Annotated in this window: 55 protein-coding genes and 1 tRNA gene (2 of these 56 only partly in view); 43 read left to right on the forward strand and 13 right to left on the reverse strand. The window is 54.0% G+C overall.

Annotated elements, in window-relative coordinates; all coding sequences use genetic code 11:
- Positions 1-245 carry the beginning of a Bax inhibitor-1 family protein gene (locus tag B9Z35_RS03935; RefSeq protein ID WP_108282331.1) on the reverse strand. It extends 442 nt beyond the left edge of the window, so 245 of the gene's 687 nt are visible here — the first part of the coding sequence; the start codon lies at positions 243-245; its stop codon lies beyond the left edge, outside the window.
- 170 nt (positions 246-415) lie between these two features.
- Here B9Z35_RS03935 and B9Z35_RS03940 point away from each other — a divergent pair, with 170 nt between their 5' ends.
- On the forward strand, positions 416-823 hold the full coding sequence (locus B9Z35_RS03940; RefSeq protein ID WP_108282332.1) for a heme-binding protein: 408 nt from the start codon (positions 416-418) through the stop codon (positions 821-823).
- Between the two features lie 67 nt (positions 824-890).
- On the opposite strand, the gene B9Z35_RS03945 is transcribed toward B9Z35_RS03940, so the two are convergent.
- Positions 891-1718 (reverse strand): pyruvate, water dikinase regulatory protein, encoded by an 828-nt coding sequence (locus B9Z35_RS03945; protein WP_108282333.1) that lies wholly within the window; start codon positions 1716-1718, stop codon positions 891-893.
- A gap of 166 nt (positions 1719-1884) precedes the next feature.
- On the opposite strand from B9Z35_RS03945, the gene ppsA reads away from it, so the two are divergent.
- The 7 genes from ppsA to dnaB all read left to right on the forward strand — a co-directional run bounded on the left by ppsA (position 1885) and on the right by dnaB (position 9595).
- On the forward strand, positions 1885-4275 hold the full coding sequence (ppsA, locus tag B9Z35_RS03950) for a phosphoenolpyruvate synthase (RefSeq protein WP_108282334.1): 2391 nt from the start codon (positions 1885-1887) through the stop codon (positions 4273-4275).
- Between the two features lie 250 nt (positions 4276-4525).
- A complete protein-coding gene (locus tag B9Z35_RS03955) occupies positions 4526-6529 on the forward strand; it encodes a VC_2705 family sodium/solute symporter (RefSeq protein WP_108282335.1) in 2004 nt (667 codons plus the stop codon).
- A gap of 73 nt (positions 6530-6602) precedes the next feature.
- Positions 6603-6968 (forward strand): 30S ribosomal protein S6, encoded by a 366-nt coding sequence (gene rpsF, locus B9Z35_RS03960; RefSeq protein ID WP_104799310.1) that lies wholly within the window; start codon positions 6603-6605, stop codon positions 6966-6968.
- Between the two features lie 20 nt (positions 6969-6988).
- A complete protein-coding gene (gene priB, locus B9Z35_RS03965; protein WP_108282336.1) occupies positions 6989-7279 on the forward strand; it encodes a primosomal replication protein N in 291 nt (96 codons plus the stop codon).
- 12 nt (positions 7280-7291) lie between these two features.
- Entirely contained in the window at positions 7292-7573 is a 282-nt protein-coding gene (gene rpsR, locus B9Z35_RS03970; protein ID WP_044397946.1) for a 30S ribosomal protein S18, read from the forward strand.
- 11 nt (positions 7574-7584) lie between these two features.
- A complete protein-coding gene (gene rplI / locus B9Z35_RS03975) occupies positions 7585-8037 on the forward strand; it encodes a 50S ribosomal protein L9 (RefSeq protein WP_108282337.1) in 453 nt (150 codons plus the stop codon).
- A gap of 145 nt (positions 8038-8182) precedes the next feature.
- Positions 8183-9595 (forward strand): replicative DNA helicase, encoded by a 1413-nt coding sequence (gene dnaB / locus B9Z35_RS03980; RefSeq protein WP_108282338.1) that lies wholly within the window; start codon positions 8183-8185, stop codon positions 9593-9595.
- Between the two features lie 12 nt (positions 9596-9607).
- Here the strand turns inward: dnaB and B9Z35_RS03985 are convergent, their stop codons facing one another.
- The 3 genes from B9Z35_RS03985 to B9Z35_RS03995 form a co-directional block, all read right to left on the reverse strand.
- Complete coding sequence (locus B9Z35_RS03985) at positions 9608-11251, reverse strand: PhoH family protein (protein WP_108282339.1); 1644 nt, start codon at positions 11249-11251, stop codon at positions 9608-9610.
- 167 nt (positions 11252-11418) lie between these two features.
- Positions 11419-11910, reverse strand: a complete 492-nt coding sequence (locus B9Z35_RS03990) for a peroxiredoxin (protein WP_108282340.1) — start codon at positions 11908-11910, stop codon at positions 11419-11421.
- A 149-nt stretch (positions 11911-12059) separates the two neighbouring features.
- Positions 12060-12446, reverse strand: a complete 387-nt coding sequence (locus B9Z35_RS03995; protein WP_108282341.1) for an Mth938-like domain-containing protein — start codon at positions 12444-12446, stop codon at positions 12060-12062.
- Between the two features lie 64 nt (positions 12447-12510).
- On the opposite strand from B9Z35_RS03995, the gene B9Z35_RS04000 reads away from it, so the two are divergent.
- The 9 genes from B9Z35_RS04000 (at position 12511) to B9Z35_RS04040 (ending at position 23074) form a co-directional block, all read left to right on the forward strand.
- Positions 12511-13734 (forward strand): pyridoxal phosphate-dependent aminotransferase, encoded by a 1224-nt coding sequence (locus B9Z35_RS04000; RefSeq protein WP_108282342.1) that lies wholly within the window; start codon positions 12511-12513, stop codon positions 13732-13734.
- Positions 13731-15041, forward strand: a complete 1311-nt coding sequence (locus B9Z35_RS04005; RefSeq protein ID WP_108282343.1) for a homoserine dehydrogenase — start codon at positions 13731-13733, stop codon at positions 15039-15041. The genes B9Z35_RS04000 and B9Z35_RS04005 overlap by 4 nt, the downstream gene beginning before the upstream one ends.
- On the forward strand, positions 15041-16474 hold the full coding sequence (gene thrC, locus B9Z35_RS04010) for a threonine synthase (protein ID WP_108282344.1): 1434 nt from the start codon (positions 15041-15043) through the stop codon (positions 16472-16474). The genes B9Z35_RS04005 and thrC overlap by 1 nt, the downstream gene beginning before the upstream one ends.
- Positions 16471-17001: a molybdopterin-guanine dinucleotide biosynthesis protein B gene (gene mobB / locus B9Z35_RS04015; protein WP_108282345.1), complete on the forward strand. Its 531-nt coding sequence runs from the start codon at positions 16471-16473 to the stop codon at positions 16999-17001. Before thrC ends, mobB begins: the two co-directional genes overlap by 4 nt.
- Complete coding sequence (gene glp / locus B9Z35_RS04020) at positions 16998-18239, forward strand: gephyrin-like molybdotransferase Glp (RefSeq protein ID WP_108282346.1); 1242 nt, start codon at positions 16998-17000, stop codon at positions 18237-18239. The genes mobB and glp overlap by 4 nt, the downstream gene beginning before the upstream one ends.
- Positions 18236-18499, forward strand: coding sequence for a molybdopterin converting factor subunit 1 (gene moaD, locus B9Z35_RS04025; RefSeq protein WP_108282347.1), 264 nt, complete (start codon positions 18236-18238; stop codon positions 18497-18499). The genes glp and moaD overlap by 4 nt, the downstream gene beginning before the upstream one ends.
- Before the next feature lie 15 nt (positions 18500-18514).
- Positions 18515-18997, forward strand: a complete 483-nt coding sequence (gene moaE / locus B9Z35_RS04030) for a molybdopterin synthase catalytic subunit MoaE (RefSeq protein ID WP_108282348.1) — start codon at positions 18515-18517, stop codon at positions 18995-18997.
- Positions 18998-19147: 150 nt separating this feature from the next.
- Entirely contained in the window at positions 19148-21751 is a 2604-nt protein-coding gene (gene clpB, locus B9Z35_RS04035) for an ATP-dependent chaperone ClpB (protein ID WP_108282349.1), read from the forward strand.
- Positions 21752-21865: 114 nt separating this feature from the next.
- Positions 21866-23074 carry an MFS transporter gene (locus tag B9Z35_RS04040; protein WP_108282350.1) on the forward strand — a complete coding sequence of 403 codons (1209 nt, stop codon included), beginning with the start codon at positions 21866-21868 and terminating at the stop codon, positions 23072-23074.
- 62 nt (positions 23075-23136) lie between these two features.
- On the opposite strand, the gene B9Z35_RS04045 is transcribed toward B9Z35_RS04040, so the two are convergent.
- On the reverse strand, positions 23137-23706 hold the full coding sequence (locus tag B9Z35_RS04045) for an SWIB/MDM2 domain-containing protein (RefSeq protein WP_199219759.1): 570 nt from the start codon (positions 23704-23706) through the stop codon (positions 23137-23139).
- 442 nt (positions 23707-24148) lie between these two features.
- Between B9Z35_RS04045 and aceA the strand changes: the two genes are divergently transcribed.
- Positions 24149-25480 (forward strand): isocitrate lyase, encoded by a 1332-nt coding sequence (gene aceA, locus B9Z35_RS04050; RefSeq protein ID WP_108282351.1) that lies wholly within the window; start codon positions 24149-24151, stop codon positions 25478-25480.
- 101 nt (positions 25481-25581) lie between these two features.
- On the opposite strand, the gene B9Z35_RS04055 is transcribed toward aceA, so the two are convergent.
- Positions 25582-25905, reverse strand: a complete 324-nt coding sequence (locus tag B9Z35_RS04055) for a DUF4156 domain-containing protein (RefSeq protein WP_108282352.1) — start codon at positions 25903-25905, stop codon at positions 25582-25584.
- A gap of 86 nt (positions 25906-25991) precedes the next feature.
- Here B9Z35_RS04055 and thrS point away from each other — a divergent pair, with 86 nt between their 5' ends.
- The 9 genes from thrS (at position 25992) to B9Z35_RS04100 (ending at position 33931) form a co-directional block, all read left to right on the forward strand.
- Positions 25992-27899, forward strand: coding sequence for a threonine--tRNA ligase (thrS, locus tag B9Z35_RS04060; RefSeq protein WP_108282353.1), 1908 nt, complete (start codon positions 25992-25994; stop codon positions 27897-27899).
- Between the two features lie 67 nt (positions 27900-27966).
- On the forward strand, positions 27967-28575 hold the full coding sequence (infC, locus tag B9Z35_RS04065) for a translation initiation factor IF-3 (RefSeq protein WP_108282354.1): 609 nt from the start codon (positions 27967-27969) through the stop codon (positions 28573-28575).
- An 87-nt stretch (positions 28576-28662) separates the two neighbouring features.
- On the forward strand, positions 28663-28866 hold the full coding sequence (gene rpmI, locus B9Z35_RS04070; protein WP_108282355.1) for a 50S ribosomal protein L35: 204 nt from the start codon (positions 28663-28665) through the stop codon (positions 28864-28866).
- A 26-nt stretch (positions 28867-28892) separates the two neighbouring features.
- Entirely contained in the window at positions 28893-29252 is a 360-nt protein-coding gene (rplT, locus tag B9Z35_RS04075) for a 50S ribosomal protein L20 (protein ID WP_108282356.1), read from the forward strand.
- Positions 29253-29387: 135 nt separating this feature from the next.
- Positions 29388-30440 carry a phenylalanine--tRNA ligase subunit alpha gene (gene pheS, locus B9Z35_RS04080; protein WP_108282357.1) on the forward strand — a complete coding sequence of 351 codons (1053 nt, stop codon included), beginning with the start codon at positions 29388-29390 and terminating at the stop codon, positions 30438-30440.
- Positions 30441-30464: 24 nt separating this feature from the next.
- Positions 30465-32891: a phenylalanine--tRNA ligase subunit beta gene (gene pheT, locus B9Z35_RS04085; protein WP_108282358.1), complete on the forward strand. Its 2427-nt coding sequence runs from the start codon at positions 30465-30467 to the stop codon at positions 32889-32891.
- A gap of 26 nt (positions 32892-32917) precedes the next feature.
- Entirely contained in the window at positions 32918-33253 is a 336-nt protein-coding gene (locus tag B9Z35_RS04090) for an integration host factor subunit alpha (protein WP_108282359.1), read from the forward strand.
- A 113-nt stretch (positions 33254-33366) separates the two neighbouring features.
- Positions 33367-33828, forward strand: coding sequence for a MerR family transcriptional regulator (locus B9Z35_RS04095; RefSeq protein WP_108282360.1), 462 nt, complete (start codon positions 33367-33369; stop codon positions 33826-33828).
- A 26-nt stretch (positions 33829-33854) separates the two neighbouring features.
- Positions 33855-33931 (forward strand) — tRNA-Pro (locus B9Z35_RS04100).
- A 67-nt stretch (positions 33932-33998) separates the two neighbouring features.
- On the opposite strand, the gene B9Z35_RS04105 is transcribed toward B9Z35_RS04100, so the two are convergent.
- The 3 genes from B9Z35_RS04105 to B9Z35_RS04115 are packed head-to-tail and all read right to left on the reverse strand — an operon-like array spanning position 33999 to position 35575.
- The gene (locus B9Z35_RS04105) at positions 33999-34547 is read right to left on the reverse strand and encodes an NUDIX hydrolase (RefSeq protein ID WP_108282361.1); all 549 of its coding nucleotides are present in this window, start codon (positions 34545-34547) and stop codon (positions 33999-34001) included.
- Between the two features lie 4 nt (positions 34548-34551).
- Complete coding sequence (locus B9Z35_RS04110) at positions 34552-35247, reverse strand: fumarylacetoacetate hydrolase family protein (RefSeq protein WP_108282362.1); 696 nt, start codon at positions 35245-35247, stop codon at positions 34552-34554.
- Positions 35248-35269: 22 nt separating this feature from the next.
- Positions 35270-35575 (reverse strand): antibiotic biosynthesis monooxygenase, encoded by a 306-nt coding sequence (locus tag B9Z35_RS04115; protein WP_108282363.1) that lies wholly within the window; start codon positions 35573-35575, stop codon positions 35270-35272.
- 87 nt (positions 35576-35662) lie between these two features.
- Between B9Z35_RS04115 and pgeF the strand changes: the two genes are divergently transcribed.
- A complete protein-coding gene (gene pgeF, locus B9Z35_RS04120; protein WP_199219760.1) occupies positions 35663-36457 on the forward strand; it encodes a peptidoglycan editing factor PgeF in 795 nt (264 codons plus the stop codon).
- Here pgeF and B9Z35_RS04125 read toward each other — a convergent pair.
- Positions 36389-36706, reverse strand: coding sequence for a hypothetical protein (locus tag B9Z35_RS04125; protein WP_108282364.1), 318 nt, complete (start codon positions 36704-36706; stop codon positions 36389-36391). The two genes, pgeF and B9Z35_RS04125, sit on opposite strands and share 69 nt — an antisense overlap.
- A gap of 105 nt (positions 36707-36811) precedes the next feature.
- Here B9Z35_RS04125 and B9Z35_RS04130 point away from each other — a divergent pair, with 105 nt between their 5' ends.
- The 10 genes from B9Z35_RS04130 to B9Z35_RS04175 all read left to right on the forward strand — a co-directional run bounded on the left by B9Z35_RS04130 (position 36812) and on the right by B9Z35_RS04175 (position 48295).
- Positions 36812-38485, forward strand: a complete 1674-nt coding sequence (locus B9Z35_RS04130; protein ID WP_108282365.1) for an alpha/beta hydrolase — start codon at positions 36812-36814, stop codon at positions 38483-38485.
- A 31-nt stretch (positions 38486-38516) separates the two neighbouring features.
- Positions 38517-39695, forward strand: coding sequence for an acetyl-CoA C-acetyltransferase (locus tag B9Z35_RS04135; RefSeq protein ID WP_108282366.1), 1179 nt, complete (start codon positions 38517-38519; stop codon positions 39693-39695).
- A gap of 70 nt (positions 39696-39765) precedes the next feature.
- Positions 39766-40503 (forward strand): acetoacetyl-CoA reductase, encoded by a 738-nt coding sequence (phbB, locus tag B9Z35_RS04140; protein WP_108282367.1) that lies wholly within the window; start codon positions 39766-39768, stop codon positions 40501-40503.
- Between the two features lie 155 nt (positions 40504-40658).
- A complete protein-coding gene (locus B9Z35_RS04145) occupies positions 40659-41372 on the forward strand; it encodes a trans-aconitate 2-methyltransferase (RefSeq protein ID WP_108282368.1) in 714 nt (237 codons plus the stop codon).
- Positions 41372-42271, forward strand: a complete 900-nt coding sequence (locus B9Z35_RS04150; RefSeq protein ID WP_158268112.1) for an NAD(P)-dependent oxidoreductase — start codon at positions 41372-41374, stop codon at positions 42269-42271. Before B9Z35_RS04145 ends, B9Z35_RS04150 begins: the two co-directional genes overlap by 1 nt.
- A complete protein-coding gene (locus B9Z35_RS04155) occupies positions 42268-43575 on the forward strand; it encodes an aspartate aminotransferase family protein (RefSeq protein WP_108282370.1) in 1308 nt (435 codons plus the stop codon). Before B9Z35_RS04150 ends, B9Z35_RS04155 begins: the two co-directional genes overlap by 4 nt.
- Before the next feature lie 26 nt (positions 43576-43601).
- Positions 43602-45182 carry a caspase family protein gene (locus tag B9Z35_RS04160; RefSeq protein ID WP_108282371.1) on the forward strand — a complete coding sequence of 527 codons (1581 nt, stop codon included), beginning with the start codon at positions 43602-43604 and terminating at the stop codon, positions 45180-45182.
- Between the two features lie 410 nt (positions 45183-45592).
- Positions 45593-46213 (forward strand): XRE family transcriptional regulator, encoded by a 621-nt coding sequence (locus tag B9Z35_RS04165; protein ID WP_108282372.1) that lies wholly within the window; start codon positions 45593-45595, stop codon positions 46211-46213.
- Positions 46214-46368: 155 nt separating this feature from the next.
- Positions 46369-47379 (forward strand): tRNA dihydrouridine(20/20a) synthase DusA, encoded by a 1011-nt coding sequence (dusA, locus tag B9Z35_RS04170; RefSeq protein WP_108282373.1) that lies wholly within the window; start codon positions 46369-46371, stop codon positions 47377-47379.
- Entirely contained in the window at positions 47369-48295 is a 927-nt protein-coding gene (locus tag B9Z35_RS04175) for a DMT family transporter (protein ID WP_108282374.1), read from the forward strand. The genes dusA and B9Z35_RS04175 overlap by 11 nt, the downstream gene beginning before the upstream one ends.
- A 1-nt stretch (position 48296) precedes the next feature.
- Here the strand turns inward: B9Z35_RS04175 and B9Z35_RS04180 are convergent, their stop codons facing one another.
- Entirely contained in the window at positions 48297-48932 is a 636-nt protein-coding gene (locus B9Z35_RS04180) for a GntR family transcriptional regulator (RefSeq protein ID WP_108282375.1), read from the reverse strand.
- A gap of 133 nt (positions 48933-49065) precedes the next feature.
- On the opposite strand from B9Z35_RS04180, the gene scpA reads away from it, so the two are divergent.
- Genes scpA through B9Z35_RS04205 form a run of 5 tightly spaced genes read left to right on the forward strand, consistent with a single transcriptional unit; the run spans position 49066 to position 56363 of the window.
- Entirely contained in the window at positions 49066-51243 is a 2178-nt protein-coding gene (gene scpA, locus B9Z35_RS04185; protein WP_108282376.1) for a methylmalonyl-CoA mutase, read from the forward strand.
- Positions 51240-52253: a methylmalonyl Co-A mutase-associated GTPase MeaB gene (gene meaB, locus B9Z35_RS04190; RefSeq protein ID WP_199219761.1), complete on the forward strand. Its 1014-nt coding sequence runs from the start codon at positions 51240-51242 to the stop codon at positions 52251-52253. The genes scpA and meaB overlap by 4 nt, the downstream gene beginning before the upstream one ends.
- A 35-nt stretch (positions 52254-52288) precedes the next feature.
- On the forward strand, positions 52289-53821 hold the full coding sequence (locus tag B9Z35_RS04195; protein WP_108282377.1) for an acyl-CoA carboxylase subunit beta: 1533 nt from the start codon (positions 52289-52291) through the stop codon (positions 53819-53821).
- 20 nt (positions 53822-53841) lie between these two features.
- A complete protein-coding gene (locus B9Z35_RS04200) occupies positions 53842-55890 on the forward strand; it encodes an acetyl/propionyl/methylcrotonyl-CoA carboxylase subunit alpha (RefSeq protein WP_108282378.1) in 2049 nt (682 codons plus the stop codon).
- The gene (locus tag B9Z35_RS04205; RefSeq protein ID WP_108282379.1) at positions 55890-56363 is read left to right on the forward strand and encodes a VOC family protein; all 474 of its coding nucleotides are present in this window, start codon (positions 55890-55892) and stop codon (positions 56361-56363) included. The genes B9Z35_RS04200 and B9Z35_RS04205 overlap by 1 nt, the downstream gene beginning before the upstream one ends.
- 76 nt (positions 56364-56439) lie before the next feature.
- On the opposite strand, the gene rsxB is transcribed toward B9Z35_RS04205, so the two are convergent.
- Positions 56440-56832 carry the 3' portion of an electron transport complex subunit RsxB gene (gene rsxB / locus B9Z35_RS04210; protein ID WP_108282380.1) on the reverse strand. Its footprint extends 267 nt past the window's final position, so only the last 393 of its 660 coding nucleotides appear in the window; the start codon falls outside the window, past its right edge; its stop codon occupies positions 56440-56442.

A 56832-nucleotide genomic window follows, 5' to 3' on the forward strand; every position in this document is an offset into this window, starting at 1 on the left:
ACGCCAGTGGCGCTTTCTTTGGTGCGTTCGATGGCGTAAATGAAGCCGAACGCGCCGGCCATCATCAGGATCATGCCCATCACGCCTGAGAAGGCGTGGCCGAGGCCTGTTGACACGCCAAGCCATGCGCCCAAGACGGTGGGCAACATGCTGATGGCGAGCAACCAGTAAGTGTTACGGACCACGCGGTTGCGTTCTGCTGTCGGCAGAACGTAGTAGTCGATGTTTTGAATGTTGTCATTCATGTGTAGCTCTCCTATAAACCTGATGATTCAGATGGGGCGAATTCTAGAGGTTTCAAGTGGCGCTGGACTATCGCTTACTTTTAGTGAGGTTTCTTTTGTGTTTGGGTGGGGTAGTGGGGCTTATAGAGTCGGTATGCTTGAGGTTTTCTTACTTTTCAAACTTATCACACATGAAAACCAAGCACTACCTCGAATCCGCAGATGTCAAAGCCATTGCCGCCGCAGCTGAAGCAGAAGCTTTGAAAAACAATTGGGCTGTGACCATTGCCATCGTGGATGACGGTGGTCATTTGCTGAATCTGCATCGTTTAGACGGCGCACCTGCCATTTCGTCACACATCGCCCCGGCCAAAGCTCACACCGCAGCGTTGGGCCGTCGTGAAAGCAAGATTTACGAAGACGTTATCAATGGTGGTCGCGTGTCGTTTGTGACAGCGCCTGAAGTCAAAGGCATGCTCGAAGGTGGTGTGCCCATCATGAAAGACGGCCAATGCATTGGCGCGGTTGGCGTGAGCGGTGTGAAATCTAATGAAGATGCACAAATTGCCAAGGCTGGCATTGCCGCCATCGGTTTGTAAGCTAGAGCGATTCAAAAAAGCCCCGCTGCTTTGATGGTTGCGGGGCTTTTTTGTATGCTCAGCGCGTTTAGTAAATCAAACGCTCAGGGTTGATTTCTTGCAGGATGGTGGTGGCAATTTCTTCAATGCTCTTATGCGTCGTGGATAACCAACGAATACCCGCACGGCGCATCATGGCTTCTGCCTCCGCCACTTCATGGCGACAGTTGGGCAAGCTGGCGTATTTGGAGTCGGGGCGGCGCTCATTGCGAATTTCGCTCAGGCGTTCGGGTTGGATCGTCAGGCCAAAAATCTTCTTTTTGTGTGGCATCAGTGCAGGTGGCAACTGGCGGCGCTCAAAGTCTTCGGGGATGAGCGGGTAGTTCGAGGCTTTCAAGCCGTGCTGCATGGCTAAGTAAAGGCTGGTTGGGGTCTTGCCGCTGCGGCTCACGCCGACCAAGATCACGTCCGATAACTCCAAATCACGGTTGAGCTGGCCATCGTCATGGGCCAAGCTGAAGTTGATCGCCTCAATGCGGTCGCGATACGCCTTGCTTTTACTGGCGTCTGAGAATCGACCCACGCGGTGGTTTGACTTGATGCCTAGCTCTTGTTCTAGTGGGTTCACGAAGGTGCCAAACATGTCCATGAGCATGGTTTTGCCTTTGCAGCCCTCCAAGATGACGGTTAGCACCTCCATGTTCACCAGGGTGGTGAACACAATCGGTTTGCGGCCTTCCAGTTCACCTGTGTGCAAGATTTGTCGTACGGCTTGGTGTGCCTTGTCTACGGAGTCGACGAATGGCACGCGGATGTGGCGAAATTTCACTTCGAACTGGGCCAAGATGGCGTTGCCAAAGGTCTCTGCAGTGATACCTGTGCCGTCAGACACAAAGAAAACGGTGGGATTGGGCATGAAAAACTTTCAATAGGTCATCACGTGTTTGAGCGGGGAAGGCGACTGGTCGGCCACCTACAATGCTCCATTATCCGAATTTCGCCATGCAGACTTTCGACCCATTCGAAAAAATACAAAGTCGCCGCGCTGCCTGGCCGCCAGTTTTAACTTTTGGAGCTTGTCTATGACTGCACTTTTCAGCCCAACCGCCTTGGTTGTTCCTTTTGAAAAACTTCGAATGACTGACGTCGAGTCGGTTGGCGGTAAAAACGCCAGCCTCGGCGAAATGATTTCGCAATTGCCTACTGGCGTTCGCGTGCCTACTGGCTTTGCCACCACGGCGCATGCCTTCCGTGAGTTCTTGGCTTACGACGGCTTGGCCGACAAAATCAACGCCCGTTTGGACAAGCTCGACACCGAAGACGTGCGTGCCTTGGCCGAAGCTGGCGCCGAAATTCGCGCCATGGTGGAAGCCCAGCCTTTTCCAGCCGACTTGCAAAAAGCCATCACTGAGGCTTTTGCCACCTTGTCTGAAGGCAATGCTGCCGCCACATTTGCGGTGCGTTCATCTGCCACCGCCGAAGATTTGCCCGACGCCTCGTTCGCCGGTCAACAAGAAACTTTCTTGAACGTGCACGGCATTGACGAAGTGCTGCACAAGATGAAAGAAGTGTTTGCCTCGTTGTACAACGACCGCGCCATCAGCTACCGCGTGCACAAGGGCTTCGCACACGCCGATGTGGCTTTGTCTGCGGGCGTGCAACGCATGGTGCGTTCTGACACGGGCGCAGCCGGTGTGATGTTCACCATCGACACTGAATCAGGTTTTGAAGATGTCGTCTTCATCACATCGAGCTACGGCCTCGGAGAGACCGTGGTGCAGGGCGCTGTGAACCCCGACGAATTCTATGTACACAAGCCAACCTTGAAGGCTGGCAAGCGCGCTGTGATTCGCCGCAACTTGGGTTCTAAGCTCATTGAAATGGTGTTCTCTACCGCAGAAGAGAAAAAAGCCACTGGCAAATTGGTCAAGACCGTGGATGTGCCCACAGAGTTGCGCAACCGCTACTCATTGACCGACGCTGACGTCGAGCAATTAGCCCACTACGCCATGGTGATTGAGGCCCATTACGGCCGACCTATGGACATCGAATGGGGCAAAGACGGCACAGACGGCCAGCTTTACATCTTGCAAGCGCGTCCAGAAACCGTGAAGAGTCAAGCCAAAGGCCAAGCCGAACTGCGCTACAAACTCAAAGGTCACAGCACTGTGTTGGCCGAAGGCCGCGCGATTGGCCAAAAGATTGGTACCGGTCCTGTGCGTTTGGTGCACAACATCAGCGAGATGGACACGGTCCAACCTGGCGACGTGTTGGTGACCGACATGACCGACCCCAACTGGGAACCTGTGATGAAGCGCGCCAGCGCCATCGTCACCAACCGTGGTGGCCGTACTTGCCACGCCGCCATCATTGCGCGTGAGTTGGGTATTCCTGCAGTGGTGGGTTGCGGTGATGCAACCGAGCGCCTGAAAGACGGCACCTTGGTGACCGTGAGCTGCTCTGAAGGCGACACCGGTTTGATTTACGACGGTTTGCTTGAAACCGAAGTGACCGAAGTGCAACGCGGCGAAATGCCCAAGATCAAGACCAAAATCATGATGAACGTGGGTAACCCACAGTTGGCGTTTGACTTCTGCCAGTTGCCCAACGAAGGCGTGGGCTTGGCCCGTTTGGAGTTCATCATCAACAACAACATTGGTGTGCACCCCAAGGCCATTCTTGACTACCCCAACGTCGATGCCGATTTGAAGAAGGCCGTCGAGTCTGTGGCGCGTGGCCATGCATCTCCTCGCGCCTTTTACGTGGATAAAGTGGCCGAAGGCATTGCGACCATCGCTGCGGCGTTCTGGCCAAAGCCAGTCATCGTGCGTATGTCCGACTTCAAGTCCAACGAATACCGCAAACTCATTGGTGGCAGCCGCTACGAACCAGAGGAAGAGAATCCAATGTTGGGCTTCCGTGGTGCAGCACGCTACATCAGCGAAGACTTCGGTGAAGCCTTTGCGATGGAATGCGAAGCCATGCGTCGCGTGCGCGAAGACATGGGCTTGACCAACGTGCAAGTCATGGTGCCTTTCGTACGTACCTTGGGCCAAGCCGAGCGCGTGACCAACTTGTTGGCCGAGCACGGCTTGAAGCGCGGTGAGAACGATCTCAAAGTCATCATGATGTGCGAAGTGCCGAGCAACGCGATTCTTGCTGATGACTTTTTGAAGTTCTTTGATGGCTTCTCGATCGGTTCTAACGACTTGACCCAGCTCACGTTGGGCCTAGACCGTGACTCGGGTTTGGAATTGTTGGCCGCTGACTTTGACGAGCGCGACCCTGCTGTGAAAGCTTTGCTGAGCAAGGCTATCGCTGCATGTTTGGCGCAAGGCAAGTACGTGGGCATCTGCGGCCAAGGCCCCAGCGACCACCCCGACTTCGCGCACTGGTTGGCAGACGAGGGCATCAGCTCCATCTCGCTCAACCCAGACAGCGTGATTGACACTTGGAAGTCATTGGCCAAGTAATACGCCTTGACACAGCAGCCCTCTTCAGCCTCTGAGCACGAGGCGCCGTATCCAACAACGATCGACGTTACGGCCTTGCCGGCGCGGTCGTGGTGGGGCGTGGTGGGGCTGGTGGTGTTAACGGTTGGGTCTTTGGGTTTAGCATGGTTGTTTCCTAACGCAACCATGCTTCATTTTTTGTGGGTCGCACAAGCGGTCCCCGTGCTGTATTTGTTATTGGCATGGTGGGGGACGCAGACCTCGCATCTGAATGATGATGTATCTTAAATCTTGGCCTTGGCGTTTGTTGCTGCTCAGCTTTGCTGGGCTGGTTTTGTTGACGCTTTTGTTGTTGCTGGCAGACTTGGCTGGCGTACCCAAAGGTGTGGTCAACGGTTTTTTCTTGGTGGTCTCTATCATCGGCTATGCGCTGATTGGCATGTTTTGTCGTACCACCATTCCCGAAGAGTATTTTGTAGCAGGCCGCAGCATCAGCGCACCGATGAACGGAATGGCTACCGCCGCAGACTGGTTGTCAGCTGCCTCTTTCATTGGCCTCACAGGCTTGTTGTTGTCTGATGGCTTTGTCGGCGATGGTCAACACCCTGGGGGCTTGGCTTACTTGCTGGGCTGGACTGGCGGGTTTTGTTTGCTTGGTTTTTTGTTTGCTGCGAAGCTCAACCTGTCGCAGTCGATCACCCTTCCTGATTTTTTAGGCCGTCGCTTTGACAGCGCTGCAGTGCGCTGGTTAGCCGCTTGGGGTGCGATTTTGTGTTCCAGTGTTTACTTGGTGGCGCAAATTTATGGCATTGGCCTCGTGGCTTCCATGCTGTCTGGTTTGACTTTTGAGCTGGGTGTGTTTTTGGCGTTGGGAGGCGTGCTGCTGTGTTCCTTCCTAGGGGGTATGCGCGCGGTGACGTGGACGCAAGGGGTGCAGTGCGTTGTCATCGTGGTGTCGATGGTGGTGCTGACAATGGCGGTGTCGTTTAAGACGCAAGGCCATCCGTTTTTCACAATTGCAGCCGCGCAGTCTTTGCCTCAAATACAAGAGCGCGCCAAACAAATTGAATCTGACCCCGCAGAGTTGGCCACGCGTGATGTCATCAGTTTGCGCATGAGCAATCTCCATGTGAAGATTGCCGAGCCAGTTTACGCGCGTGAGGTAGAGCGACAAAATGTCTCACGTCAAGTGGCCAAGGCCAAATCTGAAAATGCATCTTTGCGAGACATCCAAAAATTAGAAGCCAACCCAGCTTGGCGCGAAACCTCGGTCGATCGTTTGGTCAGTGCATGGCAAGCTGAGCGGGAAGTCTTGGCCGAGGCGATTTATCGGCCTGTGGGTTTCCAAGTTCCTTATTTGAATGGCTGGAACTCCGGCTGGAATAACAGCTTGGCATTGATTTTTTGCTTGATGCTGGGCACAGCAGCTTTGCCACACATCTTGGTACGTTCTTACACCACGGCCACACCCGCTGAGGCAGAGCGATCAATTGTCTGGGCTTTGGCCTTCATTGTGGTTGTGTATTTGTGTGCTTCCTCGTTGGCTGTGCTGCTCAAGTCGTTTGTGCTGACCGAGTTGGTGGGGTCGCATCTTGATCAGTTACCCGATTGGGCCGATCGGTTGAAGTTGCGTAAGCTGGCCTTGCTGAGCATTCAAGACTACAACCAAGACGGCATCGTGCAGTTTGCTGACATTCGGTTGTTCAGCGATTACTTGGTGCTGGGCGTGCCAGAGATTACGCATATTTCTTCGGTGTTTACTGGCTTGTTGGCAGCAGGCGCGTTGGCGGCAGCTTTGTCCACAGCAGATGGCTTGTTGCTCACCATCTCGAACGCCTTGGCGCAAGACCTGTATTTCCAAACGGCAGAGCCCAATGCGCCACCGCTACGTCGTGTGATGTTGTCCAAAATTTTGTTGATGGTGGTGGCTTTGCTGGCGGCCTGGTTTGCCACCAATCGCCCAGTGAGCATTTTGTTTTGGGTGACGTGTGCATTTTCTTTGGCAGCTTCGACGTTCTTCCCTGTGTTGCTGCTGGGTATTTATTGGCGAGGCATGAACCGCGTTGGCGCCTTGATGGCCATGGTCTCAGGCTTGGGGATCAGTGCTTACTACATCGCGGTCAATCACTCATGGGTGCAAATGCGTCTGCATTTGCAGGCGTCTGACACCGTGTGGTTGGGGCTAGACCCAGTTTGCGCCGGTGTTTTTGGCGTGCCAGTGGGTCTGCTGTTCGGTTATCTGGGCAGCAAGCTGTCTAAAACGCTTAAAAATTGACTATAATCGTGGGCTTTTCCCTTGCTGCCAGCGTCAGACGCCGCAGGCAGCTTCATATCCACAAGGAGTGTCCATGCGTCATTACGAAATCATTTTGTTGATCCATCCGGATCAAAGCGAACAAGTTCCAGCCATGCTGGAGCGTTACAAAGGCATGATCACCGCAGGTGGTGGTGCTATTCATCGTACGGAAGACTGGGGTCGCCGCCAGTTGGCCTACATGATCAACAAGCTTGCCAAAGCTCACTACATTTGCTTGAACATCGAAGCTAGCCAAGCTGTGATGTCTGAACTCGAACACGCGTTCAAGTTCAACGATGCTGTGTTGCGTCACATGACTGTCTTGCGTAAGAAGGCTGACACTGCGCCTTCCATCATGATGAAGACAGTCGAGCGCGAAGAAGCTCGCAAGAACCAGCAAGCTGAGTTCGCGGGCTAATTGCTGACTTACTACAAGGTTTGAACCACGTTGTTTTGAATGCTTGTGTTGTGGAGACTTCGGTCCTGCGATACACCCCAGCCGGTTTACCCGCCATTGATTTGAGTCTCGAGCACGAGTCTGAAATACAAGAAGCAGGGCAAAAGCGACAAGTCAAAGCAACCGTCAAAACAGTCGCCTTGGGATCCTTAGCTGAGCGTCTCGCTCAACTTCCCCTTGGTAGCCTTTGGCAGTTCAGCGGCTTTTTAGCCTCACCTCGTAACAGCAAAAACGTCGTTTTTCATATTCAAGATTTTCAGCAAATTTCATAGGAGGCCCAGATCATGGCCACATTCAAGAAATTCAACAAAGACAAGCGCCCAAAGCGCAACACGCAATCATTGCTTTTCAAGCGCAAGCGCTTCTGCCGCTTCACCGTCACTGGCGTTGAAGAAATCGACTACAAAGACGTCGACACATTGCGTGACTTCATTGCCGAAAACGGCAAGATCATTCCCGCACGCCTGACCGGCACACGCGCCATTTACCAACGTCAGCTGAACACTGCCATCAAGCGCGCACGCTTCTTGGCCTTGGTGCCATACAGCGACCAGCACAAGATCTAAGGAGACCGACCATGCAAATTATTCTGCTCGACAAGGTCGTGAACCTCGGCAACCTCGGCGAAATCGTCCGTGTGAAAGATGGTTACGCCCGTAACTTTTTGATCCCATCAGGCCGTGCACGTCGCGCCACTGAAACAGCGATCAAAGAATTCGAAGTTCGCCGCGCTGAACTCGAAAAAGCTGCTGCTGAAAAATTGGCTGCTGCACAAGCTCAAGGCGAGAAGTTGACTGGCAAAGTCATCAAGCTCAGCCAAAAAGCTGGTGTGGATGGTCGTTTGTTCGGCTCTGTGACCAACCACGACATCGCTGAAGCGTTGACAAAAGAAGGTTTCGCAGTGGCTAAAGCTCAAATCCGCATGCCTCACGGCCCCATCAAAACAGTGAGCGAAAGCGCTGTGGGCGTGGCATTGCACACTGACGTGATTGTTGAAATCACGGTCAACGTGCAAGGCGAAACTGCTTAAGTTTCTTCGCACCTTAAAAGCCGCTCTTCGGAGCGGCTTTTTTATTTGTTCTCTGCATTTCCCCAGCTAACCCACCTCTTATCCACAGGGTTATCCCAAGCGTTTGACGCCTCTGGGCTTAGGATGTGTGTTTTACAGGATCACTATGTCAGCCGCATCGCCCAGCTTTGAAGAAAGCTTCTCCCACGACCAGCAAATTGCACAACTGCGCATCCCTCCGCACTCTATTGAGGCCGAGTCCAGTGTGTTGGGCGGCTTGCTGCTAGACAACGGCGCATGGGACCGCGTAGGTGATTTGTTGGTGGATGGTGATTTCTACCGTTACGAACACAAACAGGTTTACGCCGCCATTGGCGCACTGGTGAACACAAGTCGTCCGGCTGACGTGATCACGGTCTACGAGCACTTGCAGGCCTTGGGTAAGGCCGAAGAAATTGGCGGCTTGGGCTACCTCAATGCGTTGGCGCAATACGTGCCCAGCGCGAGCAATATTCGTCGTTATGCCGAGATCGTGCGCGAGCGTTCGATCCTGCGCAAGTTGGTGACGGCCAGTGATGAAATTGCCACCAATGCCTTTAACACACAAGGCAGGGCAGTGGCCCAAATCTTGGATGAGGCTGAGCAAAAGATCTTCAACATCGGTGAAGAAGGCTCGCGCATGAAGCAAGGCTTTCAGGCCATGCCGCAGTTGGTGGTGGACTTGTTGGACCGCGTACAAGAGATGGCGGATAACCAAAACGACATCACGGGAGTGCCTACCGGTTTCATCGACTTTGACCGCATGACTTCAGGCTTGCAGCCGGGGGACTTGATCGTCTTGGCCGCGCGTCCGTCGATGGGTAAAACAGCGTTGGCCATCAACATTGCCGAGCACGTGGCCTTGAACGAAGGCTTGCCTGTGGCCGTGTTCTCGATGGAGATGGGTGCAGCGCAATTGGCCGTTCGTATCGTGGGTTCGATTGGGCGCGTGGACCAAGGCCATTTGCGTACGGGTAAGTTGAGCGACGACGAATGGCCACGCTTGACGGAAGCCATTGAGAAGCTGCGCAATGTGTCCTTGCACATCGACGAAACGCCAGGCCTCACGCCGAGTGAGCTGCGCGCAAACGCGCGTCGCTTGTCGCGTCAATGCGGCAAGCTTGGTCTCATCGTGGTGGACTATTTGCAGCTCATGAGCGGGTCAAGCAGCAGTGGTGGTGACAACCGTGCGACGGAGATTGGTGAAATTTCTCGCGGCTTGAAGATGTTGGCCAAAGAACTGCAGTGCCCTGTGATTGCGCTGTCGCAGCTCAACCGAAGTGTGGAGCAACGCACCGACAAACGCCCCATGATGAGTGACTTGCGTGAATCAGGCGCTATTGAGCAGGACGCGGACGTGATCATGTTCATTTACCGCGACGACTACTACAACAAAGAGTCCAAAGAGCCGGGCGTGGCCGAAGTTATCATCGGCAAGCAGCGTAACGGCCCCACCGGGACCGTCAAGCTGGCCTTCTTGAAGCCACTCACCAAGTTCGAAAGCTTGGCTAGTGGCTACAGCAGTGGTGGCGACTATTAACGCTGTCAAGCGTTAAAGCACCTCGCTGGCAAAGTCGGCAAGTCGTGAGCGCTCGCCACGGGCCAAGGTGATGTGTCCACCGTGTGGCCAACCCTTGAAGCGATCCACTGCATACGTCAAGCCTGATGAGCCTTCGGTCAGGTAGGGCGTATCGATCTGCGCCAAGTTACCCATGCAGATGATCTTGGTGCCGGGGCCTGCACGCGTGATGAGCGTTTTCATTTGTTTGGGTGTCAAGTTTTGCGCTTCATCGATGATGAGGTACTTGTTCAAGAACGTGCGCCCGCGCATGAAGTTCAAACTCTTGATCTTGATGCGGCTGCGAATCAAGTCATTGGTCGCGGCACGGCCCCAGTCGCCTGCGCTGGTTTCTGTTTTGGCCAGCACTTCGAGGTTGTCGTCTAACGCGCCCATCCACGGGCCCATTTTTTCTTCTTCGGTGCCTGGCAAGAAGCCAATGTCTTCACCCACGCTCACAGTGGCGCGGGTCATGATGATTTCGGTGTAGCGGCGATCGTCTAGCACTTGCGTGAGGCCCGCAGCCAAAGCCATCAAGGTCTTGCCTGTGCCAGCTGTGCCTGTGAGGGTGACAAAGTCAATCTCTGGATCGGTTAGCAAGTTCATCGCGAAGTTTTGTTCGCGGTTGCGTGTGGTCACGCCCCAAACCGCATTTTTAAGGTGTGTGAAATCTTTGAGGGTTTTGAGCACCACGGTATTGCCGCGAATCTCTGTCACACGGGCGTAGAGGCTAGGCTCGCCAGCAGACTCGTAATACACAAACTGGTTGATGTGCAGATCGGGCACCAACGGGCCGCTCAAGCGGTAGAAGGTGTGGCTGCCGCTTTGCCAGCTTTCCACTTCTTTGGCGTGTTTGAGCCAGAAGTCTTCGGGAAGTGCCAAGGCGCCTGAATACAGCAGGTCGCCATCCTCGAGTGTTTTGTCGTTCTGGTAATCCTCAGCGGCTAACCCCAAAGCGCGGGCTTTGACGCGCATGTTGATGTCTTTGGAGACCAGCACCACTTCACGGGGTGCATTTTTCACGCGCAAGGCTTCGACGACGCCCAATATTTGGTTATCGGCCTTGCCTTGTGGCAGGCTAGAAGGGAGGGTGAAGGCGAGCGGTTCGGTTTGAAAGAACAAGCGGCCGCCTACCTCAATGTGGCCTGTGCCATCTAGCTTGATGCCCGTCATGATGTCAGCGTTGTGCGAGGCCACCAAAGCGTCGAGCGAACGGCTGGTTTGGCGGGCGTTACGTGCCACTTCGGTCATGCCTTTTTTGTTGCTGTCCAACTCTTCGAGCACGATCATGGGTAAGAACACATCGTGTTCTTCAAAGCGGAACAAGCACATGGGGTCGTGCATCAACACGTTGGTGTCGAGCACGAAAAGCTTGGTGGGGCCGCTGTGTTTTTTCTTAGCGGTTGCAGCTCTGGCAGGCGCTGCTTTTCGTTCGCCTTTGTAGGCGGGCAGAGGTTCTGATTTGCGTGAGACTGCAAGTGGCTCGGCGGCCTTGGCTTTTGCGATGGGTGCTTCTACTTCGCGCGGTTCATGGCGTGGTGCTGCTTTGCGCGAGCTACGTGATTTGGGCGCTGCGGCATCTAAGCCCTCGGTGTTCAACAAAGCGGCACGTTTGGCAGGGGCTGGAGGCAATGGCATAGATGAAACTTAAAGAGTTGAAACGCAAGTGGAAACCATGAACACCGACTTTAAAAGCGAAAAAGCCGCCTGGAGGCCAAGGCGGCTTTTCGTTGGAAACGTGTTCGCTTCTGTCAATGTCATGGAGCCACTATAACCGAGCTCCGTGACACTTTTTGCGAGGGTATTTAAGCGGCTGCTGCGGCAGAGGCTTTCTTCAAAGCTTTGACGGCCTTGAGCACTTCGTCCACATGGCCTGGCACCTTGAGGCCGCGCCATTCTTCTTTCAACAGGCCATCTGCGCCCACGAGGAAGGTGCTGCGCTCGATGCCTTTCACTTTTTTGCCGTACATGATTTTGTTTTTCACGACGCCAAACATGTGACACATTTTTTCTTCTGTGTCGGCAATCAGCTCAAAGGGCAGTTCGAGTTTGGTTTTGAATTCGTCGTGCGACTTCATGTTGTCGCGTGACACGCCAAATACCAACGCGCCGGCCTTGACGAAATCTTTGTACTTGTCGCGGAACTGCATGGCTTCAGTGGTACAGCCAGGCGTGTTGTCCTTTGGGTAAAAGTACAAGACCATCATTTGGCCGTTGTGTGAGGTGTTGCTAACCTTGATGCCGCCTGTTGCATTGGCTTCAAATTCGGGGAGGGGTTTGTTGACAACAATTGCCATAGCGCTCAATCAGGTGTGACAGTTCAGACGGCCGGATGAAGGAGGCGACTGTCGAGACAGCCCCCTTCCGGCAACCCACTATTTTAACTTAGAAACCCAGCCTTGAGTCAGCATTGCGTCATCTACAGGACGGGATGCGAATCGCGTCCTTATTTATTACTTGCAGAAGGCTCGATGATGAGTGCTGCCGCCACTTTGCGTCCTTCGCCCGCCAAGATGTTGTAGGTACGGCAAGCCGCTTGTGTGTCCATGGTCTCAAGGCCTAGGTGGCGCTGCATCAAGCTCACTTGCCATTCAGGTTTGGGAAAACGCAGGCGCTCACCGCTACCAAAGATGACCAATTCAACATCCAGATCTGCCAATTGCGCAAAGTGCTGCGGACCTAAATCCTCAAAACTTTGGCAATTCCAATCGAGGCGAAGCCCCTCTGAGGTGATCAGCACACTGTGCGTGATTTTTTCGCCTTGGATGGCAATCCATCCTGGGCCATAAGCGGTGACGGACTGGGTCTCGATGCGATCGGGTTGTAATTTCATAAATGCCTTGAGATCTGTGGTCAAATTATAGGTTTCACCCCGTAAAAGAGCCCTCGGAGGGACTTTGAAGAAGATCCAAAAATCCAACAAGCTGTCCAACGTCTGTTATGACATTCGCGGTCCCATCATGGACCGAGCGCGTCAAATGGAGGAGGAAGGCCACAAGATCATCAAACTCAACATCGGCAATTTGGCCGTGTTTGGCTTTGATGCGCCTGAAGAAATTCAGCAAGACATGATCCGCAACCTGCCCACCTCGGCGGGATACTCGGACAGCAAAGGCATTTTTGGCGCCCGCAAAGCGGTGATGCACGAGACGCAAAAGCAAGGCATTAAAGGTGTCACGCTCGATGACATTTACCTGGGCAATGGTGCGAGTGAACTCATCGTCATGGCCACCAATGGCTTGCTCAATAACGGCGACGAGCTGTTGTTGCCAGCGCCTGACTATCCACTGTGGACAGCCGCTGTCAGCTTATCAGGCGGTACGCCAGTGCACTACGTGTGCGACGAAGACAACGGCTGGATGCCCAATATCGACGATATTCGCTCCAAGATCACCAAGAACACCAAGGGCATTGTTGTCATCAACCCCAACAACCCAACAGGTGCTTTGTACTCCGACGAGTTGTTGCTGCAAATCGTTGAGCTCGCACGCAAGCATGGCTTGATCATTTTTGCTGACGAGGTGTATGACAAGGTCTTGTACGACGGTGTCAAACACACGCCCATCGCCAGCTTGAGCGAAGACGTGTTGACACTCACGTTCAACTCGTTGTCCAAGAGCTACCGTTCATGCGGCTATCGCGCAGGTTGGTTGGTGGTGTCAGGCGACAAAAAGCCTGCAGCTGATTACATCGAGGGCCTCAACATGCTCTCGAACATGCGCTTGTGCGCCAACGTGCCAGGCCAGTGGGCGATTCAAACTGCCTTGGGTGGTTACCAAAGCATCAACGACCTGGTGGGAGAGGGCGGTCGTTTGCGCAAGCAACGCGACTTGGCCTATGAGCTCATCACCGCGATTCCTGGCGTGACGTGTGTGAAGCCGCATGCCGCGTTGTACATGTTCCCGCGCTTAGACCCCAAGGTCTACCCCATCAAAGACGACCAACAGTTTTTCTTGGAATTGCTCCAAGAAACCAAGGTCATGTTGGTGCAGGGCACGGGCTTTAACTGGAAGACGACGGACCATTTCCGCATCGTGTTCTTACCCCACGAAGACGACTTGCGTGAGGCCATCTCGCGCATCGCAAAATTCTTAGAAAACTACCGAAATAGAAAAGCATGAAACCGATTCAAGTAGGCCTCTTAGGCATTGGCACTGTGGGCAGTGGCACTTTTGAAGTGCTCAAACGTAACCAAGAAGAAATCCAACGTCGCGCCGGTCGCGGCATTGAAGTCACCATGGTGGCTGACCTCGATGTGGCGCGTGCCAAAAGCATCGTGGGTGCGAATGTGCAAGTGGTGGACGATGCGCGCAAGATCATCGCCAACCCGGACATCGACATCGTGGTGGAGCTCATTGGCGGCTACGGCATTGCCAAGCAACTGGTGCTCGAAGCCATCGAAGCAGGCAAGCATGTCGTCACGGCCAACAAAGCATTGCTGGCTGTACACGGCACAGAAATTTTTGCTGCTGCCCACAAAAAGGGTGTGATGGTGGCGTTTGAAGCTGCGGTTGCTGGCGGTATTCCAATCATCAAAGCTTTGCGTGAAGGCCTCACTGCCAACCGCATTCAGTGGCTGGCTGGCATCATCAACGGCACAACCAATTTCATCTTGTCTGAGATGCGCGACAAGGGCTTGACCTTTGACGACGTGCTCAAGCAAGCGCAAGCTTTGGGCTATGCCGAAGCAGACCCTACTTTCGATATCGAAGGGGTGGATGCCGCACACAAAGCCACCATCATGTCGGCCATCGCGTTTGGTGTGCCAGTGCAGTTTGACAAAGCGTATGTCGAAGGCATCACCAAGCTTGAATCACAAGACATCAAGTACGCCGAACAACTCGGCTACCGTATCAAGCTCTTGGGTATTTCTAAGCGTACCGCCGCAGGCATTGAACTGCGTGTGCATCCTTGCTTGGTGCCCAGCAAGCGCTTGATCGCCAACGTCGAAGGTGCAATGAACGCGGTGATGGTGCAAGCCGATGCCGTGGGCACCACGCTGTACTACGGCAAAGGCGCAGGCAGCGAGCCCACAGCAAGTGCTGTGATCGCTGACTTGGTGGACATCACACGTTTGCACACCGCAGACCCATTGAACCGCGTGCCGCATTTGGCCTTCCAGCCTGATGCGATGAGCAACCTTGCGATTTTGCCAATGGCCCAAGTGGTCACCAGCTACTACCTGCGTTTGCGCGTGGCCGACCAAGCGGGCGTACTTGCCAAAGTCACAGGCATTTTGGCTAACACCGACATCAGCATTGATGCCGTGTTGCAGCGCGAAGCCGGTGAGGGCGAGAGCCACACTGACCTCATCATCTTGACCCACGATTGCGTGGAAGCCAAGATGAACGAAGCCATCGCTGAGATGCAACAACTGAGCACCGTGCTCGCCCCAATCACCCGCATCCGCAAAGAAGAGTTGAACTGATGCTGTATTTGTCCACGCGCGGCCACGCCGAGCGCAAGCGTTTTTGTGAAATCCTCCTCGAGGGCTTGGCACCCGATGGTGGTTTGTATTTGCCCGAGCACTACCCACAGGTGGACGATGCAGCGCTCATGCGTTTGCGCAACACGTTCAACACACAAGGCTATGCCGCCTTGGCATTTGAAGTGCTGTCGCTCTACATCGACGACATTCCTGCGGCTGACCTGAAAGCCTTGTGCGCCAAGACCTATACCAAAGAGGTGTACGGGACCGAGGCCATCGTGCCTGTGCGTAAATTGGAAGACGGCTTGTGGGTCGAGGCTTTGTCGAATGGGCCCACGCTCGCGTTCAAAGACATGGCCATGCAACTGCTGGGCAACTTGTTTGAATACGAGTTAGCGCGCCGTGGTGAAGAGTTGAATATTTTTGGTGCGACCAGTGGCGACACGGGCAGCGCAGCCGAATACGCCATGCGTGGCAAAAAAGGTGTGCGTGTGTTCATGACCAGCCCACACGGCCGCATGAGCCCTTTCCAGCAAGCGCAAATGTTCAGCTTGATGGACGAGAACATTCACAACATTGCCATCGAAGGCGTGTTTGACGATTGCCAAGACTTGGTCAAAGCGGTGTCCAACGATTTGGATTTCAAAACCAAATACAAAATTGGCACGGTCAACTCCATCAACTGGGCACGCTTGTTGGCCCAAGTGGTGTACTACTTCGCGGGCTATTTCCAAGCGACCACCGCCAACAGCCAAAAGGTGAGCTTCACCGTGCCAAGTGGCAACTTTGGCAACGTATGCGCTGGCCATGTGGCGCGCATGATGGGCTTGCCCGTAGACACCTTGGTGGCAGCCACCAACGAAAACGATGTGTTGGACGAGTTCTTCCGCACCGGCGTGTACCGCGTGCGCGGCAGCGCCGACACGCACGAGACTTCTAGCCCCTCGATGGATATTTCCAAGGCCAGCAACTTCGAACGCTTTGTATTCGATTTGCTCGGTCGCGATGCAGCGCTCACCAAAGACTTGTTTGGTGCGCAAATCTCGAAGAACGGTAAGTTCGATCTGAGTGGCAACCCTCACTTTGCAGAAGCTGCAGCGCGCTACGGTTTTGCCAGCGGCAAGAGCACACATGCCAACCGATTGGCCACCATACAAGACGTGCACAAGCGCTTTGGCGAGATGATCGACACCCACACCGCCGACGGTGTGAAAGTGGCGCGTGAACACATCATGGCTGGCGTGCCGATGATCGTGTTGGAAACTGCTTTGCCTATCAAATTTGCGGCCACCATCGTGGAAGCTTTGGGTCAAGAGCCCAATCGTCCTTCCAAGTTTGAAGGCATCGAAGCTTTGCCTAAGCGTGTGCAGGTCATGAATGCGGATGTGGCGCAAATCAAAGCCTACATTGCCAAGCATTGCGACCTGGCATGAAAGTCGTTGCCTTTGCCGGTTACTCCGGCTCAGGAAAAACCACTTTGGTGGAGCAGCTGATTGGCTGCCTGCGTATGAAAGGTTTGCGCGTGTCTGTGGTCAAACACGCGCACCACAACTTTGACATCGACAAGCCCGGCAAAGACAGCTGGCGTCACCGCGAAGCAGGTGCGTTTGAGGTGTTGGTGGCATCCAACCAACGCTTGGTGTTGCAGCGCCAGTTTGAGCAGCCGACACAGCTCTCGGTGCACCACCTGCTGGCCGAGGTGTATGACGGCGTGGATTGGGTCTTGGTCGAAGGCTTTAAGCGAAGCGATTTGCTCAAGGTCGAAGTCTGGCGCAAAGCGTCTGAGCAACCTGTGCGCTACCCCGATGATGACTTTGTGGTGGCTATTGCGACCGACTCGCCGCATGACCTGCCAGAGGCGACGCAACGCCCCGTGCTCGACCTGAATGACCCCTATGCCATCACTGAGTGGCTGGTGGCTAATCAAGACCGTTTTGAATACAACCCACCTTTGCTATGACCCGTCCTCCCTTGCTTTCTCTCGATGACGCTTTGCCGCAATTGCTGGCGCAAGCCCATGCATTGACGGGGCTGCAATCGGTTTCTACTTTTGACGCCGATGGCCGTGTATTGGCGCAAGACGTGACGGCCGCCTTGCAAGTGCCCCCGCAAGACAACAGTTCGATGGATGGCTACGCCGTTCGAGTAGCTGACTGTGCGCAAGCTGGTGCGGTGTTGCGAGTGACGCAACGCATTCCCGCCGGCACACACGGCACGCAGCTCCATGCTGGCGAAGCTGCACGTATCTTCACTGGGGCACCCATTCCCCCTGGCGCAGATGCCGTAGTGATGCAAGAGGACTGCGAGGCCTTAGAGGGCGATCAAGTCAAGGTGAACAAGGCTGTACCGGCAGGGCAGTGGATTCGCCGCTTAGGCGAAGACGTCACACGCGGTGCGACAGTGCTAAGCAAAGGCACACGCTTGACACCTGCTGAGTTGGGCTTGGCCGCCAGCATTGGCTTAGCCCAGTTACAAGTGTCTGCACGTCCGCGTGTGGCTTTGTTCTCCACCGGCGATGAATTGGTCATGCCTGGCGATGTAGCCCCTGAGGCAATGCCCGCTGGTGCGATTTACAACTCCAACCGCTTTTTCTTGCGTGCCATGTTGCAGCGCTTGGGCTGCGAGGTGACTGACCTGGGCATCGTGCCTGACAAACGCGAAGCTACCATCGCCGCTTTGCGTGATGCGGCCCAGCACCATGATTTGATTCTCACCAGCGGCGGCGTGTCGGTGGGCGAAGAAGACCACATCAAACCTGCGGTGGAAAGCTTGGGCGAATTGAACCTGTGGCAACTAGCCATCAAGCCCGGTAAACCCTTTGCGTACGGTAAGGTGAACCGCCAGGTAACAGGCGATGCTTGCCACTTCATGGGCTTGCCCGGCAATCCCGTTTCCAGCTTTGTCACCTTCTTGTTGTTGGTGCGTCCGTTCGTGTTGGCTCTGCAAGGTGTGACGAAGACAGACACCGTACGCACTGAAATGACGGCGCACTTCGATTGGACCCGCGCCGACAAGCGCCGCGAATTTTTGCGTGTCAAACGCAATGATCAAGGTGGTCTCGATTTGTTCCCGAATCAAAGCTCCGGTGTGCTGACCTCGGCGGTGTGGGGCGATGGTGTTGTGGATAACTCCGCTGGGCAAACAATTTCAAAAGGCGATAACGTTCGCTTTATTTCCTTTGCGGAGTGGTTGGCATGAATGTGACCTACAACGTGAACCTCAAATACTTTGCGTCCATTCGCGAAGCCATCGGGCAGGGCGGTGAAAGCATTGCTACACAAGCCACCACGCTCAAAGCTTTGCGTGATGAGCTGATTGCACGCGGTGGTGCACATGCCGAAGTGCTGGCCCACGGCCGCGCCGTTCGCATGGCTTTGAACCAAGACTTGTGTAACGAATCTGCTGTGTTGACTGAAGGCTGCGAAGTGGCCTTTTTTCCGCCCGTCACCGGCGGTTAAACCTAAAGGCAAACCATGTCCTTCACCGTCAGCATCCAAACTCAAGACTTTGATGTGAGCCAAGAGCTCGCTGCCTTGCGTGCGGGCGATGCGAGGGTGGGGGCGGTGTGCTCATTCTTAGGCACGGTGCGCGAGCGCAACGACGGCAGCTCTGTGGCCAGCATGGAGCTAGAGCATTACCCCGGCATGACCGAGAAGTCCATCTCTGTCATGATGGATGAAGCCAAGAAACGCTTTGACATCTTTGCCGCGCGTGTGATCCATCGCGTGGGCTTGTTGCACCCCGAAGATCAAATCGTCTTCGTGGCTGTGACGTCAGCACACCGTGGCGAGAGCTTCAAAGCCTGTGAGTTTTTGATGGACTACCTCAAAACCCAAGCGCCATTCTGGAAAAAAGAAGTCACGCCTGAAGGCGCACGCTGGGTCGATGCCCGTGTGAGTGATGACCAAGCTTTAGCTCGCTGGGGCATAGAAGCCAGCAACTCAGTCGCGCCATAACGTGTGCGCCAGCGCACTGACGGCGTGGCTGGCAAATGGTTGAATGCGCGGTGCTTTGACCCACGTCAAGACCGTTCGACTTGCTGCCACTTGAAATAACAGGCAGCAGCCTCAGTTATCTATTAATTCAACAAATTTCTCGGAGTTTCCATGCGTATTGACAAACTCACCACCAAGTTCCAAGAAGCTTTGGGCGACGCCCAGACACTCGCGCTCGGGGGCGACCATGCCTACATCGAGCCATCCCACGTGTTGGTGGCCATGCTGCGTCAAGATGATGGCCCCAAGTCACTGTTGCAGCGCGCAGGTGCCAATGTGTCGGGCTTGCTGTCGTCTGCCGAAGACGCGATGAACCGTTTGCCCAAAGTCGAAGGCCAAGAGCAGGTGCAAGTGGGACGCGACACCGTGTCCTTGATTCAGGCCGCTGAAAAAGAAGCCATCAAGCGGGGCGATCAGTTTGTGGCCAGTGAATTGTTCTTGCTCGCCATGTGCGACAACAAAGGCAACTGGGGCAAGTTGGCGACGCAAAACGGCTTAAATCGTAAATCGCTAGAGGCGGCAGTCACTGCTGTGCGCGGCGGACAAAAGGTAGACAACGCCGAGAGCGAGGGCCAACGTGAGTCGCTCAAAAAATACTGCATGGACCTGACCGAGCGTGCCCGTCAAGGCAAGCTCGACCCGGTAATTGGCCGTGATGATGAAATTCGCCGTGCTATTCAAGTTCTGCAACGCCGCAGCAAAAACAACCCCGTGCTCATTGGTGAGCCAGGCGTGGGCAAGACTGCGATTGTGGAAGGCTTGGCCCAACGCATCGTGGCAGGCGAGGTGCCAGATTCACTCAAAGGCAAACGTGTGTTGTCGCTTGATATGGCCTCTTTGTTGGCTGGTGCGAAGTACCGTGGTGAATTTGAAGAACGACTGAAAAGCGTGCTCAAAGAATTGGCGCAAGACGAAGGCCAAACCATTGTGTTCATCGATGAGTTGCACACCATGGTGGGTGCTGGCAAGGCCGAAGGCGCGATGGACGCAGGCAACATGCTCAAACCCGCTTTGGCGCGTGGCGAGCTGCACTGCGTTGGCGCCACCACCTTGGATGAATACCGCAAGTACATCGAAAAAGATGCAGCCCTAGAGCGTCGTTTCCAAAAAATCATCGTGGGTGAGCCTTCGGTCGAAGCCACGATTGCGATTCTGCGTGGCTTGCAAGAAAAGTACGAAGTGCACCACGGTGTCGAGATCACCGATCCCGCCATCGTGGCTGCCGCTGAGTTGAGCCATCGTTACATCACCGACCGTTTCTTGCCTGATAAGGCCATTGACTTGATTGACGAAGCGGCCGCCAAAATCAAAATCGAAATCGACTCTAAGCCCGAGGTGATGGACAAGCTCGACCGTCGCCTGATTCAGCTCAAGATTGAGCGCGAAGCCGTGCGCAAAGAAAAAGACGAAGCCTCGCAAAAGCGCATGGAGCTGCTCGAAGAAGAAATCGAAAAGATCGGCAAAGAGTATGCCGACCTTGACGAAATTTGGAAGGCTGAAAAGTCGTCTGCTCATGGCGGTGCGCAACTCAAAGAAGAGATTGACCGCTTGCGCCATCAAATTGAAGAACTCACCCGTAAGGGCGATTTCAACAAAGTGGCCGAGCTGCAATATGGCAAGTTGCCAGAGCTTGAAAAGCGCATGAAAGAAGCCAACGCGCGCGAAAGCGGCAAGACGGCGGCTGCAGGCGGCCATCGTTTGCTTCGCACGCAAGTGGGTGCGGAAGAGATTGCAGAAGTGGTGGCGCGTGCCACAGGCATTCCTGTGTCTAAGTTGATGCAAGGCGAGCGCGACAAGCTCTTGCAAATGGAAGACAAGTTGCACGATCGTGTGGTGGGCCAAGAAGAGGCCATCACGGCGGTGGCCAACGCCATCCGTCGCTCACGCGCAGGCTTGGGCGACCCAAATCGTCCTACTGGTTCGTTCTTGTTCCTCGGCCCAACGGGCGTGGGTAAAACTGAGCTGTGCAAAGCATTGGCAGGTTTCTTGTTTGACAGCGAAGACCACATGATTCGCATTGACATGAGCGAGTTCATGGAGAAGCACTCGGTCAGCCGTTTGGTGGGTGCGCCTCCTGGCTATGTGGGCTACGACGAAGGCGGCTACTTGACCGAAGCTGTGCGCCGTAATCCCTATAGCGTGTTGTTGCTCGATGAGGTGGAGAAGGCACATCCTGATGTGTTCAATATCTTGCTGCAAGTGCTCGACGATGGCCGCTTGACCGATGGCCAAGGCCGCACAGTAGACTTTAAAAACACTGTCATCGTGATGACCTCCAACATTGGCTCACCCATCATCCAAAGCATGGTGGGGCAAGATCCGCAAGACATCAAAGATGCGGTGTGGGATGAGCTCAAGTCCCATTTCCGCCCAGAGTTCTTGAACCGCATTGACGAGACTGTGGTGTTCCACGCCTTGGATGCCGAGCACATTGCCAGCATCGCAGGCATCCAGCTCAAGATCTTGGGTGCACGCCTGACCAAGATGGATTTGACCTTGGATGTGTCGCCAGCCGCATTGGCTGAGTTGGCCAAGGTGGGCTTTGATCCTGTGTTTGGTGCACGTCCATTGAAGCGTGCCATTCAGCAGCGCATTGAGAACCCATTGTCTAAGTTGTTGCTGGAAGGCAAGTTCTTGCCCAAAGACACGATTGTGGTCAGTGTCGACCCAGTGCGTGCCCCCGGTGAATTTGCGTTCAGCAAAGCCGAGGTTTAAACCCAAAGCGGTGACAAGGCTGGACCTTTGGTGGGGCAGGGGCTTGTCCCGCAGTCGACTTATCGGATGAGCGCTGCAGTTAGGATGCTTGCATTCTTTCTGCAGCGCTTTTTTATGACCACATTAAACCCAGCATCCAACCCTTGGCGCGATGACGCTGCTGTGATTGGCTTAGTGGGCATTGCACACGCCAGCTCTCACTTTTCGCACCTGCTCTTGCCGCTCATGTTTCCAGTGTTCATCAGCACCTTTGGCTTGAGCTATTCCGAGTTAGGTTTTTTGATGACGGTGTTCTTTGTCGTCTCCGGCATTGGCCAAGCTTCTGCGGGTTTTGTGGTGGATCGATTGGGTGCGCGACCTGTGTTGTTCGTTGCTTTGCTGTTGATGGCGGCTGGCTGCATGGCCGTGTCGGTGGCTGACAGCTATGTAGGCTTGATGTTCGGTGCTGCGTTGCTGGGGCTGGGCAATTGTTCATTTCATCCCGTTGACTTCACCATCCTCAACCAAAAAGTGTCTGCCCCGCGTTTGGGCTATGCGTTCAGCGCGCACGGCCTGACGGGCAATTTGGGTTGGGCGCTGGCACCTGTGTTCATGGTGAGCTTGAGCGCGGCTTTGGATTGGCGTGCTGCTTATGTGGGGGCGGCATTGCTGTTTGTAGGCATCTTTGCATTGCTGTTTTGGCAACGCGAACACTTGCATGCCGAGGTGGTGAATCACAAGCAAACGACAAACGAAGGCGGCAGCTTGGCGTTTTTGAAAATTCCCGTCGTGTGGTGGTGCTTTGGTTTTTTCTTGCTCTCCACCATGACCCTAGCGGTGGTGCAAAGCTTTGCCGTGTCGATCTTGCAAGCCCTTCACCACGTTACCTTTGAAGCTGCCACTTTCACGTTGACGGCCTACATGCTGTGTGCGGCTGCAGGTATGTTTGTAGGCGGCTTTGTGGCCGCGCGTTGGCCGCGTCACAGCGACAAAGTGGTGGCGGGATGCATGACGGCAGGCGCCATCTGCATGGCTTTGTGCGGCAGTGGTTGGTTGAGTGCTGAGTTCACAATGATCATCTTGGCTGCCACGGGCTTGGCCATTGGTGTTGGTGGGCCATCGCGTGACATGATGATCAAGAAAGCCACGCCCAAAGGCGCTACCGGTCGCGTGTATGGCATGGTTTACTCGGGGCTGGATACGGGCTTTGCTATTTCGCCATTGATCTTTGGTGTGTTCATGGACCATGGCTGGTACGGTGCTACTTTGTTAGGGGCTGCGCTGGTGCTGATGCTCAGCGTTGTCGTAGCGCTTGGCGTGGGGCGTAGGACAGTGCACGCATAAGGCATCTAGACGTGCAATAAAAAAGGGACCGTGAGGTCCCTTTTTGTTTGGCAGAAACTGAATTATTTCAGGTGCTTGCCGATCAAACCAGCCAATTCAAACATGGTGACTTGGGCTTTGCCAAACACTTGCTTGAGCTTGTCGTCAGCGTTGATGTTGCGCTTGTTGACTTTGTCTTGCAGGCCGTGCTTTTTGATGTATGTCCACATCTTGCTCACGACTTCAGTGCGTGGCACTGCAGCGTTGCCGATCACAGCAGCCAAAGCGGCGCTAGGTGTGAGGGCTTTCATGAACGCAGCGTTAGGCGTGCGTTTTTTGGCAGGGGCCTTTTTCTTAGCAGGAGCCTTTTTGGCAGCTACTTTTTTAGCTGGGGCTTTTTTCGCAACAACTTTCTTAGCTGCTGGCTTTTTAGCTGGAGCGGCTTTCTTGGCAGGCGCTTTTTTAGCGGCTACTTTTTTCGCTGCTGGTTTTTTAGCAGGAGCTGCTTTCTTCGCAGGGGCTGCTTTTTTAGCAGCTGGCTTTTTAGCGGCTACTTTCTTAGCTGGAGCAGCTTTTTTCGCTGCTACTTTTTTTGCGGGAGCAGCTTTTTTTGCTGCCACTTTTTTAGCCGGAGCTTTCTTTGCAGTTGCCATGGTTTATTTCCTTCTAGAAGTTTTTTGATTGCAAGCCCTTGGAGATATCGCTCTAGAGCAATGCGGATGCTAAATGAGAACGAAGTTCTTTCCAAGTGCTAAGCAAATTTTTTGATGGCGTGATGTTGTTTTTTCTCAAGCACTTATCGCTTGTGCTTTTGCACGCATTGAGTTGATCAATGAACAGTTGTGTTTCAGGTGGGGAAAGATGCTTAGTTTCATTTCTGAAAGCGAATTTCAAATTATGAAAATTAGCAGTGCTGCACTGCAGTATTTTTTCTTGATATGAGAAATTAAATTTCATATATCGAAATGTATTTTGCAAGCCATTGATTTTTATAGGAAAAAATATATTCTTCTATAAGACACAAGACATACAAACAGTCTTCTATAAGACTTATAGTAGACCCATCGACAATCTTTTAACTTCCTGGAGTGAACCATGCCTCAATCACTGAATGAACAACTCAGCCGCGTACAACAAATCGCAGCCCTCGAAAAAGACTGGGCGACTAACCCACGCTGGAAAGGCGTGAAGCGCGGTTACTCTGCTGCTGACGTCGTGCGTTTGCGCGGCAGCATGCCTATCGAACACACACTCGCCAAGCGCGGTGCAGAAAAGCTCTGGGAAAAAGTCAACGGCGGCGCCAAGAAAGGATACGTCAACGCATTCGGCGCGATCTCTGCTGGTCAAGCGATGCAACAAGCCAAAGCTGGCTTGGAAGCTGTGTACTTGTCAGGCTGGCAAGTTGCTGCTGACGGCAACACATCTGAAACCATGTACCCAGACCAATCGCTCTATGCGTATGACTCTGTGCCAACCATGGTTCGCCGCATCAACAACACATTCAAACGTGCTGACGAAATCCAATGGGGCCGTGGCATCAACCCTGGCGACAAAGAATTCATCGACTACTTCTTGCCAATCGTGGCTGACGCTGAAGCCGGTTTCGGTGGCGTGTTGAACGCTTTCGAATTGATGAAGAACATGATCTCTGCTGGCGCTGCTGGCGTTCACTTCGAAGACCAATTGGCTGCTGTGAAGAAATGCGGTCACATGGGTGGCAAAGTGTTGGTGCCAACACAAGAAGCTTGCGAAAAATTGATCTCTGCACGTTTTGCTGCTGACGTCATGGGCACATCCACCATTGTGTTGGCCCGTACTGATGCAGAAGCTGCTAACTTGATCACTTCTGACCACGACGCCAACGACAAGCCATTCTTGACGGGCGAGCGCACTCAAGAAGGTTTCTACCGCGTCAAAAACGGTTTGGAACAAGCCATCAGCCGCGGCGTTGCATACGCGCCTTACGCTGACTTGGTATGGTGCGAAACAGGCGTGCCAGACATCGGCTTCGCTCGCGAATTCGCACAAGCGGTGCACGCTGCATGCCCAGGCAAGCTGTTGTCTTACAACTGCTCACCTTCTTTCAACTGGAAGAAAAACCTCAACGACAGCCAAATCGCTTCGTTCCAAGAAGACTTGTCAGCCTTGGGCTACAAGTACCAGTTCATCACATTGGCTGGTATCCACATCAACTGGTACAACACATTCCAGTTCGCCAATGCATACGCCAACGGCGAAGGCATGAAGCACTACGTCAACATGGTGCAAGAGCCTGAATTCGCAGCACGCGACAAGGGTTACACCTTCGTGTCACACCAACAAGAAGTGGGCGCAGGCTACTTCGACGACGTGACCACGGTGATCCAAGGCGGTTCATCTTCTGTGAAAGCCCTCACAGGTTCTACTGAAGAAGAACAGTTCCACTAAGCACTTCAATTGAGAGATGGCCTGAGAAGGCTGTCTCTTGGTTTGAATGGGGTTGAGACCACTCAGCGCGCAAGCGTTGTGTGGTTTTTTTGTTTAGGCTTTCAACGCTTGCACTTGTAGACCGCATATATCTGTTTGCCAAATTCCGGTGTGACGTCTTTCACCAGCGTGTCGCCGCCCAATTCAACTGCATTGTTTTGGCCCAGCTGCAACAAGTTGGCTTCTACGGCATCTGCATCTCTGTTGTAGATACCCACTTTGGTGATGACGTTCACATTGACTTTGCCAAGTGACTGGCAGTGTGTCACCTGATTAGATTTCATCAGCAGCACGCGTTCAGAGCCTGCGGCTGGTTTGAGAAAGCTATTGGCACAGCCGCACAAGAGTACGGCGCTGAGGCAGGTGAAGGCGGTGTATTTGTTCATGGTAATTTTGGATGATACCTATGCATCAAGGATGCATCGTGAGGGGCGTAAAATCGGCGTTTTACCGCGATTTAAATAACATACACATGGTTCAGATTACTCTCCCCGACGGTTCGCAACGTGAATTTCCAGGCCCCGTGACCGTGGCCGATGTGGCTGCCTCAATTGGCGCTGGCTTGGCTAAGGCAGCTTTGGCTGGCAAGGTCGATGGCAAGGTGGTGGACACCAGCTTCACGATGAGCAGCAATGCGAGCTTGGCCATCATCACAGCCAAAGATGCCGAAGGCTTAGAGGTGATTCGTCACTCCACCGCCCACTTGTTGGCCTATGCGGTGAAAGAGCTGTACCCAGAAGCACAAGTGACCATTGGTCCCGTCATTGACGATGGCTTCTTCTACGACTTTTCGTTCACACGCGGCTTCACTCCCGAGGATTTGGTGGCCATTGAAAAGCGCATGACCGAGTTGGCCAACAAAGACGAGCCCGTGGTGCGCCGCGTATTGCCTCGCGACGAAGCCGTGGCTTATTTCAAAGGATTGGGCGAGCACTACAAGGCCGAAATCATTGCCAGCATCCCTAGCAATGAAGACGTGAGCCTTTATCGCGAAGGCGCTTTTGAAGACCTCTGCCGTGGCCCGCACGTGCCCAGCACTGGCAAGCTCAAGCATTTCAAGCTTATGAAAGTGGCTGGTGCCTACTGGCGCGGCGACCACAAAAACGAAATGCTGCAACGCATTTATGGCACAGTATGGGCCAGCAAAGACGATTTGCAGCTCTATCTCAAGCGCCTTGAAGAGGCTGAGAAGCGCGACCACCGCAAACTGGGCCGTGAGCTGGATTTGTTCCACATTGACGAGCACGCACCTGGTTTGGTGTTCTGGCACCCAAAGGGCTGGAGCGTGTGGCAAACCATCGAGCAGTTCATGCGTCAGGTCTACCGCGACAACGGTTACCTCGAAGTCAAAGGCCCGCAAATCATTGACAAGTCGCTGTGGGAAAAAACCGGTCACTGGGACAAGTACCGCGACAACATGTTCACCACCGAGTCTGAAAAGCGTGACTACGCTTTGAAGCCGATGAACTGCCCCGGCCACATCTTGATTTTCAAGCAAGGCATCAAGAGCTACCGCGATCTGCCATTGCGTTACGGCGAGTTTGGCCAGTGCCACCGCAACGAGCCATCCGGCGGCTTGCACGGCATCATGCGCGTGCGTGGTTTTACCCAAGACGACGGCCACATCTTCTGTACCGAAGACCAAATCTTGCCCGAGTGCGACACCTTCACCAAGGTGCTCAAGAAGGTCTACCAAGACTTTGGCTTCACCGACATCTTGTACAAAGTCTCAACCCGCCCAGCAGCCCGCATTGGCTCTGACGAGTTGTGGGACAAGGCCGAAAAGGCGTTGATGGACAGCTTGACGGCGTCTGGTTGCGAGTACGTTATCTCTGAAGGTGACGGCGCCTTCTACGGCCCCAAGATTGAATACACCCTGAAAGACGCGATTGGCCGTGAGTGGCAGTGCGGCACGATTCAGGTCGACTTCAACCTCTCTGAGCGCTTGGATGCCGAGTACACGGCGGAAGACGGCTCACGCCAACGTCCCGTCATCTTGCACCGCGCCATCGTGGGCAGCATGGAGCGTTTCATCGGAATTTTGATCGAGCAGCACGCCGGCGCCTTGCCCACTTGGCTGGCTCCAACACAGGTTTCGGTGCTCAATATCACCGATTCCCAGGCCGAATATTGCCAAGAAGTTGCAAAAACACTGCGAAATCAAGGGCTTAGGGTCGATTTAGACCTTCGAAACGAGAAAATCACGTATAAAATACGCGAGCATTCAATGCAAAAGCTTCCCTACATCTTGGTCGTAGGCGACAAAGAGAAGGAAGCTGGCGCCGTCGCAGTGCGCGCCCGAGGCAATCAAGACCTCGGTGTGATGTCCCTCGAAGCCTTCTCTCAAAAGATTGCCTCTGACATCTCTCTCAAAAGCTAATTTCATTTAGGAATTGCCAAGAGTTGTGCGTCGCACACGTGTGTCGGTTTGTTTTTGATTTTTAAGGATAGTCACCATCGCTACAGAATTTCGCGACCGCCGCCAGCGCGAGGAACGCAAACACCGCCTTAACCGGGAAATCATGGCCCCGGAAGTCCGCCTTTCAGGTCCTGACAACGAACCCCTCGGTATCGTGAGCTTGGCTGATGCCTTGCGCATGGCCGGTGAGATTGACGTTGACTTGGTTGAAATTGCCGCCACGGCTGTGCCGCCGGTGTGCCGTTTGATGGACTACGGTAAGTTCAAGTACCAAGAGCAAAAGAAGGCTGCCGAAGCGAAGTCCAAGCAAAAGGTCATCGAGGTTAAGGAAATCAAGTTCCGTCCCGGTACCGATGATGGTGACTACAACATCAAGATGCGCAACATCAAGCGCTTCTTGGATGACGGTGACAAATGCAAGATCACGCTGCGCTTTCGTGGCCGCGAGATCACGCATCAAGAAATCGGTATGGCGCTGTTGCAGCGCATCCGTGATGAGTTGGCGGACCTGATCGTTGTTGAACAGTTCCCCAAGCTCGAAGGGCGTCAGATGATCATGATGATCGCGCCTGGTAAGAAGAAATCAGGTGGCGCCGCCAAACCTGCTGCAGAAGCTGCTCCGGCAGCGTCTGCATAAAAGGCGACGCAGATTAGTGTCTCGGGGCTTACAAGACTACGCACCCTGCGTAGGCGCCTCGCGAGCACAAATTAAAGGAGCATCTAAATGCCCAAAATGAAGACCAAAAGCAGCGCTAAAAAGCGCTTCCGCGTTCGTCCAGGCGGTACCGTTAAACGCGGTCAAGCCTTCAAACGTCACATCTTGACTAAGAAGACGACCAAGAACAAGCGTCACTTGCGTGGTGCAGTGAATGTGCATGAGACCAACATGGGTCACATGGCGCAAATGCTGCCCAAGTGCGGCCTGTAATTAACTGACGAACAAGGAGAAAAAATATGCCTCGCGTTAAACGTGGTGTTACGGCCCGTGCCCGTCACAAAAAAGTTCTGGCTTTAGCCAAAGGTTTCCGCGGTCGCCGCGGTAACGTCTTCCGCATCGCTAAACAAGCGGTGATGAAGGCCGGTCAATATGCTTACCGCGATCGCCGCACTAAAAAGCGCGTGTTCCGTCAGCTGTGGATCGCTCGTATCAATGCTGCCGCACGTCAATGCGGTCTGACATACAGCCAATTCGCCAACGGCCTGAAAAAGGCAGCGATCGAAATCGACCGCAAGATGTTGGCCGACCTGGCCGTTCACGACATGGCTGCTTTTACCAGCATCGTGAATCAAGTCAAAGCCAAATTGGCCGCTTGATAGTCAAGGGTTAACCACCCACGAGTAAAGGGGTTGGGGCTACACAGCTTCAATCCCTTTTTTGTTTTCTCCTCTCCCCAAATTTTTCAATGAAATAACTTTCATGATGAGGGGTCAATTGGAATCATCAAAGTTATGAACGAGTTGGATTCTCTGGTCGCCAGTGCCCAGGCCCTGTTTGCGCAAAGCACCACACCGGCTGATCTTGAAAATGCCAAGGCCCAGTTCTTGGGCAAGTCAGGCCGCATCACCGAGATGATGAAAGGCATGGCTGCATTGAGCGTCGAAGAAAAGAAATCGACCGGTGCTGCCATCAACGTGGCCAAGCAAGCGATTGAAGCCGCGCTCACTGCACGCCGCCAAGCCTTGGCAGATGCCGAACTCGAGACCCAACTCAAAGCCGAAGCCTTGGATGTGACCTTGCCCGGTCGCGCTCGCATGGCTGGCGGTTTGCACCCCGTAACGATCACGCTCGAACGCGTCGAAGCCATTTTTGGTTCGATGGGTTTTGAAGTGGCCCAAGGCCCCGAGATTGAAACCGACTGGTTCAACTTCACCGCGCTCAACACGCCTGAAGACCATCCCGCACGCTCCATGCACGACACCTTCTATGTGGAAGGTGGCAGCGCCGAAGAGCCCAACTTGCTACGCACGCACACCAGCCCCATGCAAGTGCGCCACGCGGTGCAACACGTCAAGCGCTACCAAGCGCGTTTGGATGCCGGTCAAGGCATGCCCGAAATTCGCGTCATCGCGCCAGGTCGCACTTACCGTGTGGACAGCGATGCCACGCACTCGCCCATGTTCCACCAATGCGAAGGCTTGTGGATTGGCGAGAACGTCAGCTTCAAAGACCTCAAAGTGGTCATCACCGATTTCTGCCGCACGTATTTTGAGAGCGACGATTTGGTGTTGCGCTTCCGTCCCAGCTTCTTCCCATTCACAGAGCCCAGCGCTGAGATTGACATTCAATTTCAAAGCGGCGCTTTGGCGGGCCGTTGGCTCGAAGTGGGTGGCTCAGGCCAAGTGCATCCGAACGTGGTGCGCAACATGGGCCTCGACCCTGAGCGTTTCATCGGCTTTGCCTTTGGCATGGGCATGGACCGTTTCACCATGCTGCGTTACGGCGTGAACGACTTGCGCTTGTTCTTCGATGGCGACATTCGCTTCTTGAGCCAGTTCCAATAACTTCACGCACACACGAGATTCATCATGCAATTCCCCGAATCCTGGTTGCGCGAATTCTGCAACCCCTCACTCACCACCCAAGAGCTGGCCGACACCTTGACCATGGCCGGTTTGGAAGTGGAAGAACTCCAACCCGTTGCGCCGCCTTTCACAGGCATCGTCGTCGGTGAAATCAAAGAAGCCGTGCAGCACCCAGACGCTGACCGCTTGCGCATTTGCCAAGTGGACGTGGGGCAGGGCGCGTTGCTCAACATCGTGTGCGGCGCACCCAATGCACGCGTGGGCATCAAAATTCCATGCGCTACCGTGGGTGCAGAGTTGCCACTCGGTGAAGATGGCAAGCCCTTCAAAATCAAAGTGGGCAAACTGCGTGGCGTGGAAAGCCAAGGCATGTTGTGCTCGGCCAAAGAACTCAAAATTGCGGACGACAACGGCGGTTTGCTTGAGTTGCCAGCCGATGCACCATTGGGTCAAAACATCCGCGAGTACCTGAACCTCGATGACACCTTGATGACATGCAAGCTCACGCCTAACTTGGCGCATTGCTTGAGCGTGTATGGCATTGCCCGCGAAGTGTCTGCCCTCACAGGTGCACCGTTGAAGGCGCCTACTTTCCCAGCCGTTGCCGCGACTAACGCGGACAAAGTTGCTGTGAATATCAACGCTACTGATTTGTGTGGCCGTTTCTCTGGCCGCGTGGTGCGTGGCGTGAACACCAAAGCGCAAACACCCGCTTGGATGGTGAACCACTTGGCCCGTTGTGGCCAGCGCAGCGTGAGCCCCTTGGTCGACATCTCTAACTACGTGATGTTTGAGCTGGGCCGTCCTTCGCACATTTTTGATCTCGACAAAATTCAAGGTGGCTTGGATGTACGTTGGGGCAAAGCGGGTGAACAACTCAAGCTTTTGAACGGCAACACCGTCACTGTGGACGAGAAAGTGGGCGTCATCGCTGATGCACATCAAGTCGAATCACTCGCCGGCATCATGGGTGGCGACGCCACTGCCGTGAGCGACGACACGCAAAACATTTACATCGAAGCTGCCTTCTGGTGGCCCTCGGCCATCGCAGGTCGCTCACGCCGCTTCAACTTCAGCACCGATGCCGGCCACCGTTTTGAGCGTGGTGTGGATCCTGAGTTGACGGTGGAACACATCGAGCGCATCACCCAGTTGGTGATTGACATTTGCGGCACACCCAACACCACGGTGGGCCCGATCGACGACCAACGCGTCAACATGCCTGTGGCCAAGCCTGTCACGCTGCGCGTGGCACGTGCTGAAAAAGTCATTGGCATGCCGCTGACCCAGCAACGTGTTGCTGATGCTTTGCGTGGCTTGGGCTTGCCCGTGACAGAAGGCGAGGGTGTTGTCACCGTGCAGCCACCATCGTTCCGTTTCGATTTGCAAATCGAAGAAGACCTGATCGAAGAAGTGGCACGCATGGTGGGTTACAACAACCTGCCCACCACACCACCTTTGGCGCCCATCACGGCCAGCGTGTGCAAAGAGGCGCAGCGCAGCCCGCACGCCTTGCGCCATCACTTGGCCAACTTGGGCTATCAAGAAACCATCAACTACAGCTTTGTGGATGAGCGTTGGGAACACGAGTTGGCAGGCAATGCCAACCCCATCAAGCTGCTCAACCCCATCGCCAGCCAAATGAGCGTGATGCGCTCCACCTTGTTGGGCTCCTTGCTCAACGTGGTGAAGTTCAACGTCGACCGCAAAGCCTCACGCGTGCGCGTGTTTGAAATTGGCCGTGTGTTCCACAAAGAGGCATCGGTGCAAAACACAGACACCACCGTACAAGGCTTCGACCAGCCCATGCACGTGGCAGGCATTGCCTTTGGCAGCGCTGCGCCTTTGCAATGGGGCACCAAGGAACAAGCTGCAGACTTCTTCGACGTGAAAGCCGATGTGGAAGCTTTGTTGGCCCCCGCTGTGCCGCAGTTTGAAGCGGCTGAGCATCCAGCCATGCACCCAGGCCGTTGTGCCAAGGTGTTGGTCAATGGCCAAGCCGTGGGCCATGTAGGTGAGTTGCACCCACGCTGGCGTCAAAGCTGGGAGCTGACCCAAGCGCCCGTGATGTTTGAACTCTCACTCGATGCCGTGTTGCATCGCGATGTGCCTAAGTCTGCTGGCGTGGCCAAGTTCCCCAACGTGGAACGCGACATTGCTGTGATCGTCAAAGACAGCGTCACGCACGCCCAGTTGATGGCTGCGGTGCATGCTGCTAAAACACAAGGCTTGCTGCGCAATGCCGTGTTGTTTGATGTGTATCGCCCCAAGACAGAAAGTGCTGCCATGGCGATGGATGAGAAGAGCTTGGCCGTGCGCCTCACGCTCAACAGCGATGAAGCTACTTTGAATGAAACGAAAATCGAAGGCGTGGTGCAAGCTGTGCTGGCTGAATTGGCCGCTCAAGTGTCCGCGCGTTTGCGCGCTTGATGTTTTTACGTTAAAAAGAGAACCGTATGGAACTGTCTTTTGAAAGCCTAGAAACGCCAGCGCTCACTAAAGCGCAGCTGGCTGATTTGTTGTTCGAGCAAATCGGTTTGAACAAACGTGAATCGAAGGACATGATTGATGCCTTCTTTGATCTGATTGCGCAAAGCTTGGTCAATGGCACTGATGTGAAGATTTCTAGCTTTGGAAACTTTCAAATTCGCACCAAAGCCCCTCGCCCAGGACGCAATCCACGCACAGGTGAATTGATTCCGATTCAAGCGAGAAGAGCGGTAACTTTTCATGCGAGTCATAAGCTGAAAGAGCAAATTCAGGGCGACAGTAATCCCAAAGTTGACAACTGATTGATAAAGAGGCCGACTAGGCCTCTTTTTTTTGTCAAAACTGTCAAGGGTGACCGCTAAAGGCAGAATCTTCGTGTAACCTCTGCGGTCCCGTTTACAAGCTACTGATTTTCATGGAGAAATCCCTCCCTTCCATTCCGGCCAAACGCTACTTCACCATTGGTGAAGTGAGCGAGTTGTGCGGCGTTAAGCCGCACGTGCTGCGCTATTGGGAGCAGGAGTTCACGCAGCTGCGTCCCATGAAGCGTCGCGGCAATCGCCGCTATTACCAGCGCCACGAAGTGCTGATGATTCGCCGTATTCGCGACCTCTTGTATGACCAAGGTTTCACCATCACCGGCGCTCGCAACAAGTTGCAAGAGTTGGTGCAATCCGAGCGCGAACGCCGTCGTGTGGGTGGTGAGTTGATCGATGTGGACTTGGTGGATGACGATGGTTTTGAAGACGACTTAGATGTCGATTCAGACGACGCCCATGAGTTGCCCCCCCTCGCGCTGAGCAGCAGCGAGGAAGCGTTGCAAACCTTGCGCAAAGAACTCACACAAATTCGTGACTTGCTCACTGAGCTGCACTGACTAAGCGCTATAATTTCAGCCTGATTCGGTGTGTGGCGCAGCCTGGTAGCGCACTTGCATGGGGTGCAAGGGGTCGAAGGTTCGAATCCTTTCACACCGACCAAGAATGACCAAGGGCTAGTAACTACGTTACTAGCCCTTTTGTCTTTTCTGGCCTCGTTTAAAGCGTTTTAAACGATATCGACGTGGTGCATCTCAAACTTGCCTTTCTTTGCGTCTGCAAAGTAGTGTTGCAAGGTTTCTTTGACGGTGCGAAATGCAATCTCGTCCCAGGGTATTTCATGCTCGGCAAACAAACGCGCTTCTTGCGTTTCGTGGCCAGGGTCAAAGGTGTCGCTGGTGAGTTGCGCTCGGTAAAAGAAATGCACTTGGCCCACGCGTGTGACGTTCATCAGTGTGAACAACTCTTGCATTTCAAACTGTGCACCGGCTTCTTCCACCGTTTCACGTGCAGCGCCTTGGGCTACGGTTTCGTTTAGTTCCATGAAGCCCGCAGGAAGAGTCCATTTACCTAAGCGTGGCTCGATGTTGCGTTTGCACAGCAACACTTTGTCGCCCCACACAGGCACGGTGCCCACCACGTTGAGTGGGTTTTCGTAATGGATGGTGTGGCAAGCGTTGCACACCGCACGCTCACGCGTGTCGCCATCGTCGGGGATGCGGTAAGTCACCGCACTACCGCAGGCTTTGCAATGTTGGATGAGCGGGCGGTGCAGCATGGCGTTAGACCATGCGAACTTTGAGCTCGCCCAAGCCAGCCACTGCCCCCACCAGCGTGTCGCCGGCCACCACAGCGCCTACGCCTTCTGGCGTGCCGGTGTAAATCAAGTCTCCGGGTTGCAGTTCCCATGCAGCGGACAAATGTTCAATCGTTTCTGCGATGTTCCAAATGAGTTGGCTGGTGGTGCTGCGTTGGCGGTCTTGGCCGTTGACTTGCACAAAAATCTCAGCGTTAGCCACATCGCCAGCCTGTGCTGCAGGTGTGATGGGGCCAATAGGTGCGCTGTGGTCAAAGCCTTTGCCAATGCACCAAGGGCGGCCTTGTTTCTTCATCTCGTTTTGCAAGTCTCGGCGTGTCATGTCCAGGCCCACGGCGTAACCGTAGATGTGGCTCAGTGCGTTGGCTGCTTTGATGTTCTTGCCACCTTTGCCAATGGCCACCACCAACTCAATTTCGTGGTGCAAATTTTTGGTGAGGCTGGGGTAGGGCATGTCACCCGTTTCACCCGCATTGACCACCAACACAGCGTCTGCAGGCTTCATGAAGAAGAAGGGCGGTTCACGGCCTGTGAAGCCCATTTCTTTGGCGTGTTCTTCGTAGTTGCGGCCCACGCAGTAAATGCGGTGCACTGGAAAGCGCTCAGGCTTGCCCACCACGGGCACGGATATAACGGGCGTAGGTTCGAATGCGTAGCTCATGCGTGTCTCCAGTTGCGAAGGCTTAGCCTTGTGATTTGCTCACGAGTTCAAAGTGCTCCACCATGGGAGGCTGTGCAAAGAAGGGGCCGACGATGGCGCGCCATTCCGCAAAAGCTGGCGACTCGCGGAAGTCCACTGTGTGGTTCTCGAGCGTGGTCCAGAAGATTTGCAAAATATAGCGCTCGGGTGACTCGATGCCGCGGTTGATTTTGAAGCCTTGAAAACCTTTGGCTTTGGCAATGACGGTTTCTACGCCACGTTGAATGGCTTCATCGAATGCGGCTTGTTGGCCGGGTTGGATGCGGATGTCGACGAGTTCGAGAATCATGATGAATGTGTGTTGAGTTAAAACTTATCTCAAGTCTAACGTGAGCCAGCGTTGGCCATCGTCGCATTCGGGATATCCTTTGTCCTTATGAGTTACGCCTCCCACACACCTGCTACGCCGTTGTTCTGGCCTATGGATTGGGCATTGCCTGCAGGTGTGAAGGCCGTGTGCACCACGCGAGTGGGCGGTGTGTCACAAGCCCCCTTTGATGGTTTTAACTTGGGCGACCATGTGCAAGACGATGTGCATGCCGTGGCTCATAACCGCGCTTTGCTACAAGCGCAGCTGGGTGGGGCGCGGCCCTTGTTCCTGAGCCAAGTGCACGGCGTGGACGTGGTTCAGCTCAACGCCGCCACGCTCGATGGCACGAAGGCCGATGCTTGCATCACGTCAGAGTCGCGAGTAGCTTGCACCATCATGGTGGCCGACTGTTTGCCTTTGTTGTTCACCGATGACTCTGGCCAAGTGGTGGCTGCGGCACATGCAGGCTGGCGTGGTTTAGCGGCGGGTGTGGTTGAGCACACAGTGCATGCGATGTGCGAGCAAGCAGGCGTCGCCCCAGCGCAAGTGCGTGTTTGGCTTGGGCCTTGCATTGGCCCTGATGCGTTTGAAGTGGGGGATGATGTGCGCGTGGCTTTCAGCGCCCATGGCGATGCATCAGCCGCTGAACGTTATTTCAAGCCGCACCCCACACACGCACAGAAGTGGCTGGCAGACCTTGCTGGCTTAGCGAGATGGCGTTTGCAGGCTATGGGCGTTAGCTCGGTGGCTGGCAATGACAGCACGGCCGAGTGGTGCACGGTCGCGCAGCGCTCAAGGCTGTTTTCGTTCAGGCGCGATGGTGTGACCGGACGCTTCGCCGTGTGCATTTGGCGCAACTGACGCGTCATCGCCACCCGCGTTTTGTATACCGTTTGCCGCAAGCGCCTGTTCGCGCTCTGCGGCTTCTTTGGCCTTGATGGCTCGGCGTCTGGCAGGCGTGCCCATGATGTAGCCGACCACACTCATGGGTAGTAGGCCGTAGAGCAAAAAAGTAAAGGCTGCGCCAAGCAAAGAGCCCACGGGGCTTGTTGCTTCAGCGATGGCCATCATGAAAGCCACGTAAATCCACGCGATCAGGACCAAATACATCTAGGGGTTTTCTCTTGGGTTTGATTTGTGTCAGCAATTCGAAGGCTTTTCACTGACATACTGGCGACAGTTAAAACAATAACAGCGACTGTATAGGAGTTAGCGATGGATCAGAATGCGGCCCTCAAGAGCCTAGGGGATAGCTGGCTCAAAGCCCTGGCCTCATTTCAAACAATCGGTGGAGGGGATGCGAAGACTCCCTCACTGAGTTTCTCTCCTGACAAACTCGAAGCGCTGCAAAAACAGTACATCGAAGAGGCCACTGCACTTTGGAACCAAAGCCTGCATGGCAATACCGAAGTCAAAGATCGCCGATTCAAAGGCGAAGCATGGGCCCACAACCCAATGGCTGCCTTCACTGCAGCTGCGTATTTGCTCAACACACGCACCATGATGGCGCTCACTGACGCCGCAGACACAGACCCAAAAACCAAAGCACGTATTCAATTCGCTGTTGAACAATGGGCCGCTGCCGCTGCTCCTAGCAACTACTTGGCACTCAATGCCGAAGCCCAACAAAAAGCGATCGACACCAAAGGCGAGAGCATTTCCAAAGGCATCCAAAACTTGTTGCACGACATGCAGCAAGGTCATGTGTCAATGACCGACGAGAGCTTGTTTGAAGTCGGCAAAAACGTGGCTACCACCGAAGGCAAAGTGGTGTTTGAAAACGAGTTCTTCCAACTGCTCGAATACAAGCCACTCACCGCCAAGGTCTACGAGCGTCCGTTCTTGTTCATCCCGCCTTGCATCAACAAGTTCTACATTTTGGACTTGCAGCCCGAAAACTCTTTCATTCGCTACGCTGTGGCCCAAGGCCACCGCACGTTCGTGGTGAGCTGGCGTAACCCTGACGAGAGCATGCGCAACACCACATGGGACAACTATGTGGAAGACGTTGCCATACAAGCCATCAAGGTGGTGCAAGAAATCGGCGGCTCCAAACAAATCAACGCTTTGGGCTTTTGCGTCGGCGGCACCATTCTTTCTAGCGCGCTCGCCGTATTAGCGGCACGTGGCGAAAAGCCAGTGGCCAGCGCTACGTTACTCACCACCTTGATCGACTTCACCGACACGGGTATCTTGGATGTGTTCATCGACGAAGCCTTCGTGAAGTTTCGTGAGGGGCAGTTCGCCAAAGGCGGGCTGATGAAGGGTAAAGACATGGCGTCGACCTTCAGTTTCTTGCGCCCCAACGACTTGGTGTGGAACTATGTGGTGGGTAACTACCTCAAAGGCGAAACACCACCACCGTTTGACTTGCTCTATTGGAACAGCGATTCCACCAACTTGCCTGGCCCCATGTATGCCTGGTACTTGCGCAACACTTACCTCGAGAACAACCTCATCAAGCCTGGCAAAGCCAAGGTGTGCGGCGAGAAGATTGACCTGCGCAAAGTGGACATGCCGCTGTACATCTACGGCTCACGTGAAGACCACATCGTGCCCATCGGTGGCGCATACGCCAGCACGCAAGTGTTCCCAGGCAAGAAGCGTTTTGTGATGGGTGCATCAGGCCACATCGCCGGTGTGATCAACCCACCTGCAGCTAACAAGCGTTGCTATTGGACAGGTAGCGACACTAGCTTTCCAAAAGATGCTGAGCAGTGGATTGGCAAAGCCAAAGAACACGCGGGCAGCTGGTGGACCGACTGGTCTGCATGGCTCAAGACTCATGCAGGCAAACAAATTGCAGCCCCCAAAGCCTACGGCAAGGGCAAACATAAAGCGATTGAGGCCGCACCTGGCCGTTACGTCAAAGAACGTTCAAGTCATTAATTTTTAAATCCATTTATTTTCGGAGACACACATGGAAGACATCGTCATCGTTTCAGCCGCACGCACCGCCGTGGGCAAGTTTGGTGGTTCACTCGCCAAAATCGCAGCCACAGAGTTGGGTTCTATCGTCATTCGCGAAGCCCTGGCACGTGCCAAGGTCGATCCATCCATGGTGGGCGAGGTCATCATGGGTCAAGTGTTGGCTGCTGGCGCAGGCCAAAACCCTGCGCGTCAAGCTTTGATCAAGTCTGGTGTTCCTAACGCAGTTCCTGCCTTGACCATCAATGCTGTGTGCGGCTCTGGCCTCAAAGCCGTGATGCTGGCTGCACAAGCGGTGGCGTATGGCGACAGCGATATCGTGGTGGCCGGCGGTCAGGAAAACATGAGCGCTTCAGGCCATGTGCTGTTGGGTTCACGTGATGGCCAACGCATGGGTAACTGGAACATGATTGACACCATGATCGTCGACGGTCTGTGGGACGTTTACAACCAATACCACATGGGCATCACGGCGGAGAACGTGGCTAAAGAATTCAACATCACACGCGACATGCAAGATGCCTTGGCTTTGGCTAGCCAACAAAAAGCATCTGCTGCTCAAGACGCGGGCAAGTTCAAAGACGAAATCGTGTCGGTGCAGATCCCTCAACGCAAGGGTGACCCCATCGAGTTCAACGCTGACGAATACATCAACAAGAAAACCACCGCCGAAGCCTTGGCCGGTTTGCGCCCAGCCTTCGACAAAGCAGGTTCAGTGACAGCTGGTAACGCATCAGGCATCAACGACGGCGCTGCCGCAGTGGTGGTGATGTCAGCTAAGAAAGCGGCTGCTTTAGGCCTCACACCGTTGGCACGCATTGCTGCATTCGGCACCAGCGGCTTGGATCCAAAAATCATGGGCATGGGCCCCGTGTCTGCCTCACGCAAAGCGCTGGAGCGTGCTGGCTGGAAAGCCTCGGATGTCGATTTGTTCGAACTCAACGAAGCCTTCGCTGCACAAGCCTGCGCCGTGAACCAACAGCTGGACATCGACCCAGCCAAGGTCAACGTCAACGGTGGCGCGATTGCCATTGGTCACCCCATCGGCGCATCAGGCTGCCGCATCTTGGTGACCTTGCTGCACGAAATGCAACGCACCAATGCCAAGAAGGGCTTGGCCGCACTGTGTATCGGTGGCGGTATGGGCGTATCTTTGGCACTTGAGCGTTGATTGCGCGGTCGGTCACACATAAATTTAAAAATTTCTTTTTCAAATAACTCATAAATTAGGAGACAAAAAAATGAGTCAAAAAGTAGCGTACGTCACAGGTGGTATGGGTGGTATCGGGACCGCCATTTGCCAACGCCTTCACAAAGAAGGCTTCAAAGTTATCGCGGGTTGCGGCCCAACACGTGACTTTGTGAAGTGGTTGGACGAGCAAAAAGCTTTGGGTTACACCTTTTATGCATCTGTTGGCAACGTAGGTGATTGGGATTCCACTGTGGAAGCTTTCACAAAAGCCAAAGCAGAACATGGCCCGATCGACGTGTTGGTCAACAACGCTGGTATCACCAAGGACCGCATGTTCTTGAAGATGACACGCGAAGACTGGAGCGCAGTGATGAGCACCAACCTCGACTCGATGTTTAACGTGACCAAGCAAGTTGTGCCAGACATGGTCGAACGTGGTTGGGGCCGCATCATCAATATCTCGTCAGTCAACGGTGAAAAAGGCCAAGCCGGTCAAACCAACTACTCAGCTGCCAAGGCTGGTATGCATGGCTTCTCCATGGCTTTGGCCCAAGAGTTGGCCACCAAAGGTGTTACGGTCAACACCGTGTCACCTGGCTACATCGGTACCGACATGGTCAACGCCATCCGTCCTGACGTGTTGGAAAAGATCGTGGCCACCGTACCCGTTAAGCGTTTGGGCAAGCCTGCTGAAATCGCATCCATCATCGCTTGGATGGCCAGCGAAGACGGCGGCTACACCACAGGTGCTGACTTCGCTGTGAACGGTGGTTTGCACATGGGTTAATGTGTGGTTGACGCCACTGGCGTCTCCACATTTGCCAAAGCCGCAGAGTGATCTGCGGCTTTTTTGTTTTGTGAGTTAAACCAGTAATAACCCGTAAAAATTATTTGTTAAAGTGGTTTTATCAATAACTTTGGCAAATTTGCCTGTCTGACAATATGGGTGATTACACGAATATGGCGGGTTACTACGACGTCATCATGACTTCGGGTTACTACGACTACGCAAAGATCGTCGACAGCTTGGTTTCACACCATCCTGAGCGCAACGTGTTAGAGATCGGTTGCGGCACAGGGTTGATCTTGGAAGAGCTGGCCAAGCGTCAGCCAAAGCTGCCCATCACTGGCATTGACCTGACCGCGCCCATGTTGTCGATTGCACAAAAGCGTTTGGCACCTTTTCCAACTGTGTCGCTCTCGCAGCAAAACATCACTGAACTGGCGCTTGACGATAAACATGAGTTGGCTTTCTCTTATGGCGGCGTTTGGTACTTCGTGATTGACGGTGACAAAGAGCCTTTCTTGGTGAGCCACATCGCCGATGCACACGCCAATGAATTGGGATTTGAGCATTTGGCCAAGCACATTGCGGTAGGGGGCACTTTGCTGCTGGGCATCCAAGGCCCGCACCACAATTACGAAACCACTATTTCGAATGGCATGACCTATTCGCAGCAAATTGATCCGACAGACATTGGTTTTACCAAGCACTATTTCTTGCACGATGGCGACCAAAAATTGATGGATCAAACTGTGCACTACCGCACTTATACCTTTGCCCAAGCGCAAGCGCTCATGGGTACGTACGGTTTTGAGTACGTGCCAGAGCGAGACCCCAACCAACTGTTTTTGCAGTTCAAGAAAGTGAAATGATGAGCGCTGCAAAACCGAAATTGTTTTTCATCGGTGTGGGCAACATGGGTAACCCCATGGCAGCCAACTTGATCAAAGCGGGTTACCCCGTCACCGTGTTTGATGTGACGCGTTCCAAGGCTGATAACTTGATCGCCTTGGGCGCAACATGGGTCAACAGCTTGGCCGAAGGCGCTGCTGAGGCTGACGTGGTGATGGCTTCTTTGCCGGGCCCCGTGCAAGTGCGTGAAGTCATGTTGGGCGAGCAGGGCGTGTTGGCCCACGTCAAAGCGGGCGCAACTGTGATTGACACCTCTACCTGTGCTGTGGAGTTGGTGCGCGAATTGGTGGCTTTGGCCAACAGCAAAGGCGTGGGATTTTTAGAAGCGCCCGTCACCAATGCGGTAGACATGGCGGCCTTGGGTCGCTTGTCTATTTTTGTAGGCGGAGACCCAGCGACCTTTGAAAAACACAAACCCATCTTCGACGTCATTGGCGAAAAAATCTTTCACGTGGGCGAGCCCGGCAATGGCGCGACCATCAAGCTGCTCACCAACTTGTTGTGGTTTGTCAGCGCTGCAGCGATTGGCGAAGGTTTGATGCTGGGCGCCAAGGCAGGCATTCCGTTGCACACCGTGTGGGAGGCGATCAAGTCAAGCGCTGGCAACAGCTGGGTGGCTGAGCATGATGTGCCATCCATCTTTGCCGGTCACTACGACCCCAGTTTTTCGCTGGCCTTGTGCTGCAAAGATTTAGGCCTGATCAACGGCATTGCCAAATCACAGGGCTACGATTTGCCCATGGGCGGCATGGCGCAGCAGTTGTTCCAACAAGCCATGGCCACCTACGGCCCAGATGCGGCTGAGCTGCATGTGGTGAAACTTTTAGAAGAGCGTGTCGGACACATGCTGCGACCATGACACACCAATCGCGTTTACTTGCCGAAGCCCATTTGCACATGCCACAAGGCGTGGCCGAGAACTACCGCTATTGGGGCGAAAAAGACACGGTGTTCATCGCCAGCGCCAAAGGCTGCATGCTTACCGATGTGGACGGCAAAACCTATGTGGACTTTCGCTTAGGCTACGGTCCCATCATCTTGGGTTACCGCGATGAACGCGTGGACAACGCAGTGATTGAGCAAATCACCCAGCGCGGCACCCTCTCAGGCTTCTCGACCGAGCTCGACACCACGGTGGTCAAGCAAATCAAAGCCATGTGCCCCAACATCGACAAGATGCGCTTTGCCAACTCGGGCACCGAGGCGGTGATGGGAGCAGTGCGCACTGCGCGCGGCTACACCAAGCGCGACCGCGTGGCGATCGTAGAAGGCTCCTTCCACGGCTTGTATGACGAGATGATGTGGAAGTCTGACATTGAGCATTGGCAACCGGGCAGCAACGTCGCACCCAAAGTGATTCCCTTTGGCGGGGGCATTCCTGAGCGCAGCCGCGAGTTGTTGAGCATCATCAGCCACAACGACTTTGAAGCTCTAGAAAACTTGTTTGCCACGCAAGGCGACACCTTGGCCTGTGTGGTGATTGAGCCCATCATTGGCAATGCGGGCAGTGTGGCAGCCAGCCAAGAATGGTTGCAGCGTTTGCGTGATCTGTGCACACAGCACGGCACGGTGCTCATCATTGACGAAGTGAAATCAGGTTTTCGCGTCGCAAAGGGTGGGGCGCAAGAGTTATACGGCATCCATGCCGACCTCACCACCTACGCCAAAGCCATGGGTAATGGTTACCCCGTCGCAGCCTTCGGCGGCAAAGCGCATGTGATGGATGTGGTGGGCTCGCACCCGGGCGGTGTGGTGCATGGCGGCACGTATACGGCTAACTTGGTGGCGCTTAGTGCGGCACACGCTACGCTCAAAATTTTGGCCGAGACCAACGCTCAGCAAACCATCAACCATGCAGGTGAACAGATTCAAGAAGTGCTGGGCCGTGTGTTCACAGCTGCGGGACTAGAGCATGCATTTGCAGGTCCACCTGCGATGTTTGGTATTCACTTCAGCGCTACCGTGCCCACCAACTACCGGGATTGGCGTGTGACCAACAGCGAGCTGTATCGCAAGTTTGCGTGGGAGCTGATTGCACGTGGCGTGATGCTCGAGCCAGACTCTCGCGAGCCATGGTTCATTTGCGAAGCGCATCAGCACGTGGATTTGGGTTGGCTTGAAGAGGTGGCCACGCAATCATTGCGTGTCGCATTAGCAGTTTGAGTCTTCAATTTCTTCATGGAATTCGCATGACCATTGCCCAGAAAAGCCTCGTACGATTAGCATTCCTACTCGTGGTATTTTTAGTTACAGTTTCAATTGCCAACTATACGCAGGCTCAACTCGAGGAGGATCGTGTTGCGTTTGTTATTGGTAATTCAGATTACGTAGGTTCAGCAAAGTTAGCGAATCCAACGAATGACTCCAGTGCTATCAGTGATGAATTGAAAAAATTAGGTTTTGAAACATATCTATTTCAAAATTTAAAGGTAGAGGATGTGTCTGCCCTAAAGCAGCAATTAGAAGCACGGTTAAAGCGAAATAGTCGTTTGATTTTTTACTACGCAGGTCATGGCGTTCAGCTTGAATCTAAAAATTACCTTCTTCCGATAAATGCCAGTTTTAAAAATCCAGACACTTTAGCCAATCAAAGTCTTTATTTAGGAGACATTCTTCAAGCTATTCAAAAATCGAGACCTAGACTTTCTGTCGTTGTTTTAGATGCTTGTAGAGACAACCCCTTTGGTAGTGATAAATCAGGATCCAGTAGCAAGGGAGGACTTGCGCGAGTAGATCCGCCAGCTTCGACAGTAATTTTTTATGCTACACGACCTGGTGGCACGGCTTCTGACGGTGAAGATAAAAATGGGTTGTTCACTAAGTCCTTGTTGGCAGAGCTAAAGAAACCAGAAGTCACACTTGAAGTTATTTTTCGCAGAGTCTCTACTTCCGTTTACGAGATTAGCAAAGGCGATCAAGAGCCTTGGATTGAGGGCGTAATTCGTGAAGAGTTTGTTGTAAACCAAAGCGGTTCCGTTCAGCTTGGAATTGAAAAGCCTGTTGTTATGGCTGTACATAATTCGGAACAGCTTGCACCTCAGAAGGTCGTGCTTGCTGATCCGATATCTGTCCCAAGTCCTGTCGCTACACCCGAGAAAATTGCTTTAGCTTCAGACGCTCTAACAAATAGTCATGTTGCAGGTAGATCATTAACCTATGTTCAAGCGCTTGAGAACATCGAAAAAGATATCAAGTCAGGTAACACAGAGAGTTCCAGTATTTACTCGTGCGTTAAGGACGTTTGTACATCTTATAAAGATTACGCGCGATCGCTGGTAGATGATGAAAATTTGAATGATCTCAAAGATAGATTGAGACGCGTTGTAGAAGGGCAAATGAAGGTCTGTATATTTGATCTAGAAAGCAACAAATGTGTGCAAAACTCATTACCAGTAACTATCTATAACCCTTTGATGCTTTTTTTTCCAAAAAGTGAAATACAAGGTGTGAAGTTGTTAGAACCTAGTGTTAGCAACAGTGGTGGTTTAAGTTTCAAAGCTGACCTAATGGCAGGTAGAGGTAGCAGGTCAATACCATGCTCAATATCGGATGGAAAAATAGATTTCCTAAATGAGCGAATTGATATGACTTTGGCGAGAGTGGGTTGCTTTGGCGTGATGCCTTCCACTGCAAAAATAACATTCGATGTTCTTCTTTGGGACTTTGATAAGTCTGAAATATTGGTGAACTGGAACTTTAATATGCTCTCAGTTATGGCCTTTGGTCGTGGTGGTGGCACTGCAAAATTGATGTTGCCAAAGAAGGGGTAGGTAAAATTCAGGTATTGCTTGCGATAAATAAATGAAATCAATACCTTATAGCGTTTGGCGCACCTCAGTTGCACCCATGATGGAGTGGACTTGAAAGCTAGTATTCATGCGGGTTGCGGGGAATTTGGTGCAAATTTGGTGCACCGAAAAACTCAACTCGATGTATTACTTAGGTTCTTGATTTGTTGCGCCGCATCTCGCACATCAGAGGTAAGTGGCTTTCTAAGCATGGGTAGGCATTTAGTGCCACTTGCCATACTTCTGCTAAGACACTTGCAACACTTAGCAGTGCCTCGAGCAATCGCCACAACGCAAGCGCCCTAAGCCAACGCGATATATGAGTTATTAAGAAAAACAAATTAATTTTTTATAGATAATTTGTTTATTAAATATTTAATAAAGAATAGAAAATGTCAAAAACACTAGCGCAACGCTTGAAAGCGGCTCGTGGCGCAATGAGTCCTACAGTTACTCAGCGCGACGTTGCCAAAAAATTCAACGTCACCGCTGGCAGCGTGTCTCTGTGGGAATCAGGTAGCACCGAGCCAAACAGCGAGGTTTTGGCCGAACTGGCCCGCACCTACAAAGTGTCCGTTGATTGGCTGGTCGGCTTAGAAGACCGCCCGCCCGTGGCCGTGTCGCACAACATCCAGATCAACACCGTGCCTGTGGTTGCACCATCTGCCCTAGGCCGCTGGAAGCTGGACGCGCCCATGGACCGCCTGCAAACACTCGTAGCCTACACAACAGGCACGGCTGCGGCCATGCTGGTGTCCAGTGACGCCCTAAGTAGTGCGTGCCCCACGGGTTGCTATGTGGTGGTCAGCAAGGGCCACAAAGCGAATGAGGGCAGCATTGTGATGGCTGTTGTGGGTGACGCTGGCGAACCCATCCTGCGCCGACTTATCAAGGATGGCGGGGAGTTCATGCTGATCGCAGACGATGCACGCTGGTCAACTGTGCGCATCAATGACGGTGTACGGATCATTGGGACTGTGACTGAAATAGACATTAAGCGCCGCTTAATATAATTCTTAGATCCATTGGGCTGCATCAACGATACCTATTTGTGAACGATGCTAAGACCCGCAACTTGGTGCAAATTTGGTGCACTAGAGTTGATTTTTACGGGTATGCAGAAGTAATGTTAAGTAGAACTCAACGGGAACCTACAGAGGGAAACGCTATGACTTCAACGAGAAATTCTCGATGGAAAACCGCTATTGCACCAATGATGGACTGGACCGATCGCCACTGCCGCTATTTCCACCGCCTGCTCAGCCGCAATACCTTGCTCTACACAGAGATGGTCACCACCGGTGCGCTGCGTCATGGCGATACGCAGCGGCATTTGCGCTTCAACGCCGAAGAGCATCCTGTTGCTTTGCAATTAGGCGGCAGCGACGCGGCTGATTTGGCGCACGGTGCAAAGTTGGGCGAGCAATGGGGCTACAACGAAATCAACCTCAACTGCGGTTGCCCGTCTGACCGCGTGCAGCGCGGCGCTTTTGGTGCGTGTTTGATGAACGAACCGCAAACCGTGGCCGATGGTGTGAAAGCCATGATGGATGTGGTGAGCATTCCTGTCACCGTCAAGCACCGCATTGGCATTGACCGCATTGAGAGCTACGACTTTGTGCGTGACTTTGTGGGCACCGTCAGCGATGCGGGCTGCAAGGTGTTCGTCGTTCATGCACGCAATGCGTGGCTCGATGGTTTGAGCCCCAAAGAAAACCGAGAAATTCCGCCGTTGCGCTACGAGTTGGGTTACCAGCTGAAAAAAGATTTTCCCAATTTGGTGATTGTCATCAACGGCGGCATCACCACCAACGTGCAAATGGCCGAGCACTTACAGCATGTCGATGGTGTGATGCTGGGGCGCGAGGCGTATTACCGCCCGTGGCTTATGACGACGTGGGATGCCGAGTTTTACAACGACCCGCATGAGACTCTTAGCCGCGAAGCGGTGGAGGAGGCGATGGTCGCTTACATGGAGCGTGCCTACGCCGAAGATGGCTGCCCTTGGTACCCGATTGCGCGACACATGCTGGGCTTGTTCCATGGTCAACGCGGTGCACGCTTGTGGCGACAGACTTGGAGCAACCACAAGCTCAAGCCATTGCCGCCGCGAGAGGTCTTAAAGCTGGCACGCGTTGCTTTAGCCCTAGGCGCCGAGAAGCCTGTCGATGCCCTCTGACGCCATCCGTATGAAGGCCAAAACACGTTTGGCCAAGGTGTTGATTTGGTTCATCCCTTTGTTGTGGACCGTCAACATGGTGGTGGCACGCCAAGCGCCAGGCGTGGTATCTCCCCATGTGCTGGCCTTGGGCCGATGGGGCTTGGCGGGGCTCATTCTTGCTGCTGCGAGTCACAGGGAACTTTGGAAGCACCGCTTCGTGTTGCGCCAACACGCATGGCGTTACATCGCGCTAGGTGCATGCGGCATGTGGATTTGTGGAGCTTGGGTGTATTTGGCTGGTCAGAGCACGGTGGCCATGAACATCTCTCTCATTTACGCCTCGGCACCAGTCATGATTGCTGTCGGATCTGTGCTGTGGTTAGGCGAACGTTTTTCTAAGCGCCAAGTTTTGGGCGTGGTATTGGCGATGTCTGGTGTGGTGCATGTGGTGGTCAGAGGCGAGTGGGTGCATTTGTCGCAGGTGCAACTGGTTGAAGGCGATGCGTGGATTTTTGCGGCAGCGATTGCGTGGGCGGCCTATGCCTTATTGCAAAAGCGTTGGCCCACTGTCTTGGGTTCAACGGCCCAGTTAGCAGCGATTTGTGCAGGTGGCGTGTTGGTGTTACTGCCTTTTGCCCTGTGGGAGTTGTGTCAGGCCAGCACACCTGTAGTGGGGGAAACTGCATTGTGGATGATGCTCTTCACAGCTTTGCTGCCAGGCGTTGGAGCCTATTGGATTTATGGCTGGACCCAAAAAATATTGGGTGCAAGTCGCGTGGCCATGACGCTTTACTTAGGTCCGTTATACACAGCCGTGACAGCGTGGATGGTCTTAGCTGAACCACTGGGTTGGCATCATTTGATGGGCGGAGCCATGATTTTGAGCGGTGTGGGAATGGTCATTGCTGCCAAATCCTCAAAGACGCAGGCTTAACTTATATAGCTGCTTCAAGCCCGTTGGCAAAGTGTTCGTTCATGCGCTGCACACTCAGTACGGCATCACGAGCCATCAACGCATCCATGATGGCTTGGTGTTCTTTGAGCGATTCTTCGAGGCGACCACTCTTGAACAGCGAGTTGTGGCGGTTGAGCTTCATGACCTTGCGCAAGTCAGCCACCATTTGGTCGCGCCAACGGTTGTTGGCAATTTCAAGTAAGCGCATGTGAAAGCGCTCATTGACTTCAAAGAATTTTTCGCGATCAGCCATAGCGACGGTGAGCTCTGTGTGCAGGGCTTGCAAATCTTTGAGCTGCTCATCGCTGGCGTCTGTGGCCACCACGCCCGCAGCGTCTGACTCTAATAAAGACAGCAGGTGATACACATCGCGCTGGTCTTTCTCGTTGACCTCGGTCACATACGCGCCGCGACGCACCTTCATGGTGACCAAGCCTTCGGCGGCCAGCACTTTGAGTGCTTCGCGCATGGGCGTGCGGCTGATGCCGTATTCCTCGGCCAAGCGCATCTCGTCAATCCAGCTACCGGGCTCTAATTCGGCCGCAAAAATGCGTTGACGCAGCAGTTCAGCGACTTCTTCGTACAGGGCGCGAGGGGTGAGGGTGACGGCGGACATGGACTCGAATTGTAAGCTGATATAAGATTTTGAATCAATAATTATGAATGATATGATTCTGTAACGGATCAAAACCCTAGGTTAACCTTGGGTTTCTTTGATCGCTGCACACCCCTTTCAAGAGTGATTTGCCATGAGCCAAAAGCCGACCGAATTCAACGCCGCCAACCTCGAAGCATGGGCCAAAGCCGCTGCTAAATCAGCCCCAGGCGGCGACGTCAACGCCCTGAACTGGAAGACTTTGGACGGTATCAGCGTCAAGCCGCTGTACACCGCTGAAGACACCCAAAACCTCCCTTACGCCAACACCTTGCCCGGTTTTGAGCCTTACGTGCGCGGCCCGCAAGCCACCATGTATTCGGTGCGCCCTTGGACGATTCGCCAATACGCAGGCTTCTCAACTGCTGAAGAGTCCAACGCGTTTTACCGCAAAGCATTGGCCGCAGGCGGTCAAGGTGTGTCGGTCGCGTTTGACTTAGCCACCCACCGTGGCTACGACTCTGACCATCCCCGTGTGACGGGCGACGTGGGCAAGGCCGGTGTGGCCATTGACTCGGTCGAGGACATGAAGATCTTGTTCAACGAAATCCCGTTGGACAAAGTGTCGGTCTCTATGACGATGAACGGCGCTGTGTTGCCAGTGCTGGCTGGCTACGTGGTAGCGGCTGAAGAGCAGGGCGTGAGCCAAGAGTTGCTCTCTGGAACGATTCAGAACGACATTCTGAAAGAGTTCATGGTGCGCAACACCTACATCTACCCGCCCGAGCCGTCGATGAAGATCATTGGGGACATCATTGGCTACACCGCAAAGCACATGCCTAAGTTCAACTCGATCTCGATTTCGGGTTACCACATGCAAGAAGCCGGTGCCAACCAAGCCTTGGAGCTGGCCTTCACCTTGGCCGACGGTAAAGAGTATGTGAAGACAGCCATCGCATCGGGCTTGGATGTGGACGCCTTTGCGGGCCGTTTGTCGTTCTTCTGGGCGGTGGGCATGAACTTCTATTTGGAAATCGCCAAAATGCGCGCCGCACGTTTGCTGTGGTGCCGCATCATGAAGGGCTTTGACGCCAAGAATCCAAAGAGTTTGATGCTGCGCACGCACAGCCAAACTTCTGGCTGGTCGCTCGCCGAGCAAGACCCTTACAACAACGTGGTGCGCACCACCATCGAAGCCATGGCGGCGGTGTTTGGTGGAACACAGTCGCTGCATACCAACTCGTTTGACGAAGCGATTGCTTTGCCCACTGAGTTCTCGGCACGCATTGCACGCAACACACAGCTCATTATTCAAGAAGAGACTCACATCACCAACGTGATCGACCCATGGGCCGGTTCATACATGATGGAGTCGCTCACCCAAGAGATGGCCGACAAAGCCTGGGCCATCATTGAAGAAGTCGAAGCCATGGGCGGCATGACCAAAGCCGTGGACAGTGGCTGGGCCAAACTGAAGATCGAAGCCGCTGCGGCTGAAAAGCAAGCGCGCATCGACTCTGGCAAAGACGTCATCGTGGGCGTGAACAAATACAAGCTCGCCAAAGAAGACCCCATCGAAATCTTGGCCATTGACAACGTGCGTGTGCGCGACGGTCAGATTGAACGCTTGAAGCAAATCAAAGCCACGCGCGACACAGCAAAAGTGCAAGCTGCGCTGGACGCGCTCACTGCTTCTGCTGAGTCTGGTGAAGGCAACTTGCTCGACTTGTCCATCAAGGCCATTCGCCTGCGCGCCACAGTGGGCGAGGTGAGTGATGCTCTTGAAAAAGTGTTTGGTCGTCACCGCGCCGACACGCAAAAGGTCACAGGCGTTTACGCTGCGGCCTATGACGACGGCGAAAACGTGGGAGACACCATGGAATATTGGAACGCCCTCAAGGCCGACATTGCCGCGTTTGCCGAAAGCCACGGCCGCCGTCCTCGCGTGATGATTTCTAAGTTGGGCCAAGACGGCCACGACCGTGGCGCCAAAGTGGTGGCCACTGCGTTTGCCGACCTCGGCTACGACGTGGATATGGGCCCCTTGTTCCAAACGCCAGAAGAGTGCGCTCGCCAAGCGATTGAAAACGACGTGCATGCCGTGGGTGTGTCCACCCTCGCTGCTGGCCACAAAACCCTGGTGCCCGCCATCATTGCCGAGCTGAAAAAGCAAGGCGCTGACGACATCATCGTGTTCGTGGGCGGCGTGATTCCACGTCAAGACTACGACTTCTTGTACGAAGCGGGCGTCAAGGGCATTTACGGCCCAGGTACTCCCATTCCAGCCAGCGCCAAAGACGTGTTGGAGCAAATCAAAAAGGCCGTTGGGTGACGCCTGCACAGTTGCTCGATGGACTGTTGCAGGGCAACCCGCCCGTGCAACGCCGTGCGATGGCCAAAGCAATCACCTTGCTGGAGTCCACTCGCACGGATCATCGCGCATCTGCGGATGAGTTACTCACCGCCATGTTGCCGCACACCGGCAACTCGTTTCGCTTAGGCATCAGTGGTGTGCCAGGCGTGGGTAAGTCCACCTTCATCGAAGCGCTGGGTTTGTATTTGATTGGTCAAGGCCACCGCGTGGCAGTGCTGACCATTGACCCATCGTCGACAGTGTCTGGCGGCTCCATCTTGGGCGACAAAACCCGCATGGAGTTTTTGAGCGTCCATCCTGACGCCTACATTCGCCCCAGTCCATCGAGCGGCACCTTGGGTGGCGTGGCTGAGAAAACGCGTGAGTCAATGTTGGTCTGCGAAGCCGCAGGCTACGACGTGGTGATTGTGGAAACCGTGGGTGTGGGCCAAAGCGAAACTGCTGTGGCCAACATGACCGACATGTTTGTGTTGCTGCAGTTGCCCAATGCGGGCGACGATTTACAAGCCATCAAAAAAGGCGTGATGGAGATTGCCGATTTGGTGGTCATCAACAAAGCCGACATTGACGCGACTGCCGCCACGCGTGCGCAGCTGCAGATCACCAGTGCGCTGCAACTATTGGGCATGCACGGTGGCTCGGGCCATGCGCATCGCAACACCGAGGTATGGCACCCCAAGGTGGTTCAACTCAGTGCCTTGCTGGGCCAAGGCGTGGATGCGTTTTGGGCAGCTGTGGGCGAGTTTCAAACCATTCAAAAACAAAACGGCCGCTTTGCTGAGCGCCGCCAAAACCAAGCCCTGTCGTGGATGTGGGAACGCATTGATGCAGGCTTGAAACAAAACTTTAGGGCGCAGCCGCGTGTGCAAACACTGCTGCCTCAACTCAGTCAACAAGTCGCGGCGGGCCAGCTGGCCGCCTCGACGGCTTCCCGTCAACTGCTCAGCGCTTATCAAGCGCAGGGTTAATTTGAAAATCTTCCTGGAGTAAAGAAAGAGCAACCATGCAAGACATCATCGAACAACTGGAACAAAAGCGCGCTGCGGCCCGCTTAGGTGGCGGCCAAAAGCGCATCGACGCACAGCACGCCAAAGGCAAACTCACAGCACGCGAGCGCATCGAAGTGTTGTTGGACGAAGGCACCTTCGAAGAGTGGGACATGTTCGTTGAACACCGTTGCACCGACTTCGGCATGGACGGCGACAAAATTCCAGGTGACGGCGTGGTCACTGGCTACGGCATGATCAATGGCCGTTTGGTGTTTGTGTTCAGCCAAGACTTCACTGTGTTGGGTGGCTCTTTGTCTGAAACGCACGCCGAAAAAATCTGCAAGATCATGGACCAAGCCATGAAGGTCGGTGCACCTGTGATTGGTTTGAATGATTCGGGCGGTGCTCGTATTCAAGAAGGCGTCGCCGCATTGGGCGGTTACGCCGATGTGTTCCAACGTAACGTCATGGCCAGCGGTGTGGTGCCTCAGATCAGCATGATCATGGGCCCATCCGCAGGTGGCGCGGTGTATTCACCCGCTTTGACCGACTTCATCTTCATGGTCAAAGACACGTCTTACATGTTCGTGACGGGTCCCGATGTGGTCAAGACCGTGACGCATGAAGAAGTGACCGCCGAAGAATTGGGTGGCGCTTTGACACACACCACCAAGAGCGGTGTGGCCGACATGGCCTTTGAAAACGACGTCGAAGCTTTGCTCATGTTGCGTCGCCTCTACAACTACTTGCCACTGAACAACAAAGAAAAAGCGCCTGTGCGTGCCAGCGGTGACCCATCAGACCGCATGGACATCAGCTTGGATACCTTGGTGCCCGAGAACCCCAACAAAGCCTACGACATGAAAGAGCTCATCCTCAAAACTGTGGATGACGGTGACTTCTTTGAGTTGCAACCCGACTACGCCAAAAACATCCTGATCGGCTTTGCCCGCATGGAAGGCCAAACCGTCGGCATCGTGGCCAACCAACCTTTGGTGTTGGCTGGCTGCTTGGACATCAAGAGCTCCATCAAGGCCGCACGTTTTGTGCGCTTCTGCGATGCGTTCAACATTCCTGTCGTCACGTTTGTGGACGTGCCCGGCTTCATGCCCGGTACCTCACAAGAATACGGCGGCATCATCAAGCACGGCGCGAAGTTGCTGTACGCGTACGCAGAGTGCACGGTGCCAAAAATCACCGTCATCACACGCAAAGCCTACGGCGGTGCGTATGACGTGATGGCCTCTAAGCACTTGCGCGGCGACGTGAACTTTGCTTGGCCTAATGCCGAAATCGCGGTGATGGGAGCCAAGGGTGCGGTGGAAATCATCTTCCGCGAAGATAAAAACGATCCAGAAAAACTGGCTGCTCGCGAAGCTGAATACAAAGCCCGCTTTGCCAACCCCTTTGTGGCTGGCGCACGCGGCTTCATCGACGACGTCATTCAACCGCACGAAACACGCAAGCGCATCTGCCGCTCGCTGGTGATGTTGAAAGACAAGAAGATCGAAAACCCATGGCGCAAGCACGGCAACATTCCGCTCTAAGCCGCTAGGAGAAGAAGAACATGTTTACAAAAATTCTGATTGCAAACCGTGGCGAAATCGCTTGCCGCGTCATCGCCACCGCTCACAAGATGGGCATCAAAACCGTGGCCGTTTACTCTGAAGCCGACAAAGAAGCACGTCACGTGCAACTGGCCGACGAAGCTGTGTTGATTGGCCCAGCGGCCTCGCGCGAGTCTTACCTCGTGGCTGACAAAATCATCGCGGCTGCTAAGGCGACTGGCGCTCAAGCCATTCACCCTGGGTACGGCTTCTTGAGTGAAAACGCCGAGTTCTCGAAGCGTTGCGAAGACGAAGGCATTGCCTTCATTGGCCCACGCCACTTCTCAATCTCTGCCATGGGCGACAAGATTGAATCCAAGAAGTTGGCTGGCGCTGCAGGCGTGAACTGCATTCCTGGCTACAACGACGCCATCGACACAGCTGAACAAGCGGTAGAGATTGCCAAAGGCATTGGCTACCCCGTCATGATCAAGGCTTCGGCTGGCGGCGGTGGTAAAGGCTTGCGCGTGGCGTTCAACGACAAGGAAGCGTTTGAAGGCTTCACCTCTTGCCGTAACGAAGCTCGCAACAGCTTTGGCGATGACCGCGTGTTCATCGAGAAGTTTGTCGAAGAGCCTCGCCACATCGAAATTCAAGTGCTGGGCGACAGCCATGGCAACGTGGTGTTCTTGAATGAGCGCGAGTGCTCGATTCAACGCCGTCACCAAAAAGTGATTGAAGAAGCACCATCACCATTCATCAGCGAAGCCACGCGCAAAGCCATGGGCGAGCAAGCGGTGCAGTTGGCCAAGGCGGTGAAATACCAATCCGCAGGTACGGTGGAGTTTGTGGTCGGCAAAGACCAAAGCTTCTACTTCCTCGAGATGAACACACGTCTGCAGGTGGAACACCCTGTGACCGAAGCCATCACAGGTCTCGACTTGGTGGAGCAAATGATTCGCGTGGCAGCAGGTGAAAAACTCACACTGACGCAAGCCGATGTCAAACGCAACGGTTGGGCTATTGAGTGCCGTATCAACGCCGAAGACCCGTTCCGCAACTTCTTGCCTTCGACTGGCCGTTTGGTGCGTTTCCAAACGCCAAAACAAACCATGTTCCAAGGCAACACCGCTGACTTGCTCGGCGTGCGCGTGGACACCGGTGTGCAAGACGGCGGCGAGATTCCGATGTTCTATGACTCGATGATTGCCAAACTCATCGTGCACGGCAAAGACCGCAACGATGCGATTGCCAAAATGCGCGAAGCCTTGAACGGCTTTGTGATTCGCGGCATCAGCTCGAACATCCCATTCCAAGCCGCTTTGTTGGCGCATCCCAAGTTTGTCTCGGGTGACTTCAATACGGGCTTCATTGCTGAGCAATACGCCCACGGCTTCCGCGCCGAAGACGTGCCACACGAAGACCACGATTTCTTGGCTGCCTTGGCTGCGTTTGTGCGTCGCAAATCACGCGAACGTGCCGCAGGTTTGAGCGGCCAGTTGCCTGGCTACGACGTGCAAATTGGTCAAGACTACGCAGTGGTCGAGTTGGGCCAAGGCGGCGACAACCGCTATGTGCAAGTGCATGTGGACGAGTTTGTTGGTAAGCCCGGCGTGGCTCAAATCACCATCGGTGGCAAAACCTACGCGATCGAAAGCAAGTCACGTTTGAACGACATCCGCATCGAAGGCACTTGCAATGGCAAGCCTTTCACAGCACAAGTCGAGCGCGGCACATTGAAAAATCCATTGGCTTTGCAAGTGCAACACAACGGCACACGCACAGAAGCTTTGGTGATGTCACCACGCATGGCCGAGTTGCACAAACTCATGCCATTCAAAGCACCACCAGACTTGAGCAAGTACGTCATTTCTCCAATGCCAGGCTTGTTGGTCGAAGTGTCTGTGACCCCCGGCCAAAAAGTGCAAGCGGGCGAGCGCGTGGCTGTCATCGAAGCGATGAAGATGGAAAACGTGTTGTTTGCAGCCGCAGACGGCGTGGTCAAAAAAGTGGTGGCCGCTAAGGGCGAATCACTGACCGTGGACCAGATGATTGTGGAGTTCGAATAATGGCTCGTCCATTCAAAGTTCTCGGCATTCAACAAATCGCCATCGGCGGCCCTGACAAGGGTCGCTTGAAAAAGCTGTGGGTTGACATGTTTGGCCTCGAAGTCACGGGCACGTTTCAAAGCGAACGCGAGAACGTGGACGAAGACATCTGCGCCATAGGCGTCGGCCCCTTCAAGGTCGAAGTCGATTTGATGCAGCCCATGGACATCGAGAAAAAGCCTGCGGTTCACGCCACGCCGTTGAATCACATTGGGTTGTGGATTGATGACCTGCCCGTGGCAGTGGAATGGCTCACGGCACAAGGTGTGCGCTTTGCACCCGGCGGCATCCGCAAGGGCGCTGCTGGCTTTGACATCACCTTCATGCACCCCAAGGCGAACGACGAGTTTCCCATCGGTGGCGAAGGCGTGTTGATTGAGTTGGTGCAAGCACCACCTGAAGTAGTGAAGGCGTTTGCCGCATTGGCTGCTTAGTCACATGGATGCATGGTGCATTCGCCCATATTTTCTGCCCCAATCAAAAAGCTCGGTCATCACCGAGCTTTTTGATTCAAGTGCGTGCAGCTTGCCGCGCCTTGGCTTTCGCCAACGCCGCTTCGATGATGGTACGTTTACGGTCCACCTCGGTACTTTCCTCTGTGCCTTTGGTGTGTGCTGGCAAGTCAGCTAATTTTTTTACAGCTTTGGCTTGTAGGCGCTGATCGTGTTCCAAGGACTCGCGTTTGAGGCGTGTAGTTCGCTCGTCGTAGCGTTGCCGTGCAAGGTCAGCCAGCTCTTGGGGCCATGAGGCCCAGCCGCTCAGGTTGATGTCGATGGGTTCGAGCGAAATGCAATCCACAGGGCACGCAGGAATGCACAGCTCACAGCCTGTGCAGTAGGGCTCCACCACGGTGTGCATGCGCTTGTTGGCACCTACGATGGCATCGGTTGGGCAGGCCGCGAT

The sequence above is a fragment of the Limnohabitans sp. Jir61 genome (assembly GCF_003063545.1).
GTDB lineage: Bacteria > Pseudomonadota > Gammaproteobacteria > Burkholderiales > Burkholderiaceae_C > Limnohabitans.

Coding starts and splice junctions, on each gene's coding strand:
- B9Z35_RS03940 (WP_108282332.1), top strand. CDS start 416: ATGAAAACCAAGCACTACCTCGAATCCGCAGATGTCAAAGCCATTGCC.
- B9Z35_RS03945 (WP_108282333.1), bottom strand. CDS start 1,718: ATGCCCAATCCCACCGTTTTCTTTGTGTCTGACGGCACAGGTATCACT.
- ppsA (WP_108282334.1), top strand. CDS start 1,885: ATGACTGCACTTTTCAGCCCAACCGCCTTGGTTGTTCCTTTTGAAAAA.
- B9Z35_RS03955 (WP_108282335.1), top strand. CDS start 4,526: ATGATGATGTATCTTAAATCTTGGCCTTGGCGTTTGTTGCTGCTCAGC.
- rpsF (WP_104799310.1), top strand. CDS start 6,603: ATGCGTCATTACGAAATCATTTTGTTGATCCATCCGGATCAAAGCGAA.
- rpsR (WP_044397946.1), top strand. CDS start 7,292: ATGGCCACATTCAAGAAATTCAACAAAGACAAGCGCCCAAAGCGCAAC.
- rplI (WP_108282337.1), top strand. CDS start 7,585: ATGCAAATTATTCTGCTCGACAAGGTCGTGAACCTCGGCAACCTCGGC.
- dnaB (WP_108282338.1), top strand. CDS start 8,183: ATGTCAGCCGCATCGCCCAGCTTTGAAGAAAGCTTCTCCCACGACCAG.
- B9Z35_RS03985 (WP_108282339.1), bottom strand. CDS start 11,251: ATGCCATTGCCTCCAGCCCCTGCCAAACGTGCCGCTTTGTTGAACACC.
- B9Z35_RS03990 (WP_108282340.1), bottom strand. CDS start 11,910: ATGGCAATTGTTGTCAACAAACCCCTCCCCGAATTTGAAGCCAATGCA.
- B9Z35_RS03995 (WP_108282341.1), bottom strand. CDS start 12,446: ATGAAATTACAACCCGATCGCATCGAGACCCAGTCCGTCACCGCTTAT.
- B9Z35_RS04005 (WP_108282343.1), top strand. CDS start 13,731: ATGAAACCGATTCAAGTAGGCCTCTTAGGCATTGGCACTGTGGGCAGT.
- thrC (WP_108282344.1), top strand. CDS start 15,041: ATGCTGTATTTGTCCACGCGCGGCCACGCCGAGCGCAAGCGTTTTTGT.
- mobB (WP_108282345.1), top strand. CDS start 16,471: ATGAAAGTCGTTGCCTTTGCCGGTTACTCCGGCTCAGGAAAAACCACT.
- glp (WP_108282346.1), top strand. CDS start 16,998: ATGACCCGTCCTCCCTTGCTTTCTCTCGATGACGCTTTGCCGCAATTG.
- moaD (WP_108282347.1), top strand. CDS start 18,236: ATGAATGTGACCTACAACGTGAACCTCAAATACTTTGCGTCCATTCGC.
- moaE (WP_108282348.1), top strand. CDS start 18,515: ATGTCCTTCACCGTCAGCATCCAAACTCAAGACTTTGATGTGAGCCAA.
- clpB (WP_108282349.1), top strand. CDS start 19,148: ATGCGTATTGACAAACTCACCACCAAGTTCCAAGAAGCTTTGGGCGAC.
- B9Z35_RS04040 (WP_108282350.1), top strand. CDS start 21,866: ATGACCACATTAAACCCAGCATCCAACCCTTGGCGCGATGACGCTGCT.
- B9Z35_RS04045 (WP_199219759.1), bottom strand. CDS start 23,706: ATGGCAACTGCAAAGAAAGCTCCGGCTAAAAAAGTGGCAGCAAAAAAA.
- aceA (WP_108282351.1), top strand. CDS start 24,149: ATGCCTCAATCACTGAATGAACAACTCAGCCGCGTACAACAAATCGCA.
- B9Z35_RS04055 (WP_108282352.1), bottom strand. CDS start 25,905: ATGAACAAATACACCGCCTTCACCTGCCTCAGCGCCGTACTCTTGTGC.
- thrS (WP_108282353.1), top strand. CDS start 25,992: ATGGTTCAGATTACTCTCCCCGACGGTTCGCAACGTGAATTTCCAGGC.
- rpmI (WP_108282355.1), top strand. CDS start 28,663: ATGCCCAAAATGAAGACCAAAAGCAGCGCTAAAAAGCGCTTCCGCGTT.
- rplT (WP_108282356.1), top strand. CDS start 28,893: ATGCCTCGCGTTAAACGTGGTGTTACGGCCCGTGCCCGTCACAAAAAA.
- pheS (WP_108282357.1), top strand. CDS start 29,388: ATGAACGAGTTGGATTCTCTGGTCGCCAGTGCCCAGGCCCTGTTTGCG.
- pheT (WP_108282358.1), top strand. CDS start 30,465: ATGCAATTCCCCGAATCCTGGTTGCGCGAATTCTGCAACCCCTCACTC.
- B9Z35_RS04090 (WP_108282359.1), top strand. CDS start 32,918: ATGGAACTGTCTTTTGAAAGCCTAGAAACGCCAGCGCTCACTAAAGCG.
- B9Z35_RS04095 (WP_108282360.1), top strand. CDS start 33,367: ATGGAGAAATCCCTCCCTTCCATTCCGGCCAAACGCTACTTCACCATT.
- B9Z35_RS04105 (WP_108282361.1), bottom strand. CDS start 34,547: ATGCTGCACCGCCCGCTCATCCAACATTGCAAAGCCTGCGGTAGTGCG.
- B9Z35_RS04110 (WP_108282362.1), bottom strand. CDS start 35,247: ATGAGCTACGCATTCGAACCTACGCCCGTTATATCCGTGCCCGTGGTG.
- B9Z35_RS04115 (WP_108282363.1), bottom strand. CDS start 35,575: ATGATTCTCGAACTCGTCGACATCCGCATCCAACCCGGCCAACAAGCC.
- pgeF (WP_199219760.1), top strand. CDS start 35,663: ATGAGTTACGCCTCCCACACACCTGCTACGCCGTTGTTCTGGCCTATG.
- B9Z35_RS04125 (WP_108282364.1), bottom strand. CDS start 36,706: ATGTATTTGGTCCTGATCGCGTGGATTTACGTGGCTTTCATGATGGCC.
- B9Z35_RS04130 (WP_108282365.1), top strand. CDS start 36,812: ATGGATCAGAATGCGGCCCTCAAGAGCCTAGGGGATAGCTGGCTCAAA.
- B9Z35_RS04135 (WP_108282366.1), top strand. CDS start 38,517: ATGGAAGACATCGTCATCGTTTCAGCCGCACGCACCGCCGTGGGCAAG.
- phbB (WP_108282367.1), top strand. CDS start 39,766: ATGAGTCAAAAAGTAGCGTACGTCACAGGTGGTATGGGTGGTATCGGG.
- B9Z35_RS04145 (WP_108282368.1), top strand. CDS start 40,659: ATGGGTGATTACACGAATATGGCGGGTTACTACGACGTCATCATGACT.
- B9Z35_RS04150 (WP_158268112.1), top strand. CDS start 41,372: ATGAGCGCTGCAAAACCGAAATTGTTTTTCATCGGTGTGGGCAACATG.
- B9Z35_RS04155 (WP_108282370.1), top strand. CDS start 42,268: ATGACACACCAATCGCGTTTACTTGCCGAAGCCCATTTGCACATGCCA.
- B9Z35_RS04160 (WP_108282371.1), top strand. CDS start 43,602: ATGACCATTGCCCAGAAAAGCCTCGTACGATTAGCATTCCTACTCGTG.
- B9Z35_RS04165 (WP_108282372.1), top strand. CDS start 45,593: ATGTCAAAAACACTAGCGCAACGCTTGAAAGCGGCTCGTGGCGCAATG.
- dusA (WP_108282373.1), top strand. CDS start 46,369: ATGACTTCAACGAGAAATTCTCGATGGAAAACCGCTATTGCACCAATG.
- B9Z35_RS04175 (WP_108282374.1), top strand. CDS start 47,369: ATGCCCTCTGACGCCATCCGTATGAAGGCCAAAACACGTTTGGCCAAG.
- B9Z35_RS04180 (WP_108282375.1), bottom strand. CDS start 48,932: ATGTCCGCCGTCACCCTCACCCCTCGCGCCCTGTACGAAGAAGTCGCT.
- scpA (WP_108282376.1), top strand. CDS start 49,066: ATGAGCCAAAAGCCGACCGAATTCAACGCCGCCAACCTCGAAGCATGG.
- B9Z35_RS04195 (WP_108282377.1), top strand. CDS start 52,289: ATGCAAGACATCATCGAACAACTGGAACAAAAGCGCGCTGCGGCCCGC.
- B9Z35_RS04200 (WP_108282378.1), top strand. CDS start 53,842: ATGTTTACAAAAATTCTGATTGCAAACCGTGGCGAAATCGCTTGCCGC.
- B9Z35_RS04205 (WP_108282379.1), top strand. CDS start 55,890: ATGGCTCGTCCATTCAAAGTTCTCGGCATTCAACAAATCGCCATCGGC.